57 protein-coding genes and 2 pseudogenes (1 of these 59 cut by a window edge) are annotated in these 57,671 nt (G+C 42.5%); 22 read left to right on the forward strand and 37 right to left on the reverse strand.

The annotated features are described in order from the left end of the window. The 4 genes from BMZ78_RS03530 to BMZ78_RS03545 form a co-directional block, all read right to left on the reverse strand. Positions 1-369: the 5' portion of a TetR/AcrR family transcriptional regulator gene (locus BMZ78_RS03530; protein ID WP_093228042.1), read on the reverse strand. It extends 231 nt beyond the left edge of the window; the window shows 369 of its 600 coding nt (coding positions 1-369); it begins with the start codon at positions 367-369; its stop codon lies beyond the left edge, outside the window. Positions 370-598: 229 nt separating this feature from the next. Then, entirely contained in the window at positions 599-1,234 is a 636-nt protein-coding gene (locus tag BMZ78_RS03535; protein WP_093228043.1) for an FMN-dependent NADH-azoreductase, read from the reverse strand. A gap of 313 nt (positions 1,235-1,547) precedes the next feature. Further along, complete coding sequence (locus tag BMZ78_RS03540) at positions 1,548-2,417, reverse strand: DUF4097 family beta strand repeat-containing protein (RefSeq protein WP_175482264.1); 870 nt, start codon at positions 2,415-2,417, stop codon at positions 1,548-1,550. 7 nt (positions 2,418-2,424) lie between these two features. Then, positions 2,425-3,378, reverse strand: a complete 954-nt coding sequence (locus BMZ78_RS03545) for a DMT family transporter (protein WP_093228046.1) — start codon at positions 3,376-3,378, stop codon at positions 2,425-2,427. 81 nt (positions 3,379-3,459) lie between these two features. On the opposite strand from BMZ78_RS03545, the gene BMZ78_RS03550 reads away from it, so the two are divergent. From BMZ78_RS03550 to BMZ78_RS03560, 3 genes are all read left to right on the forward strand, one after another. After that, the gene (locus tag BMZ78_RS03550; RefSeq protein ID WP_093228048.1) at positions 3,460-4,236 is read left to right on the forward strand and encodes a MerR family transcriptional regulator; all 777 of its coding nucleotides are present in this window, start codon (positions 3,460-3,462) and stop codon (positions 4,234-4,236) included. Then, positions 4,229-4,858, forward strand: coding sequence for a hypothetical protein (locus BMZ78_RS03555; protein ID WP_093228049.1), 630 nt, complete (start codon positions 4,229-4,231; stop codon positions 4,856-4,858). Before BMZ78_RS03550 ends, BMZ78_RS03555 begins: the two co-directional genes overlap by 8 nt. A gap of 289 nt (positions 4,859-5,147) precedes the next feature. Then, positions 5,148-6,023 carry a hypothetical protein gene (locus BMZ78_RS03560; protein ID WP_093228051.1) on the forward strand — a complete coding sequence of 292 codons (876 nt, stop codon included), beginning with the start codon at positions 5,148-5,150 and terminating at the stop codon, positions 6,021-6,023. A gap of 283 nt (positions 6,024-6,306) precedes the next feature. Here the strand turns inward: BMZ78_RS03560 and BMZ78_RS03565 are convergent, their stop codons facing one another. Further along, positions 6,307-7,266 (reverse strand): MBL fold metallo-hydrolase, encoded by a 960-nt coding sequence (locus BMZ78_RS03565; RefSeq protein ID WP_093228052.1) that lies wholly within the window; start codon positions 7,264-7,266, stop codon positions 6,307-6,309. A gap of 164 nt (positions 7,267-7,430) precedes the next feature. Here BMZ78_RS03565 and rnz point away from each other — a divergent pair, with 164 nt between their 5' ends. Continuing rightward, positions 7,431-8,348 (forward strand): ribonuclease Z, encoded by a 918-nt coding sequence (gene rnz / locus BMZ78_RS03570; RefSeq protein WP_093228054.1) that lies wholly within the window; start codon positions 7,431-7,433, stop codon positions 8,346-8,348. A 69-nt stretch (positions 8,349-8,417) separates the two neighbouring features. On the opposite strand, the gene BMZ78_RS03575 is transcribed toward rnz, so the two are convergent. Then, a complete protein-coding gene (locus BMZ78_RS03575) occupies positions 8,418-9,596 on the reverse strand; it encodes an MFS transporter (RefSeq protein ID WP_175482265.1) in 1,179 nt (392 codons plus the stop codon). A 269-nt stretch (positions 9,597-9,865) separates the two neighbouring features. Between BMZ78_RS03575 and BMZ78_RS03580 the strand changes: the two genes are divergently transcribed. Continuing rightward, positions 9,866-10,084, forward strand: coding sequence for a YhzD family protein (locus BMZ78_RS03580; RefSeq protein WP_093228057.1), 219 nt, complete (start codon positions 9,866-9,868; stop codon positions 10,082-10,084). A gap of 60 nt (positions 10,085-10,144) precedes the next feature. On the opposite strand, the gene BMZ78_RS03585 is transcribed toward BMZ78_RS03580, so the two are convergent. Beyond that, complete coding sequence (locus BMZ78_RS03585; RefSeq protein ID WP_093228058.1) at positions 10,145-12,073, reverse strand: heavy metal translocating P-type ATPase; 1,929 nt, start codon at positions 12,071-12,073, stop codon at positions 10,145-10,147. Between the two features lie 280 nt (positions 12,074-12,353). On the opposite strand from BMZ78_RS03585, the pseudogene BMZ78_RS19535 reads away from it, so the two are divergent. Beyond that, positions 12,354-12,410, forward strand: a pseudogene (locus tag BMZ78_RS19535) (CRISPR-associated DxTHG motif protein); the annotation flags it as partial. A gap of 89 nt (positions 12,411-12,499) precedes the next feature. Here the strand turns inward: BMZ78_RS19535 and BMZ78_RS19325 are convergent. The 6 genes from BMZ78_RS19325 to BMZ78_RS03610 all read right to left on the reverse strand — a co-directional run bounded on the left by BMZ78_RS19325 (position 12,500) and on the right by BMZ78_RS03610 (position 20,018). Next, positions 12,500-12,631, reverse strand: a complete 132-nt coding sequence (locus BMZ78_RS19325) for a hypothetical protein (protein WP_281244531.1) — start codon at positions 12,629-12,631, stop codon at positions 12,500-12,502. Then, positions 12,631-13,923 (reverse strand): tetratricopeptide repeat protein, encoded by a 1,293-nt coding sequence (locus BMZ78_RS03590; protein WP_175482266.1) that lies wholly within the window; start codon positions 13,921-13,923, stop codon positions 12,631-12,633. Before BMZ78_RS03590 ends, BMZ78_RS19325 begins: the two co-directional genes overlap by 1 nt. A 414-nt stretch (positions 13,924-14,337) precedes the next feature. Further along, entirely contained in the window at positions 14,338-16,410 is a 2,073-nt protein-coding gene (locus BMZ78_RS03595) for a thioredoxin domain-containing protein (RefSeq protein WP_093228061.1), read from the reverse strand. A 324-nt stretch (positions 16,411-16,734) separates the two neighbouring features. After that, on the reverse strand, positions 16,735-17,619 hold the full coding sequence (locus BMZ78_RS03600) for a nucleotidyl transferase AbiEii/AbiGii toxin family protein (protein ID WP_093228063.1): 885 nt from the start codon (positions 17,617-17,619) through the stop codon (positions 16,735-16,737). A gap of 27 nt (positions 17,620-17,646) precedes the next feature. Beyond that, positions 17,647-18,231, reverse strand: coding sequence for a hypothetical protein (locus tag BMZ78_RS03605; RefSeq protein ID WP_093228064.1), 585 nt, complete (start codon positions 18,229-18,231; stop codon positions 17,647-17,649). A 317-nt stretch (positions 18,232-18,548) separates the two neighbouring features. Further along, positions 18,549-20,018: a protein adenylyltransferase SelO gene (locus BMZ78_RS03610; protein WP_093228302.1), complete on the reverse strand. Its 1,470-nt coding sequence runs from the start codon at positions 20,016-20,018 to the stop codon at positions 18,549-18,551. 248 nt (positions 20,019-20,266) lie between these two features. On the opposite strand from BMZ78_RS03610, the gene BMZ78_RS19540 reads away from it, so the two are divergent. The 3 genes from BMZ78_RS19540 to ribD all read left to right on the forward strand — a co-directional run bounded on the left by BMZ78_RS19540 (position 20,267) and on the right by ribD (position 21,341). After that, the gene (locus BMZ78_RS19540) at positions 20,267-20,413 is read left to right on the forward strand and encodes a GntR family transcriptional regulator (RefSeq protein WP_093228066.1); all 147 of its coding nucleotides are present in this window, start codon (positions 20,267-20,269) and stop codon (positions 20,411-20,413) included. Positions 20,414-20,455: 42 nt separating this feature from the next. After that, positions 20,456-20,854, forward strand: coding sequence for a UTRA domain-containing protein (locus tag BMZ78_RS19545; RefSeq protein WP_093228067.1), 399 nt, complete (start codon positions 20,456-20,458; stop codon positions 20,852-20,854). Positions 20,855-20,933: 79 nt separating this feature from the next. After that, entirely contained in the window at positions 20,934-21,341 is a 408-nt protein-coding gene (gene ribD / locus BMZ78_RS03625; protein WP_093228069.1) for a bifunctional diaminohydroxyphosphoribosylaminopyrimidine deaminase/5-amino-6-(5-phosphoribosylamino)uracil reductase RibD, read from the forward strand. 122 nt (positions 21,342-21,463) lie between these two features. Here the strand turns inward: ribD and BMZ78_RS03630 are convergent. Continuing rightward, positions 21,464-21,626 (reverse strand): annotated as a pseudogene (locus tag BMZ78_RS03630) (DUF255 domain-containing protein); the annotation flags it as partial. Between the two features lie 292 nt (positions 21,627-21,918). On the opposite strand from BMZ78_RS03630, the gene BMZ78_RS03635 reads away from it, so the two are divergent. The 4 genes from BMZ78_RS03635 to BMZ78_RS03650 all read left to right on the forward strand — a co-directional run bounded on the left by BMZ78_RS03635 (position 21,919) and on the right by BMZ78_RS03650 (position 26,037). After that, positions 21,919-22,866, forward strand: coding sequence for an ATP-grasp domain-containing protein (locus BMZ78_RS03635; protein WP_093228070.1), 948 nt, complete (start codon positions 21,919-21,921; stop codon positions 22,864-22,866). 547 nt (positions 22,867-23,413) lie between these two features. Continuing rightward, positions 23,414-25,306: a Piwi domain-containing protein gene (locus BMZ78_RS03645; RefSeq protein WP_093228074.1), complete on the forward strand. Its 1,893-nt coding sequence runs from the start codon at positions 23,414-23,416 to the stop codon at positions 25,304-25,306. A 125-nt stretch (positions 25,307-25,431) separates the two neighbouring features. Then, positions 25,432-25,596, forward strand: a complete 165-nt coding sequence (locus tag BMZ78_RS19550; protein WP_425263911.1) for a hypothetical protein — start codon at positions 25,432-25,434, stop codon at positions 25,594-25,596. Positions 25,597-25,851: 255 nt separating this feature from the next. After that, entirely contained in the window at positions 25,852-26,037 is a 186-nt protein-coding gene (locus BMZ78_RS03650; protein WP_093228075.1) for a hypothetical protein, read from the forward strand. A 280-nt stretch (positions 26,038-26,317) separates the two neighbouring features. Here BMZ78_RS03650 and BMZ78_RS03655 read toward each other — a convergent pair whose 3' ends face one another. From BMZ78_RS03655 to BMZ78_RS03665, 3 genes are all read right to left on the reverse strand, one after another. Further along, complete coding sequence (locus BMZ78_RS03655) at positions 26,318-26,821, reverse strand: GNAT family N-acetyltransferase (RefSeq protein WP_175482268.1); 504 nt, start codon at positions 26,819-26,821, stop codon at positions 26,318-26,320. A 122-nt stretch (positions 26,822-26,943) separates the two neighbouring features. Further along, complete coding sequence (locus BMZ78_RS03660) at positions 26,944-27,894, reverse strand: AlbA family DNA-binding domain-containing protein (protein WP_175482269.1); 951 nt, start codon at positions 27,892-27,894, stop codon at positions 26,944-26,946. Positions 27,895-28,065: 171 nt separating this feature from the next. Continuing rightward, positions 28,066-28,956: a DMT family transporter gene (locus BMZ78_RS03665; RefSeq protein ID WP_093228080.1), complete on the reverse strand. Its 891-nt coding sequence runs from the start codon at positions 28,954-28,956 to the stop codon at positions 28,066-28,068. 293 nt (positions 28,957-29,249) lie between these two features. On the opposite strand from BMZ78_RS03665, the gene BMZ78_RS03670 reads away from it, so the two are divergent. Continuing rightward, positions 29,250-30,263, forward strand: coding sequence for an NAD(P)H-quinone oxidoreductase (locus BMZ78_RS03670; RefSeq protein WP_093228304.1), 1,014 nt, complete (start codon positions 29,250-29,252; stop codon positions 30,261-30,263). Positions 30,264-30,459: 196 nt separating this feature from the next. Here the strand turns inward: BMZ78_RS03670 and BMZ78_RS03675 are convergent, their stop codons facing one another. The 5 genes from BMZ78_RS03675 to BMZ78_RS03695 form a co-directional block, all read right to left on the reverse strand. After that, complete coding sequence (locus tag BMZ78_RS03675) at positions 30,460-31,590, reverse strand: J domain-containing protein (RefSeq protein WP_175482270.1); 1,131 nt, start codon at positions 31,588-31,590, stop codon at positions 30,460-30,462. A 355-nt stretch (positions 31,591-31,945) separates the two neighbouring features. Beyond that, a complete protein-coding gene (locus BMZ78_RS03680; protein WP_175482271.1) occupies positions 31,946-32,947 on the reverse strand; it encodes a DUF4179 domain-containing protein in 1,002 nt (333 codons plus the stop codon). A gap of 31 nt (positions 32,948-32,978) precedes the next feature. Beyond that, entirely contained in the window at positions 32,979-33,506 is a 528-nt protein-coding gene (locus BMZ78_RS03685) for an RNA polymerase sigma factor (RefSeq protein WP_093228084.1), read from the reverse strand. Positions 33,507-33,672: 166 nt separating this feature from the next. Then, the gene (locus BMZ78_RS03690) at positions 33,673-34,128 is read right to left on the reverse strand and encodes a DUF6376 family protein (protein WP_245739721.1); all 456 of its coding nucleotides are present in this window, start codon (positions 34,126-34,128) and stop codon (positions 33,673-33,675) included. Between the two features lie 230 nt (positions 34,129-34,358). Then, positions 34,359-34,802, reverse strand: a complete 444-nt coding sequence (locus BMZ78_RS03695; RefSeq protein ID WP_093228086.1) for a DUF6376 family protein — start codon at positions 34,800-34,802, stop codon at positions 34,359-34,361. Positions 34,803-35,175: 373 nt separating this feature from the next. On the opposite strand from BMZ78_RS03695, the gene asnB reads away from it, so the two are divergent. The 3 genes from asnB (at position 35,176) to BMZ78_RS03710 (ending at position 38,553) form a co-directional block, all read left to right on the forward strand. Further along, on the forward strand, positions 35,176-37,068 hold the full coding sequence (gene asnB / locus BMZ78_RS03700) for an asparagine synthase (glutamine-hydrolyzing) (protein WP_093228087.1): 1,893 nt from the start codon (positions 35,176-35,178) through the stop codon (positions 37,066-37,068). A gap of 147 nt (positions 37,069-37,215) precedes the next feature. Beyond that, the gene (locus tag BMZ78_RS03705) at positions 37,216-37,698 is read left to right on the forward strand and encodes a divergent PAP2 family protein (protein ID WP_175482272.1); all 483 of its coding nucleotides are present in this window, start codon (positions 37,216-37,218) and stop codon (positions 37,696-37,698) included. A 30-nt stretch (positions 37,699-37,728) separates the two neighbouring features. After that, complete coding sequence (locus tag BMZ78_RS03710) at positions 37,729-38,553, forward strand: cobalamin-binding protein (RefSeq protein WP_093228088.1); 825 nt, start codon at positions 37,729-37,731, stop codon at positions 38,551-38,553. A 29-nt stretch (positions 38,554-38,582) separates the two neighbouring features. Here the strand turns inward: BMZ78_RS03710 and BMZ78_RS03715 are convergent, their stop codons facing one another. Both BMZ78_RS03715 and BMZ78_RS03720 read right to left on the reverse strand, forming a co-directional pair. Next, positions 38,583-38,873: a YuiB family protein gene (locus BMZ78_RS03715; protein ID WP_245739722.1), complete on the reverse strand. Its 291-nt coding sequence runs from the start codon at positions 38,871-38,873 to the stop codon at positions 38,583-38,585. Between the two features lie 329 nt (positions 38,874-39,202). Continuing rightward, positions 39,203-40,390 (reverse strand): NAD(P)/FAD-dependent oxidoreductase, encoded by a 1,188-nt coding sequence (locus tag BMZ78_RS03720; RefSeq protein ID WP_093228089.1) that lies wholly within the window; start codon positions 40,388-40,390, stop codon positions 39,203-39,205. Between the two features lie 312 nt (positions 40,391-40,702). On the opposite strand from BMZ78_RS03720, the gene BMZ78_RS03725 reads away from it, so the two are divergent. Together BMZ78_RS03725 and BMZ78_RS03730 are read left to right on the forward strand one after the other, a co-directional pair. Beyond that, positions 40,703-41,683, forward strand: a complete 981-nt coding sequence (locus tag BMZ78_RS03725; protein WP_093228090.1) for an NAD(P)/FAD-dependent oxidoreductase — start codon at positions 40,703-40,705, stop codon at positions 41,681-41,683. 138 nt (positions 41,684-41,821) lie between these two features. Next, positions 41,822-42,082 (forward strand): hypothetical protein, encoded by a 261-nt coding sequence (locus tag BMZ78_RS03730; RefSeq protein ID WP_093228092.1) that lies wholly within the window; start codon positions 41,822-41,824, stop codon positions 42,080-42,082. Between the two features lie 102 nt (positions 42,083-42,184). Here BMZ78_RS03730 and BMZ78_RS03735 read toward each other — a convergent pair whose 3' ends face one another. Next, positions 42,185-42,541, reverse strand: a complete 357-nt coding sequence (locus BMZ78_RS03735; RefSeq protein WP_093228093.1) for a HesB/IscA family protein — start codon at positions 42,539-42,541, stop codon at positions 42,185-42,187. An 83-nt stretch (positions 42,542-42,624) separates the two neighbouring features. Next, positions 42,625-42,846, reverse strand: a complete 222-nt coding sequence (locus tag BMZ78_RS03740) for an aspartyl-phosphate phosphatase Spo0E family protein (protein WP_139203255.1) — start codon at positions 42,844-42,846, stop codon at positions 42,625-42,627. Between the two features lie 329 nt (positions 42,847-43,175). Here BMZ78_RS03740 and mqnE (BMZ78_RS03745) point away from each other — a divergent pair, with 329 nt between their 5' ends. Both mqnE (BMZ78_RS03745) and mqnE (BMZ78_RS03750) read left to right on the forward strand, forming a co-directional pair. Continuing rightward, positions 43,176-44,282: an aminofutalosine synthase MqnE gene (mqnE, locus tag BMZ78_RS03745; RefSeq protein WP_093228096.1), complete on the forward strand. Its 1,107-nt coding sequence runs from the start codon at positions 43,176-43,178 to the stop codon at positions 44,280-44,282. 13 nt (positions 44,283-44,295) lie between these two features. Beyond that, positions 44,296-45,390 carry an aminofutalosine synthase MqnE gene (mqnE, locus tag BMZ78_RS03750; RefSeq protein ID WP_093228097.1) on the forward strand — a complete coding sequence of 365 codons (1,095 nt, stop codon included), beginning with the start codon at positions 44,296-44,298 and terminating at the stop codon, positions 45,388-45,390. Between the two features lie 36 nt (positions 45,391-45,426). Here the strand turns inward: mqnE (BMZ78_RS03750) and BMZ78_RS03755 are convergent, their stop codons facing one another. The 5 genes from BMZ78_RS03755 to cysK form a co-directional block, all read right to left on the reverse strand. Then, positions 45,427-46,908, reverse strand: a complete 1,482-nt coding sequence (locus BMZ78_RS03755; RefSeq protein ID WP_093228099.1) for a lipopolysaccharide biosynthesis protein — start codon at positions 46,906-46,908, stop codon at positions 45,427-45,429. Positions 46,909-47,033: 125 nt separating this feature from the next. Next, entirely contained in the window at positions 47,034-47,273 is a 240-nt protein-coding gene (locus BMZ78_RS03760; protein ID WP_093228100.1) for a YuzB family protein, read from the reverse strand. Positions 47,274-47,380: 107 nt separating this feature from the next. Continuing rightward, positions 47,381-47,707, reverse strand: coding sequence for a YuzD family protein (locus tag BMZ78_RS03765; RefSeq protein ID WP_093228102.1), 327 nt, complete (start codon positions 47,705-47,707; stop codon positions 47,381-47,383). Between the two features lie 28 nt (positions 47,708-47,735). Further along, positions 47,736-48,869, reverse strand: a complete 1,134-nt coding sequence (locus BMZ78_RS03770; RefSeq protein ID WP_093228103.1) for a bifunctional cystathionine gamma-lyase/homocysteine desulfhydrase — start codon at positions 48,867-48,869, stop codon at positions 47,736-47,738. A 3-nt stretch (positions 48,870-48,872) separates the two neighbouring features. Then, positions 48,873-49,799 (reverse strand): cysteine synthase A, encoded by a 927-nt coding sequence (gene cysK / locus BMZ78_RS03775; protein ID WP_093228105.1) that lies wholly within the window; start codon positions 49,797-49,799, stop codon positions 48,873-48,875. 206 nt (positions 49,800-50,005) lie between these two features. Here cysK and BMZ78_RS03780 point away from each other — a divergent pair, with 206 nt between their 5' ends. Further along, on the forward strand, positions 50,006-50,233 hold the full coding sequence (locus BMZ78_RS03780) for a NifU family protein (RefSeq protein ID WP_093228106.1): 228 nt from the start codon (positions 50,006-50,008) through the stop codon (positions 50,231-50,233). Positions 50,234-50,514: 281 nt separating this feature from the next. Here the strand turns inward: BMZ78_RS03780 and opp4C are convergent, their stop codons facing one another. From opp4C to BMZ78_RS03810, 6 genes are all read right to left on the reverse strand, one after another. Then, complete coding sequence (gene opp4C, locus BMZ78_RS03785; RefSeq protein ID WP_093228108.1) at positions 50,515-51,429, reverse strand: oligopeptide ABC transporter permease; 915 nt, start codon at positions 51,427-51,429, stop codon at positions 50,515-50,517. Positions 51,430-51,446: 17 nt separating this feature from the next. Then, positions 51,447-52,409 (reverse strand): ABC transporter permease, encoded by a 963-nt coding sequence (locus BMZ78_RS03790; protein WP_093228109.1) that lies wholly within the window; start codon positions 52,407-52,409, stop codon positions 51,447-51,449. A 78-nt stretch (positions 52,410-52,487) separates the two neighbouring features. Beyond that, positions 52,488-54,137 carry a peptide-binding protein gene (locus BMZ78_RS03795; RefSeq protein WP_093228111.1) on the reverse strand — a complete coding sequence of 550 codons (1,650 nt, stop codon included), beginning with the start codon at positions 54,135-54,137 and terminating at the stop codon, positions 52,488-52,490. A 78-nt stretch (positions 54,138-54,215) separates the two neighbouring features. After that, positions 54,216-55,214 (reverse strand): ABC transporter ATP-binding protein, encoded by a 999-nt coding sequence (locus BMZ78_RS03800; RefSeq protein WP_093228112.1) that lies wholly within the window; start codon positions 55,212-55,214, stop codon positions 54,216-54,218. Continuing rightward, entirely contained in the window at positions 55,211-56,200 is a 990-nt protein-coding gene (locus BMZ78_RS03805; RefSeq protein WP_093228114.1) for an ABC transporter ATP-binding protein, read from the reverse strand. Before BMZ78_RS03805 ends, BMZ78_RS03800 begins: the two co-directional genes overlap by 4 nt. 473 nt (positions 56,201-56,673) lie before the next feature. Further along, positions 56,674-57,618, reverse strand: a complete 945-nt coding sequence (locus BMZ78_RS03810; protein ID WP_093228310.1) for an ABC transporter ATP-binding protein — start codon at positions 57,616-57,618, stop codon at positions 56,674-56,676. Positions 57,619-57,671 lie beyond the last annotated feature (53 nt).

Here is a 57,671-nt window from a genome sequence, read left to right on the forward strand (position 1 = left end):
ATCTCTTTTTTGCTGAATCTGCTGCAAACGTTCACCTGTAAGGGCTTTCCATTCATGAAAGAAAACCGTAGCTGCCTCAATATTCTCAGCCACAACCCGAATATGGGCACGTAAAGCTTGTCTTAACTTTTCCGAAGCAGGGCCCTTGCTTTGAACCACTTGCCGTAAGGAATCCAGGAACGATCGAGCTCCACGAACCGTGATTTCATAAAGAAGATCTTCTTTTGAATTGATATGTGCATATAGGCTGCCCGCTAAAATACCACAGGCATCCGAAATATCGCGAATCGTCGTACCATGGTATCCCTTTTGGCTAAACAGTTTACAAGCTATATTTAAAATCTCTTCTTTTCGTTTCACTCTTGCCATTTTTTACACCTTTCCCACAAAAACAAGCGCTTGTTTGTTTTTATAATAAATAAAAGTATGAATATTTGTCAATAAAAAATGTGATCTGTTTCATGGAAATGAATAAGGGTTCCTTTTAGCTGCCCAATTGGAAAAGGAACCCTTCGTTTGTCCACATCTTCAAATAACAAGGAGCACAATCCCAAGTCATTCATCAGACTGATAAATTATTTATACTGCTACCACTACTCTAAAACCTTTTGGCTACTTCACGTGCATGTTCGATGGCTTTTGCTTTAATACTCTCCGCCTCCTGGGGCATTTGATTCATTCCTTCGACAATGACCGACTCCACATTCGTTACGCCTAGAAAATTTAATACAGCCCGTATGTAACGATCACCAAATTCAGAATCTCTGGCAGGCCCTTCTGAATAAACTCCACCACGTGCCTGGATGTGAACTGCCTTTTTAGTAGGCAACAGTCCCACTGGGCCTTGTTCTGTATATTTGAATGTTTTCCCAGCAATACAAATGGTATCAATATAAGCTTTCATTTTGGGAGGAATGCTAAAGTTCCACATAGGAGTGACAAACACATACTTGTCTGCAGCAACAAATTGTTCTGTTAATTCATTAATACGGCTTACTTTTGCTTTCTCATCTGCACTCAGTTCTTCAAAAGCAGACCCTTGCTGAAGTTTTCCCCATCCACTGAATACGTCCAGATCAATATAGGGAATATCAATTTTGTACAAGTCCAGTTCGATGACTTCATCCTGTGGATGTACTTGCCGATAAGCATTCAAAAATTCTTCTGCCACTGACAAACTGTAAGATTGATGGACTGGTTTAGGGTTGGCCGTGATATATAGCACTGTTGCCATTTCAGTATCGTTCCTTTCCATTAAGAAAATACCTTTTCATAAACCAAGGATATTTTTTGTCTTCGCACCCGTTTATATTCAACAGATCCTGCCTCCTGGCCACGTCTCCCACAACCAATCCAAACTTTTCTCTATGTTGATTCTATCGTGAACATTTCGATATGTTTTCCCGCACTTCGAGATGGGTTCCTTCATCCGTGATGATTTCTATACCATCACAGTCACTATTGACAAACCACGGTTTTTCCTTTCCATTTGAACGACTTTTGCCCACTCTAAAACAACGGGACTTCCGCTCAATCCTGCAGACCATTTATTTTTTCACCAAAGAGATCATGCCAGTAGATGTTTGGACAGACAAGCTCGCTGATGCGTTCGGATTCTTGCCAATCCAACCTTTCGCTCCTGCATTTGCATGGATATCAAAATCGGTGTCAATTTTCCCCAAATCTGTGGATAGCTCTACTCTTGCTTCGGTATTGGCAGGCAAACCAACTTCAACTTTTCCTGTTTCTACTTGAATGCGGTTTTCCTGTTTCAATCCATCCAGTACATCCACATCGACCATCCCTGTACGCGCTTTGACATCAAAAGTTCCATCGATTTGTTCCAACTCTACCTTTCCTGTCTCTGTCCGACATTGAATTTTGTTTCCTTTCCAGTGTTCAACTTCAATGGCTCCTGTTTTCGATTCGAGTTCCATTTGGTTCACCTGCACTTTTTCGATCTGAATCAGACCTGCATCCGTGTCTGCTCGAACGTGTTCGAGGGTCTCATCTGGAATGTAGACACGCAAAATGGGTCCCCCATTCTCTTTCACGGCTCCCAAGATCCTGTTTGATTCTCCATCAATTTGCAGCTGCAATTTTCCTTGTTGTAAATGTGTTCGCAGTTGAAGACTTTTCTCTTGATCATCGAGCAGTTCCGCCTGTACTTTATTTCCTTGTGCTTTTCGTATCTGGATCTGAGTTGTTTTCGTTTGGATCACCATTTCTTTCACCTCTTCTGCAACAAACTCTTTTTGATCCACTTTCTCCCGATTGGCATCCGAGGTGGTAGTGCAACCCGTAAAAATCGCCATGAACATACAAATGCACATACTGAAACACAACCGTTTCATTCGATCCTCATCCCCTTTTTTTACCATAACAATATACCCATATTTTCCCTTTTTCCTGTTCATGACGACCTCATTTGATCGTAACTTCGCTTTTATGTGAAACATAACTGTGTGAAATCATACCGAACATCACAATAAACATGCCAAACCAAGATAAAATGGAAGGAAATGGAGAAGCTAGCAAAATCAATTCTCCAGCTACTGTGAAAAGCACCTCCATTGATTGTGTTGCTTCGACGGCAGCCAGCTTTTGCATGTTTCCTCTTACCAAATCAGTTGCACGGAAGAAGAGGACCGTCGCAATGACCCCAGAACCAATAGCGACCAAAACAGATTGTATCGTTTGTTCTTTACTCGGTACGCCTACAGTAAATAAACCATACAACGAAAGCAACAACCAAAATGGCAAACTGGCTAATGTCATACCCAGCACACGTTGATAAGCATCTAAACGACCGACGCATATGTCCATCATTTTACGATTTCCAAGCGGATAAGCGAATGACGCAATAATGACAGGTATGATCCCTAACCATAGATCTTTTAAAGAAAGATGATTTGCCTGCTCCACTTGCATGAGGACGATTCCAAGAAGAATAATGAGTGAGATAGCCAGCCCCTTAACCGGTAATTTCCTCCTCACTTTTAAAGGACCATTTGCTGTCTCAATCGTCTGTGAAAAAAACGGAACAAGTAAAGAACCGGAAATAATAGTAATCTGCCATGTTCCGGCAATCAGCCATCCTGGTGCATATGCAGCCGCAAAACATAGGGGTGCGTAAAACAGTCCAAATCCTACAAAGCTCCATAAAAACCATGTTCCTGGTTGCTCTCTCATCATCTGCAATAGAGGGCGTAAATTCTTTCTGGCCATAACAATGAACAAAAGGAATGGAACCATGAAGATATACCTGAGCGAAGCACTCCATATCCAACTTCCACCAGACAATTCCATTGCACGATTGAGAATAAACGTAAAAGCAAAAAAGAAAGCAGCACAAATGCCTAAAAAAATAGGGCGCAATCAACTCACCTCAATCTGTTTGTTTAACCTCTCGTTTTTTTCTCATTTACTCTTGAATCTTACGTAACGTGAGGTTCTACAATGATGAAAGAAACAAAAACTTTTGAGGTGATACGAATGTACACCATTGGACAATTCGCTCATAAAGCCAATGTAACCATTCGCACACTACACTACTACGAGGAAATCGGCTTACTCATCCCATCTGCCACGACCGAAGGAAAGCATCGACTCTATTCAAATGAAGATTTCATTCGTTTACAACAAATTGTGACACTAAAAGAGCTGGGATTTTCACTGAAACAAATCAAACAAATATTGGAAGGGGCAGATTGGGAACAGTTACTGAAGACCCAATTGAAACTGATCAGACAAGAAATGGAGCGCCTGCAAAAAATAGAACAGGGCTTGGAAAGCATTCTTCATGTTTATCAAGCGGAAGGGCGCGTGAATTGGCATGTTTTATTGAAATTATTCCAATACTCCAAACAGGATCCGCAGGCACGCCATCAATTTATCCAGGAAAATTTAAACCCCATCGAACAGAAAGCTTTTCGCAAATTACCCAAATTGGAGGGAGAAGATATGGAAACATTGGAGTGGATGGCATTGCTCAAAGAAGTCATTGCACATCAGGATTTGGATCCTGCTTCACCTGAAGCCCAGAAAGTAATCAAAAAACTGTGGGATAAAATGGCTGAATGGTTTGATGGAGATCTGGAAATGATGGAGGCTCACTGGCGACTACAAAAAAATCATGCCGATGAACTCCGACTATACCCGTTTGAACCCCAAACCATCGAATTTATTGAAAAAGGCACAGACATCTTACTGCGGGAGCTGAACCGAGATGCTTGAATTTCTATCATCCTATCGTTACATTTTTTTAGTTGGTGCAGAAGTAGTATTTTGGGGAGCGCTTACTTCCTTTCTCATCTTGCGCTATGTATTTCGTTTGGAGAAAGTCAGTTTTATTGCCATTCCCATTATTCTAATCAATGAATGTTTTATCGCTTTTCTGGGTTATATAGACTATCAGGTAACAGGGAAATTTTCTGCTTTCCAAGTCATTACATTGATTATTATCCTGTATAGCTTGACGTACGGAAAAAAAGACCTCAAACGGCTGGATCACTTCGTTAAACGACAAGTTGCCAAATGGCGTGGCGAAGCGGTTCCATCCAAATTGCCTGTGGAAAAATTATATGGCTGGACACATACCAAACAGGAGTTAAAAGATTGGTTTATTCATTTGTTCATCTATCTCACTGTTCACTCTGTTTTTATATTTACCATTGGTTTTCATGACGATATCGCTCAATTTCTGGATCATCCATCCTTTTCCATCCAGAGTGGGCAAATTCATTTATTCAAAAACGAAACCATTACACGGATCAGTTTTGTCTGGACGATTGTCTTTTTGACTGATACACTGATCACTCTTTCCTACATTATTTTTCCGAAACGCAAAAAAGATTGATTTTATTTATAAATCTATCAATCTACTGGAAATCAGTGCTGAAAAATTACATCTTGTTGACAAAATTTCCGTTATGCCGGTTTTGACAACAGTTTAAAATTTACTCTTTCATCCAAAGACTCTCCATTTTTACCATCACAAAGGGGAGTTTTTTTGTTTTGGAAAAAAACCCGGTTCATTGATAGATTCTTCGCAAATAAAAGCTGACCTATGTTAAAATAAAATAAATACACTATTTTTTCAATATTACCTATTTCTATTATACAGCTTTATCGAGGAGTAGATTCAAATGACTCGATCCTCTTTTTCAGCAAATAATCATCTGACATGGATCCAACTCTTGCAAAGCCATCCACTTCCAAATTCCTTACTTCGAAAAAAATTTTTGGCAAAACCAAAAGTCACTAATTATTACACCTTTATAAAAACGGATTGTTACTACAGTAAACACGAACTCCTTCGTCAGATCCGGACCTTAAACAAGGCAAGACAAACCATACGTAAAGGTATTTCCACACTACCATTGGGATACAATATTCACCTTGAGCACCATGCCGTGAAACGCTGGAACGAAAGAGTTTGCACACCTGTTTTACCTGAGCAGTTACAAGTTCTTTTGCAACAAATCTACTACATGGGCCGGATTAAAATATCAAGAGACGGTTGGGGATTTATTGATCAGGATATTTTATTTGGTTATCGATGGAAAAAAAACACACTCATCATTCAAACATTTCTTGGTCGAACCTCTCTCGTCCCTCACCTGGCTAACTATCCATCCTTGATTCGCTTCAACCAACAACAAAAAGATCGCATCAACCTCCGCATTCCTACACATATCCTTCATAAACAAAAACCCCCGCTTATTCCCAGAGAAATTCTTTGTTTTCAAGGGAATTTCCACAATTATACCATGGAAGAATATGTTTATCGTGGTAAAAGGCAGCTAGAAAGTTTCTTATACTATGTTTCCATCGAGCCCAAAGAAAAATCCGGCAAATCCCAAACATACAGAATTATCGATATCAATGATCCGTTTATCCCGATGCTCACACGTAAAATCCTGTATATCCTTTATCAAAAAGGGCACCATGACTTCATTTCCAAACACGTTATTTTCAATAAACCTGAGAAAGTGGCTCGGCTTTTAAACGACTCGCCCTAAAAAAGGCCAGTATCCCAGTTGTGGGTACTGGCCACAGCTTGTTGACAAAAGTATCCTTTCTATGCCGGTTTACCTTTTCCGTTTCACTCCCGCTCTATAAAAACGAGCAAGAAGTCGTTCAATCGGAAAAGGAAAACCGGGTTTATAGAGCGACCTCAAAGCCAGTATCCCAATTGTGGATACTGGCCAGCTTGTTGGCAAAGTTTTCGTCATTTGCTGGTTTGTCACCATTCCCGCCAGTATCAAAAAGATAGAAACGGATTCCAAACAGAATGAAAATTTTTTAGGTGTATATGGGTTGTTTTTTCTCCTGTTTCTGGTACACAAACGCTTGCCCATGCCTGGTCAATGCAATGCGATCCGCCTGATCCCCTGCTGCCTTATATAACCGTTCAAGCGGCTCATGAACAGGTTCATAAGATAAAACGAACGTATCCCAATGAATCGGTATAAACCATTTGGCCTCCATTTCCTGAAACATCTTCCAGGCCTGCTCTGGCGTACAGTGTGCCCATTGAAAGGAATCCGGTGTATATGCACCGATCGGCATAATCGCAATATCAATTTCCCCTTCTTCTTTTAGCTTGCGAAAACGAGGGGTATAAGCGGTATCTCCAGGGAAAAAGATCCGGACACCATTTCGTTCGATCAAATAGCCTGTGTATCCATACTTTACGTTCCACGGATAGCGATTTCCCCAATGTCGTACAGGAACCCCTTTAATTTTGACCTGATGATCGACTTCCATGCTCTCTTCATCTGCCATCTCCATCACCTGTCCATATGGCATTTTCCTGAGCAAACGTGCTGTTCCTTTTGGTGTAATCACTTTCGTTTCCGGTCTGGCCAACTTTCGAAGAGTTGGAATATCAAAATGATCCATATGTGCATGCGAAAGCAAAATCAAGTCAACCTTCCCGATTTCCTCAATGGAAATGGCGGGAGCCGTATGTCTTTTGGTTCCCAGAATCCATCGTTCTCCCCGGCCCAGTCGAATGCCTACTCGCTTTCCAAACACAGGATCTGTTAAAATAATGTAACCGTACAAATTGATTAAAACAGTCGAATGCCCGACCCACCCAATCGTTACTTCGTCATCTCGCCATTCTTTGGGAGACAAACGGGTTTCTGGTTCCTTAAAGGGAGGGCTTGGTTTTTTTATGATCCAAAAAAGATAGTAAGCCAGACTCAACAGCAACAGAATTAGTAACACGATCAAAGTAATAGTAACAGCTGTATGCATTTCAATCCCCTATCTAAATATAGAATCCATTCCTTTTTTTCGAACAAATGGATTTCTACAAATACTTGATCATTTATATTATACCAATCTTATTTATCTACATACTTCATGATCAAGATTTTACAGTATCTTTCATCTTCCCAGGAAAGGTGTGTCACAAACCCATGAATTTTTACTTTTTGGGGACAGGGGCTGGCATTCCATCCAAAACGCGTAACGTTTCAGCTGCTGCTCTTCTCTTGCCTGAATATCATGGAGACATTTGGCTATTTGACTGCGGGGAAGCCACTCAGCATCAAATTCTTTCCACCCCCATCAAATTAAGCAAAATCAGCCGTATTTTCATCACTCATCTCCATGGTGACCATCTGTACGGATTGCCCGGTGTACTCGGTAGCCGTTCATTTCAAGGGGCAGAAAGTCCACTCACAGTATATGGCCCCAAAGGGATCCGAAGATTTATTGATGTCACACTGGAAACAAGCCATACCTATTTAAAGTATCCACTGCATGTTGTAGAAATTGATGATGGAATGACATGGGAAGAACCGCACTTTTCCATCTTTGTCCGCTTGCTGGAACACGGAATTCCTTCTTATGGTTACCGACTCATGGAAAAAGACCAGCCAGGTTCGCTGCAAGTGGAACGGTTAAAATCCCTGGGTATTCCACCCGGCCCACACTATAAAGAACTGAAACAGGGAAAAGTCATTACTTTTCCCAATGGACAAACCCTGGATGGCAAAGAATTTGTCTCTCCCCCCAAAAAAGGAAAGAAGATGGCGGTTCTCGGAGATACGAAGTTTACTCCAGTTGCAATCGAACTGGCCAAAGATGTGGATCTGTTGGTTCATGAATCCACTTACCGGAAAGGTCTGGAAGACCGAGCGGAGACCTATTTCCACTCGACCAATGTCCAGGCAGCGGAAATCGCTCGTACTGCACAGGCAAAAAATCTGATTCTCACCCATATCAGCACACGATTTGATGAAGAAGCATGTAAAGCTTTGCTAGCTGAAGCACAGGAAATTTTCCCCAACACCTGGCTTGCTTATGATGGTTTTCAATTTACATTGACATGAGCCGTTCCTTTTCACTCCACCTGAAAAGGAACCCCCATGCCAAAACTCCAGACTGGCTCTACATTCTCATCAGATCGCCGTACTGATCTGTTTTTCTTCTTTTCTGGGCGGTTGATAGGCCAAAGCAAGGCAGACGAATCCACCTAAAACGACAGCAATAAAATGAAACAAGGAGCCTCCCCCCAGATATTGAATGAAAAATCCGCCCATATAAGGCCCGATCATACTTCCTACACTAAAATGAACCGATGCGATGGCATTGGCTTTTGGCAAATAATGAGGAGGCAGCAAATCAGTCAAATAAGAAAGGCCCAGTGTAAACAGAGAGCCTACAAAGCCACCTGTAACCGCCAGAATCATGAACAGAAGATACACATGATTTCCTACCAGGGGGACCATCAACATCCCCATACTTCCGATCGTACAGGCGACAACCAGTATTTTCTTTCTGCCCAGGCGATCACTTAACGTTCCAAGCGGAACCTGTAAAATCAGTGAACCATAGACAAAGGCAGTGATGAGGATCGAAACCCATTCCTTTGAAATCCCTTCCCGCAAACCGTAAATCGGAAAATTGACAGCCATCACCGTTTCCAGCAGCCCATATATCAAGGCAGGACATAATGCGACCAATCCCAAACGATAAATACGCACAATCGGCACCGATAAGAGTTTCTCCTGGTGTTTCTCTGTTTGGGCCTGAAGATCCAGTTTATATACCAATAAAATCGCAATAACCATGACTCCAACCAATGCAAGAAAGGGTGTCATTTCTCCAAACCTAAGCAGATGAATCCCCTGTGGCCCTATTCCATAGCCAACTCCATACATCAGTCCATACAGGGAAATCCGCTTTCCCCGCTCAGTCTCTGGTGCAGCTATTGTGATCCATAGCTGCGTTCCATAATGAAGGAGACTGTCTCCGATTCCCACAAAAAAACGGAGTACACTCCAGGACCAAAGTCCGGGCATGAGGGGGATGAGGAAAATAGCGCATGTCGTAACAACCAATCCCCAAAAAATGCTTCGCTGATATCCCAAACGTTGCAGTATGGGAGCACAGAAAGGAGCAATAACTATGATACCGATATATAAAGCCGCGGCACTCAAACCATTGATGATGGAAGGAACCCCCTGTTCCTCCAGCATGGTGCTTAGAAGCGGATTTAATAGTCCCTGGGTCATTCCAGCTACTGCGATGACAAGCAATAAGATCCGATACTTATAAATGGACCATGATTGTTGCATAATTTCAGCTCCTTTCACTCCTGCGACCCTATTCATTATAAAAGATGCACTGGAGGAAATGCTAAAGATATTTATTCTTTTACATAAGTGAAACACGAATTAAAAAAATATATAATGAAATTAAAAATGAATGTATATGAAGATTATTGGCAAACCGGACACATAACGGTTACTTTGTCAACAAGCTGTGAGTATATTTCCATCTCATTTCCATTCAATTACAAAAAATCATATCTATAAATAAACCAAATACGTGTGGGGGATGAAAAATGTATCATATGACAGTTTATGATGAGGATGGAAAAGTATTGTTTAATGACGCTCTCTCTGCCACTTCCGATGAAGAAGCCAAAAAAGCGGGCTATGCCTGGCTAGCTGAGCATGGCCACGAAAACAAACCACATCGGATCTTCCATACGACTGGACGTCTTGTTTCCTTTAAACCTCATCAATTCGATTTGAAAACGGGAAAAGCAACCAAATCCTGAACAAAAAAAGCCTTTCCTTCGCACGAAGAGAAAGGCTTTCCATTTTTATTTCATCATGGATCACCGCAACAGCCTTAACCCATTTAAAATGACCAATAACGTGCTCCCCTCATGTCCAATTACACCGAAGGGCAATGTCATCACTTGCAAGAAGTTTGCCAAAATCAGCAGACAAATGACTGTTAAAGCCAATGCCATATTCTGTTTCACAATACGCTGAACCCGTTTACCCAGACGAAGTACCTGTGGAATCCGATCCAAATCATCATTCATTAATACCAGGTCTGCTGTTTCCAAAGCCACATCACTACCTGCTCCCCCCATGGCAACTCCGATACTGGCGGTAGCCAGCGCTGGAGCATCATTCACTCCATCCCCAACCATGACCACTTTCCCAAATCGTTCACGCAAGTCTTTGACAATGGATACCTTATCTTCCGGTAAACAATCGCTATAGACCAAATCAATGCCGACTTCTTTCGCAATCGCTTCCGCTGTGACTTGTTGATCACCTGTTAACATCGCTACCTTCAGACCCATTTGTTTCAATTGTTGCACGATGGCTTTCGCCTCTGGACGCACCGTGTCCTGTAGCGCAATCAATCCAACCACCTTCCCGGTTTTCTCTACAAGCACAACGGTTTTTCCTTCTTGCTCCATCTTTTCTACGACTTGACTAATTTCCCCATCCATATTTCCAAACATTTTTGGTTTTCCGATTCGCCATATTTCGCCCTGATACTTCGCTTTTACACCCCAACCCGTGATTGCTTGCAACTCAGACGGACGGCTCCATTTCTCTTTCGTTTTTTGGGCAAATCGAACGATCGCCTGTGCAATCGGATGTTCAGATAATGACTCAATCGAACCAACCGCTGCCAACAATTCATCCCGGGCCATTTCCTGAAAGACAAGGAAATCTGTCACTTTCGGTTTTCCTTGGGTCAGGGTTCCCGTTTTGTCAAAAGCCACCACTCTGGCATCCGATAACATCTCTAACTGATAGCCACTTTTAAATAAAATCCCTTTTCGTGCACCGTTTGAAATCGCAGATAAGACGGCAGGCATAATGGAAGCCACCAATGCACATGGAGAAGCTACTACCAGGAATACCATCGCCCGATATACGGTCTCAGACCAATTCCAGCCCAACAGATAATGAGGAAGCACAAGCAACAGGGCCGTTATACCGAGAACCGCTTTGGCATACACTTTCTCCAATCTTTCGATGCGTGTTTGTGTAACCGGTACTTCGTTTCGTGCCTGTTCAATATGGCGAATGATCTTGGCAAAAACACTCTCTTCTCCTGCCCGTGTCACTTTGACAACCAATGAACCAGATCCATTGATGGTTCCGGCAAACACTTCGTCATTCGGCTCTTTTTCAGCCGGTAACGGTTCACCTGTAATCATGGATTGATCCACAGATGAAAATCCTTCCTGTACAATACCATCTGCGGCGATCCGCTCTCCCGGGCGAACAATCATCAGATCGTCCTTCTTCAACTCTTCAATGCGCACTTCACGTTCCTGTCCATGTTCATCCAGAATGCGAGCTGTTTCTGGTTTCATTTTGATCAGGTTGGACAGGTCACGCTCACTTTTGGCCACCGTATAACTCTCCAGTGCCCCACTCACCGCAAAAATAAAGATCAACATGGACCCTTCCAACCAGTAACCAATCATCGCCGCTCCGATGGCGGCAAAAATCATCAGTAAGTTCACATCCAACTCTTTTTCATGAACAAGCGTTTGAATTCCCTCTTTGGCTTTGGCAAATCCCCCGATCACATAAGCCAGTAAAAAGAGCACAGTGGATAAATAGGAGGACGGGTTTCCCCAGAGATACGCGAGCAGCACGAGGATCCCCGAACTCATGGCTGCGATCATTTCTCCATGCTGTGTACATTTCTCTATAAAAACAGATCGTCTTGCTTTCCTGGTCTCTAAAGGTTGGATTTTCTTTTCCAGTGGATATAAAGCATTCATGGTACTCCACCTTTCCTTAGTGAAAATCATTCTTAATTCATGAAAAACGACGCATGCGGCTCTGAACCGAGCCGCACTCCGATGAGAATGATTATTATTATTCTTTATTTATTATAAGTATTATTTTATAATTATTATAATGTAATAACTTGTCCATTGTAAAGGGCTTTGCCCTGGAAAAAACAAAATCAGGCGCCCAAATATGCCTGATTCTTTGGATGCTTTATTCTTGTTTTACTCAAAAAAAAGCACCGACTCCAGCCGATGCCCAACTTGTTGACATAGTTTCCGTTATATGCCGGTTTTCCTTTTCCTGACCATGCAGAATATCCATTGAGTTTAATCCATAAAAAAGCCAAGCCTTAAGAGATATTCCTTAAGGCTTGGCCTTATATCCGTAACCCAATCACTAGCATGTTCCCGACATTATGGTCCAACTGGCTCTGTATTTTGAATAGGAGGACTTGTTTCCAGGCTTGTTGCAGCTGAAACGGTAGTAAAGATCCCAAACGCAAAGACTACCAAACAGCTTAGGTAAACAGCACACTTCTTTAACATCAGTTTAATTCCTCCTCCGTATCAAATAATCTGTCTAAATAATAGTAATATTTTTCTTGACTCTTGTCCTTGCAATACTTGGACAAACGCAGTAAAATACGTTGTTGCTGCCTGATGGAGCCATATTGTTGCAATAACTGTAGAGCTTTCTCCAGACAATGGATCGCTTCATCATGTTGTCCTGTATGATACTTGAGAGTTCCTTTCATTTCTAATACTTTGGCTACTTTGAATCCATTATATCTATTCCCGATTTTCAGTGCTTCATTCAGGTTTTCTTCAGCTAACTGCCATTCTTTTTGATAAGAATAAAGTTCTCCTAAATCAGCATAAGTATCGATCAATAAATCTTTGGACGTCACTTTGTCTCGCAATTCCAAAGCGGTTAAATAGCAAAACTCAGCCTCATCAAGTTCTCCCATTTCAAAATAGATTTTACCCAGTGATGTCCAAAGGTCAAAAGCCCGGCTATGTTCTTTGTTCCGACGAGCCATTTCGATGCCTTCTTTGGCGTATCGGATGGCCTGATGATACAGTTTCGCTTTCTTTAGAATCAGTGCAAACAGCTCGTACATATTCAACTTGATCTGGATCGTTTCGATTTTATGCTTGTGTTCCCACAACTCCTGTAACAAGCCAAATGCTTCACTATTCCGATCCAATTTTTCCAGATAGATAATTTTATTTAATAGAAGCATATATTTTTCTTCTTTATACGTTTCATCGTTCAATTCCTCAATAATATTGAGTCCCAGATCGGTATAGTCGATCGCCTGATACAGGTTACTCTGGTTGTATTCAATCATTCCCAGATAACAATAGGCCATGGCTCCAATCGATTGGTTATGGTTTTCGACAATCGAAATGGCTTCATAAAAGTATTTTTTGGCTTTCTCATAATTTTGCTTGATAAAGTAAGCCTTTCCTTTTAAATACTTCACTTCTGGTAAATACTTTGGATGGTTGGAAATATCCAGACTTCTCAGTTTTGCCAAAGCGATCGAAGGACCCGCATGATCCAACAGGCTTTTGATCATAAACAACTTTGTCTTTATTTCCTCTTCTTTGGTTTCTTGGTCCACTTGTACATCTACCAGCTCTTGCAGATCGGATATCCCCAATTTGCTTAGATAACAGTCAAACATCTCTTGTGAAACACTTGGGATTCCACGTTCAATTTTACTGATCGTTGCTGCCGAGATGGATTCATCTGCGAGGTCCTCCAAACGCAAACCCAGACTTTTCCGCCTCCTTCTGAGCAACTGACCGATTTCGCTATGCTCCAATTTCAAATTGCGCATCCCCTTCCATAACAGTAACCCAAAGATTCTTATTATACAAATGAATAAAATTATTTATTTGTATGGATTCAAGAATAATTATATCAAAATAGCACTTAATATTTATTTATTTTAGTTAAATAATATTTTTCTATTTAATTGAAAGTAAAACTTTATGAATTCGACATTTTATTCAGAAACTACCATATGTAAAAGCCCTTGGAAATGACCAAGGGCTCAGCTTGTTGACAAAGTTCTCGTTATATGCCGGTTTTCCTCTTCCGTTTCACTCCCGCTCTATCAAAACGGGCAAAAGTTGCTCAACTGAATGAGAAAAACGGATCTGTCCAGACACTACCCATTTTCGTTTTACTCTAGTCTAACATGCATGATCCAGACTCATGACTTTGTCTTCCGATCTGCCACTCACTCTATTTTCCCCAATCTCTTCCGCAACTCATCCAGATCTGAAATCGGCGCTTGGCAACTGTAATTCTCACAAATGTATACCGTTGCATCATCCAAAGCCGCTTCTTTTCCATCCACCAATGGAAGCCACAGTTTCATGGTGTTTGCTCCCAAACGACGTGGATATAAAGCAACCACAGCTTCCGGGAGATAGGTTTGCTGTACTTCTTTGATCATCTCTTTGGTTTTGACATGTGTCGGGTCACCTGCGATGACAATTTCCTTTGTCGGTCCGATCGCAAACTGCATGGCGATTAAAAAGAAAGAATAAGCCGTTGGAGCATTCGCTACCGTTTTGGCAAAAGCTTTCAGCTGTTTATCAGCCTCTTTCAGCAGACGTTCATCCGATGTAAGCTTCGCCAATCGAATCAGGTTATAGGCTGCCACTGAATTGCCAGAGGGCAACGCTCCATCATACAATTCTTTCGAGCGAAGGATGAGCTCCTCTCCATCTTTTCCTGAGAAGAAGAAACCACCTTGATCAGGATCGCCAAACAAGTCCATCATCTGATTGGTGAGCTCGATGGCCTGTTCCAGGAACTCCGTCTGGAAAGTGGCTTCATACAGCTCCATCAATCCCCAAACGAGGAACGCATAATCATCCAGGTAAGCCAGGTACTTGGCTTCCCCATCCCGATAACGCGCCAGCAGTCGCCCATCTTCCCGACGCAAATGCTTCATGATAAAGCGATAGGCACGTTCTGCCGCTTCAGCATACTCCATATCGTTCAGAACCCGTGCTCCCCGAGCCAGTGCCGCGATCATGAGCCCATTCCAGGAGGTAAGCACTTTATCATCTTTGTGTGGATGAACCCGTTTTTCCCGGTGATGAAACAGTTTTTCCCTTGCCTGTTCCAGTTTCTTTTCCAGGTCTTCCAGGGAGAGCTGGTAATGCTCCGCGATCTCCTCCAACTCCACTTCGATCTGGTTCAGGATACTTGTCCCATGCTCAAAATTCCCCTGTTCAGTGACATCATAGCAGTGGCAGAACAGCTCCCCTTCTTCTTCACCCAGGACTTCCTTAATCTCTTGAGGTGTCCACACATAAAACTTTCCTTCTACCCCTTCAGAATCCGCATCTTCAGCGGAATAAAATCCGCCTTCTGGTGAGGTCATATCCCGCAAGACATAGGTAAAAATCTCCCGGGCTACCTGGGCATACTGCTCTTCCTGCGTCACCTGGAAAGCTTCCAAATAGGCAAGCGCCAGCAAGGCGTTATCATAAAGCATCTTTTCAAAATGGGGGACAAGCCATTTGCGATCCACCGAATAACGGGCGAATCCATACCCCAAATGGTCAAAAATGCCACCCCGCCGCATCGCTTCCAGTGTTTCTGTTACCATGTGGAGTGCTTCTTCTTCCTGATGCTGTTTGTAGTAACGCAATAGAAACAGCAAATCGTGCGGGCGCGGAAACTTCGGAGCACCTCCAAAGCCGCCATAACGATCATCAAATTGCTCTGAAAACTCCTCAAACGCCTGATCAAAAAGATGGGGATCCAAATCACCATGCTCCACATTTTCCACATAGCCCTGGATCGTTTCCAGCACCTTTTCACTGACCTGATCCGCCTGAGAACGATTGTGGGTCCAGGCATCCGCGATTTTCGTCAGAATATCGATCAGACCAGGTTGTCCATACCGGGCATGCTTCGGAAAATAAGTTCCCGCAAAAAACGGTTTTTTATCAGGGGTCATAATCACCGTCAGCGGCCAGCCACCATGTCCCGTCATCACCTGGCAAACCAGCATATACAGATGATCGACATCCGGCCGTTCTTCTCTATCTACTTTTACAGGAACAAAGTATTTATTTAACAAAGAAGCTACTTCTTCATCTTCGAAACTTTCTTTCTCCATTACATGACACCAATGGCAAGTAGAATACCCAATAGAAAGAAAAATGGGTTTATCTTCTTTTTTTGCTTTATCAAATGCCTCTTCGCTCCATGGATACCAATCAACAGGATTATAGGCATGTTGCAGAAGATAAGGCGACTTTTCATGAATCAAACGATTCGGCTTTTTCATCGATACCACCTACTTTTCCGATTCGGTTGGTTTATCTTACCATATTAAAAAGCGAGGCTCAACTCGCCTCGCCTTTCATCACGATTTCTCTTTCCTTTGCGCACAGGAACTCACAGCACTTCGGATGTCATCTCCATAGCCAACACGCCATTAAAAGAGGGGAAGGCCTGATTGGTAAATCGTAGCTGGGTGACGAATGAGACACAATCGAACAACCATCGCGGATGGCCATGCACTATTTATTGCTTTTAAAATATGTTACCGCATGCTGGAAAAATAAATTAATCTCCTCCATATGGCGAGGATGCTAATCATTGATCCCGGCTACAATTTTTTGTATGTGGGGCTTGGCAAATGATCATAGGCACTCTCATTCATACCCACACGGTCCATGATTTTACGCAAATCAGTCACAAACTTCATAAAATACTCTTCATGATTGTTGCTATCAGCATATTTTACTAGGAAATAATCATTGGATAATGAATGATACAAGCCAGTTAAATCATCCACCAAGATCTTTTTTATATCTTCTTTTGTAATCGATGGATCCATGCTGCATTCATTGACGAGAGTTTGCAATGTTTCTTTAAGTGCCTGGTGATCATAGGATGAATGAGATAATAAATATTTTAAATCATAAAGATCTTTAAACCTTGGTCTCACAATGGTTTGATGCAGTTTCCAAGCAACCTGGATGGAGAGGGGCACGGAGTACGGAACAATGAAACTGTCACCAAAAACGGGGCGGTACTCCAATGGAACGGGTTCGATTTCCATTTCCAAGTTAAACGAAACATCCAGATAAAGCTCCCGATATTTCCCTGGTTCATCAGTGAAATAATATTCAAGATCCGTATTTATCGTTGGAAAATCGTCTGCCATCGCATAGTCTATATATCTCCAAAACGCATTCTCTCGAAAACTTCTAAACTTGATTCCATCGTCCAGATCCATTTCTGTCACTTGAATCATCCAGTTGGTAAATGTTTCACGCGCATGTTCAACATCTTTGATTTTCCCCAAGTACAAAAAGTCGATATCATCGACATACCGAATATCGGGGTTATCCAAATATTGTCTCGTCAATAGGCTGCCTTTTAAAACAAATGGCATATTCACAAGAGATATTCTCCTCAAAAGCGCCTCTAAAACCACGAGTTCTCTTACTTCATAATTCATATTCTTTATATCTTCTCGCTTAATCATGATGATTGTCTCCCATTTCTAAATATTTTATGAAATCCATCCGCTATCCAATTCTTCTCTGCTGTCATAGATGCATAATTCATATTGTTCTTTCAAAACCACGATCTTATTTGCTTGCAAAACGGAATGGATCTTTTGTACTCTCTCATAGAACTTTTCCTTGCTTTTATATTCTCTTACTGTAATAAATCTTACTTTCCCATTGGGATTCAACGAGTTCCTTGAAAGATGTCCGCCTAGCCCCTCGCATAAATTCTTTACCATGGCCATATCATCAACTTCTACTTTGCCATGCCATTCAAAATAAGGTTTAAAATGCTTCGTTATTGGCTGATGGAAATACTTTTCATGCTTCGGAGGAGTCTCTACTTTTTTTCTCATGATTGTAAATCCGTTTTCTTTAAACTTGGCTACAATCTTTTCGATTTCTTTATTTGCTTCATGAAAATCCGCACTTTTAATAACTCCTGTAAACATGGGTTGATGGATGTGATTTCCTTTATCCAAGACGATCATAAGCGGTTTCACCTGTTCCGATTTGCAAAGCTCTACAAAAGCTTCCTTGTCAGCAAGCGTTAAATCGTTGACTGTAATGTGATATTCAAATTCCATGATCTCACCCCTATTTCTTTCATTTCGATGGAACTTGTTGCATAAAACTTACTAAATGTTCGTGGATTCTTTCATTTTAACATTTTTTGTGATATCGAAACCATTTTTCAGGTGTTATTCCATTATCATTCTTCACTGTGGAGTGAGGTGAACATGGACTTTGAGGTTCAAGCGGATCAAATCATCATCAAAAACGGAAAGGTGAAGATCCGGAGGCTGTATGACTCCCACTTAACGAATCATGCTATCCTTCATCGTCAAGCAAAAAAAGACCGCCCCCCAAAAACCCCGGGGAAGGCGGTTTTCCTTTTTTTCCATCACGTTCCGCAAAAGGTGCGGTATGGGCGGGTTGATTCCGAAGGTTTGGCGTATTCAGCCTGATCGGGGGTATGCGCATAGGGTCTGGAGAGGACATCAAGAAAACGCTCCATGACGCTGGTATCCCCATTTATTGCGGCTTCCAGCACTTCTTCCACCCGGTGGTTCCGGGGAATGATCGCCGGGTTGCTGTTTCGCATCAGCTGGTGCGAGTCTTCTTTGGATTCCACCTGCCGGCCCAGTCTCGCCTGCCAACGCTTATGCCATTCGGCAAATTTCGGGCTCCCGAACAAGCAGGTATCCTCTGTCCGATCAAAAGTCAATGCGAGGAACGTATTGGTATAGTCCGCGCGATGCTTATGCATGATTTGGAGAAGGTCTTCAATCAGGGATTGATCCTCTATTTCTTCATTGAATAACCCCAGTTTTGCTCGCATTCCCGCGAGCCATTCTCGGCGATACAATTGGATGAAACCGGAAACCTCCTCTTGGGCCAGTTCGACTGCTCGCTCTGGATTTTCATCAAACAACGGCAACAAGGCTTCGGCAAATCGAGCGAGATTCCACCCAGCAATCGGCGGCTGGTTGCCATAAGCGTAGCGCCCTTGGGTGTCGATGGAACTGAATACCGTAGCCGGGTCATACGTATCCATGAAGGCGCAAGGGCCGTAGTCAATGGTTTCCCCGCTGATGGTCATGTTGTCGGTGTTCATCACACCGTGGACAAAGCCAACCAATTGCCATTTGGCGACCAGCACCGCCTGACGCTTGATCACCTCCTGAAGAAGGAACAGATAGCGGTGTTCCACTTCGTCAAAGCCGGGGAAATGCCGCTCTAAGGCATAATCGGCCAAGGTACGGAGATCGTTCACGGTTCCCCAGTTCGCTGCGTATTGGAACGTGCCGACACGCAGATGGCTGGCAGCCACTCGGGTCAGAATGGCGCCAGGCAAGAGCGTTTCGCGGATGATCGGCTCACCGGTCGTCACCACGGCCAAGCTGCGGGTAGTGGGAATGCCAAGCGCATGCATGGCTTCGCTGATAATGTATTCGCGCAACATCGGTCCAAGCGCCGCCCGGCCATCACCCCCGCGGGAGTAAGGAGTCCTGCCTGAACCCTTGAGTTGAATATCCATCCGCTCTCCTTGGGGCGTGATCTGCTCGCCCAGCAGCAGGGCCCGACCGTCCCCCAATTTGGTGAAATGGCCAAATTGATGCCCCGCATAAGCTTGGGCGAGCGGCAAAGCGCCATCGAGTATCCGGTTGCCCGCCAGCGCCGCAATACCTTTATCGCTTTGCAATGCCTCGACGTTCAATCCCAGAGATGTCGCCAACCGTTCATTGAGGATGACCAACTTCGGTTCGCGCACCGGGGTTGGGTCAACCTCGGAAAAAAATATTTCCGGCAAGCGGGCGTAGCTGTTGTCAAAGTTCCATCCAGCCTCTATGATTTCTATTCTCTTTGTCATCGTATCCCCTTTTCTTCGCTGTTCTTTTGTTATGATCAATCGTTTATTTCCCCATCAACAGAAGGAGTCCATTTTTATTGTCTTCTTTTGCCAATGGTTTATCCCTTAAGGAATACCTCCCCAGGCTAGGGCTTGGGAAGGCTTTTTTCAGAATCTATTGTATAATGACTCGTGATTACATAAATATAGATTATTTTAGATTATCTAATTGTCCCCTGATCATTATGTAAGCAAAGGAGCCGAACAACGTGTCTAAAAGTGTTTGGGAAGAGATTTACGAAGAGTTGAGGGACCAAATCATCTCGGGCAAGATTCCTCCCGATTCAGCCTTTCCAACAAACCTAGAACTAATGAAGAAGTACAATGTCACTCAGCTACCATTCAATCTGCAGTAAATGCACTGATCCGTGACGGGTTGATTCTGTCTCAAGGAAAAAGTGCTCCCCGCATACGGAAGCAAGGCGCTAAAAAATATCCTGGAACTGAAGATTGTAAAGCAAAAGAAGGAACTTCCAGATACTCTTCAAAATGAACTGAATCCACCTGTGCTGTTTTATCACACGGAGCAATTTCTGAATGATATGTTGGTCGGAATTTCCCGCTCATATGTCCCCCATTATCCCGTGATAGACGAACTGTACAAACTGATAAATCAAGCCAATGCGTCTTTATACAGATCACTTGAGTATCTGGGGTTTCCTCCCACTACCTGCGAGGAAAGACTGATCGCTGATTTTGTAACCACACAAGAACGTAAGGAGCTGCAGTGCCAAAAAACTCGAACATCCCCGTTGTTCGAGTCATTCGCAAGGTGTTTGACCCGAACAACCATTTGATCGAATATTGCTTTCTGACCTATCGCGCCGACTATTATGAGTTCTTTTACCGATTCAACTTCCAGGAGGGAAAATCACCATGAAAACCGATCTTGAATACATGCATGAAGCCGTTTTGGAAGGAAGAAAGGCGCGAGGCAAAACGGGAACCAACCCACCGGTGGGAGCCATCATCTTGAAGGACGGGGAGATCGTCGGCAGAGGTCATACCTCCCATCTTGGAGGCCCGCACGCCGAGGTGAACGCATTGCGGATGGCCGGGGAAAAAGCAAAAGGTGCCACCGTCTATTGTACGTTGGAACCTTGCGCTCATTACGGCCGCATCCCTCCTTGCACCGAAGCCCTGGTTAAAGCGCAAGTCGCCCGAGTAGTGGTCGGGATCATGGATCCGTATCCTAAAGTCAATGGAAAAGGCGTGGATTACCTGAGACAAAATGGGATTGAAGTTCGGTGGGCTATTTGGAAGAGATTATCAAAGAGAATTTGAAAGAGTTTCTGGAGAGGGTAAAAAGCGGATAACAAGAGTAAATGGCTGCAGGTTCATCCTGTGGCTTTTTTCTTTTTCCATCTAAAAATTACTCCGGTTTGTGTTTCTCCTCCCTCGTGTCACCAATGACAAGTAGGAATACCCAATAGAAAGAAAAATGGGTTTATCTTCTTTATTAGCTATTTCAAACGCCTCTTCGCTCCATGGATACCAATCAACAGGATTGTAGGCATGTTGCAGAAGATAAGGCGACTTTTCATGAATCAAACGATTCGGCTTTTTCATCGATACCACCTACTTTTCCGATTCGGTTGGTTTATCTTACCATATTAAGAAGCGAGGCTCAACTTGCCTCGCCTTTCATCACGATTTCCTTCAATTTCCCAACCTAATTTTTTGAGTATAAATTGATTTGAAAAGAAAGAGTAACTCCTGTAGTATACAAAGGGTGATACGTATCGTCTTATTTTCACCAACCAGGTTAAATGGATTCTAAACGAAACGAAAAAGTGGAAAACGACGATTCAATCGTTACGACATTTCCCTCTTCCGCGTGATATTCAAGGAGGAAAACAAGATGAGTAAAATCTATATAATCCATGAAAACAGTGAATGGACCGTTCACTTGACACGACGGTTAGATGAACTTGGCTTGCCCTATGAAGAATGGTTTCTAAATGAAGGGACAGTCGATTTACAGGCAACGCCGCCAGAAGGAGTTTTTTATAATCGAATGAGTGCCTCTTCTCATACGCGGGATCATCGCTTTGCCCCGGAACTGACTGAGGCAGTACTCGCATGGCTGGAGCGGCATGGACGTCGCGTGTTCAACGGAAGCCGTGCCCTGCGCCTGGAAGTAAGCAAAGTGAACCAGTATATGGCACTCAATGCACATGGCATTCGCACACCGAAAACGATCGCTGCTGTTGGTAAAACACAAATCATAGAAGCTGCAAAACAGCTCGGCACTCCGTCGTTCATTACGAAACATAATCGCGCTGGAAAAGGGCTTGGCGTGCAATTGTTCCATTCCATTGAAGCGCTGCAGCAGTATGTTGAAAGCGCTGCATTTGAAGATTCAGTCGATGGTATTACGCTTATACAAGAATACATTCAAGCACCCGAACCATTTATCGTTCGTTGTGAATTTATTGGCGGCAAGTTTCTATATGCAGTGCGGGTAGACACGTCGGAAGGATTTGAACTTTGCCCAGCGGATGCCTGCCAAATTGGCGATTTATTCTGTCCAGTTGGAGAAACGCCGACGCGTCCAAAATTTGAAATTATCGATGGCTTTTATGATCCAATCCTGGAAAAATATGAGCAATTTTTGCGTGCAAACGATATTCATATTGCTGGTATTGAATTCATTTATGATCAAAACGGGACAATTTTTACGTACGATGTAAATACCAATACAAACTATAACTCAGAAGCGGAAGCACGTGCCGGAAAGTTCGGGATGTTGGAGCTGGCGAAATTTTTAGGAGCTGAATTACAGCGACTTCAGCATACTACGAAATAAATTAATGGGTCTGTTTTCCCAATGTTTCCTGTCTATCATTGCGGCAATATAAGCTAATTTAAATAGAAGTTTAAAATGTTCAAGTCTGTAATGACTAACATGGTCTTATATCTTATCCGTATATATTTAAAAAACGACTTGGTTATCCTCAAGTCGTTTTTTTCTTATAAATTTATACTTTTTAGCTATCCGTTTTTGCTGAATCCTAACAACATATGATTGATCAAATCGTAACACAGATGTTTACCCAGATGTATAAAGTCATTATACAAATTTATGAAAATCGCTTTGCCCCTACATATATCGGATATTACTGACGTCTCATCATCTAACTCAGGATCATAATCCCTTGCTTTATATGGTTGTAGACTTATTTTTTCTAATGGTTTACTGGATATTAATTTCATATTAAACACTTTTTCAACCTCTTACATAAAAATATTTTTATGATTTAGAAGGTATCCCGGTTGCCACCACGAATCAAATATTACTTAAAGAGCACTATTAAAAATCCACAAATGAATTTATCAATAGGAGGAAAAAGGCATTGGAAAAAGCCCACTTTATCTCTGAGTGGACGTTGGAAACCAAGGCTTCTGATCTTCCAATTTACCTCTATACCATACCACAAACAAGTCAAGAAATCAGTCAAATTGAAAAATACACAGCCAAAATAAAATATGAAGTGATGAGACAAAATCCCGGGATTCTATTAGAAAGCGCGGGTCACCTTCTTGGATCATTTCAAAAGGTCAAAGCATGGGGAAACTTCACCCCGATTCGAGAAGAATTTCGTTGCATTCAAGTAGAGTCGTCAGTCGAAAGGAGATTGTTGGAGCGTCTGTTGGCCAGGAGCTTTGAAAATGCGCAAGATCCTAATATTTTTTATACTAAAAAAAATACTATTACCATCAAAAAAGCTAAACGGCTAAACAATGATATCGAGATGAGACGCTACCTTCAATTCGAGATGAATGTTTATCCATCTGGCTTGATCTCAATCGGCTTTGATCTCCATCACCAGTTTTCTTATCGAAAAAGCCTGTATGATATGATTCTGAAGGGAGTTAAACTGGAAGAAAACTGCCAAGTCGTGGATATTATCAATCGCAAAACCTATCATTTCCACAGCATTTCGGATCAAACTGTGTCAGATCCTCTGTTGAGTACCGGAGAAAGCCCGATCGACTATTATCGAAACAATGGCAATGAGAAATATGTCAAGAACATTCCTCCATATACTCCGGCTATCATCTGTTTTTCCCCAACCAGTTCCAAACCATTGTACTTTATCCCGCAACTGTTAAGGTTGGTTTGCACATGGGATCAGGTTCCTATTGACGGAAAGAAAGAGACCAAAATTCCTGTCGATGATCGTGTTCAGAGACTGATCAAAGGAATGGGCAAGGTCATGAACGACTGGAAAAACAATTGCCCGGATCTTCCCATTCGATTCCATGAAAGAAGCCTGTTCGCTGATCAAGCCGGGTTTCGAATCAAAGTCATGAAAAAGCCAACGTTGTTATTTGGCCAAGGAGTTGAAGATACCTGGGGTCAACGTGGATTGAAAAAGGGTGGCGTTATTTCTCCTCCGAAGAAACCCATTGAATGTCAGATTCTGATTGATGACAATGTGGTCAAAAATTTTACGAAGCGTTATAAGCATGGGCTAGACTTCCCGTTTACGATCGCGCTGCAAAAATTATCGAATAAATTGGGAGTTACATTAGAAAGGTCAGCGCTGGACAGCGGAAAGATCAGACGCATCCATTTTGACGATGCCCTTTCGCTTCGTGAGGAATTGCAGGAAGCAGCCAAAATCATGAACCGCGAACATCCGCTCATCATCGTGGCCAAAAAGGAACATCTGGAGAAAAAAGTGGGTTCGAGAGACTTTTATTCATTGATTAAACACCTGCTCGGCAGAGATCACTGTCTTCGTACACAGGTTGTAACTTATGAAACCAGTGAACTCAAAAGTAAGGGAAGCGAAAACATCTTGTTGAATATTCTCCTGGGGCTGTACGTGAAAAACGGAGTCCATCCTTGGAAGTTGAAGCACCCTCTTCACTCCGACTGTTTTGTCGGGCTCGATGTATCTCATGAGGGAGGGATCCACACCACCGGGATCATCCAGGTAGTTGGAAAAGACGGGACTCCTCTTTGGACCAAACCGCTCTCCAATTCTGAACGGGGTGAGGTAATCCGTAGGGAAACCATCGAGCAATCCATTAATCATACCCTGGATCGATACAAACAAAAAGAAGGCCGCTATCCCAGTCATATCACTTTTCACCGTGACGGAAAAGGCCATCTTACCGAAGTGAACACGATTCGCGATATCCTGAATCAGTACCATATTTCCTTTGATTATGTTGCCATCGAAAAAAACATATTGAGAAGAATGGCTTACAAAGATAATCCGAGCCCAAATGGGTAAATCCCCTAGGACATGCGTATATTCGTGATTCGGATAACATTGCTTATCTTTGCACTACAGATCCAAGCGATCATGTAGGGATGGCACAGCCCATCCGAGTCCGTCGACTGACCCAACATCTTTCCATGGATCAGATCATTGAAGACATCTACAGGTTAACCTACATGAATGTCCACTCTATCAACAAATCGAGACTTCCCAGCACCATCAACTACGCCGACAAGAGCTCCACTTTCTTTTCCCGCGGGTTGCTTCCGCTCGGAATAGAGATGCCGATCCAGTCGGTGTAATAGCATTATCATCCCTCAATAAACTACAGACCAGGAACCGCTGCAGTCCTGGTCTCTTCTCTGTTATAAAGCATAGATAACTGCGATGGTATTGAGATTTTTGGCAATCACTTATGTATAAGGGTTTCGAAGAAGAAGTTTTCTCGGAGCCAAGCATTTTCCTTCCGAGAGTATATGTTCTGCGAAAAATATGCGAGGCAAAGCGAAAGAGCATATAGTAGAAGCATGAAAATGTGACAAAGGACGTGATGGGCGATGCCAGCCAAAAAAGATGTCACTACAGAAGCTGTGGATTGGGCGTTGGATCATGCTATTGAGAAAATGACCCTGGAGAGAAAAGAGGCGATTGCCGATATTCCTCTAGCCCAAGCGATTCAAGATAACCAATTGGATGTGGATCGCATTATGAAGCTGATTAATGAGGTAGAAGAGGAAGATTGATGGATGTGTGTGTTGATCATCCAGATAATCACAAAAAAACAACCGATTCTAAGTTGAATATCATTAAAGATAGCCATAACATAGTTGGTAACTATGCTCAGGAGAGCGGATGACTTACTCGCTACACCCAGGAGGGAAGAATAAAACACTCCTTCTGACAAGAAGGAGTGTGTATTCATTGTTTGGCAATCTAAAACTGGTTTAACCCCAAAATAGTAAAACTACCTTACCCTCACCTGACCAGTCAACGGATTGAGATCCCCCAAGTCCAAAACACTTCCTACCTAGTCAACTCCCACTTCTGCAAATTGCCTTCTACAACAGTGCGCTGCATGTTGAGTTTTTCCAGAACACGAATGGAAGGTGCGTTATCAATTAGACACTCAGCAATCACTTTCTTGACTGCAGAATTGGAAAAAGCCCAATCGATAAGTAGTCTGGCAGCTTCCGTTGCGTATCCATGATTGCGATAGGACTGAACAATGCCGTAGCCAATCTCTACGGTTCCGGATTCGTCTGGCTTTCCTTTAAATCCCATATCCCCTACTACCGTATTCTCTTTCTGATGAATAGCGATCCACATTCCCCAGCCCAGCATCTCCGGATCAGCTTCCAGGTCTCTCAAAAACAACGGTGCAATGTCTCTGGTATCCTGTGTCGGCCATTCTGATGGTAACTTTGCTCCCAATCGTTGGCTCAATTTGTCTCTGTCTTCATCGATGATCAGTCTGACAATCTCGCCCGAACACGGGATCAATTGGATACATTTCCCTTTCAACACCATTTTGCTTTCCTCCATTTTTTTGAAACGATCAATTAGATCATCCTTTTACCAAGCAACTTTCCTAACAAACCCACCCCAATAAAAAACCCGCACGACAGCGGGCACAGCCTGGATATGAACATCTACTGGCTCTTCTTTCTTTTTTTCAACACCTTTTCTTGATCTGCATAGATCGGATAGAGATGCGTAGGAAGCTTTTTCACTTTTTCCGGATCATGTTTTTGTTGCGGATGCTCAATGTGAAAGTGAGACAATACAGCATTTACCTTTTCGCTCATTTCCGAAACTTCCACTTTCATCTTTTCCAACTTCCGACTGACGGCCTGGATTTCTTCAAAAGCTTCCATGGAAAAACTGAGGGCATCATCGGATAACTTTTCAGCTTGATCGGCACTGTTAAAAATATCATTTAATTTATACTGGATCTGTTCGGAAGTATCTTCCACAGTAGACTCCAAGATCAGCAAAATGTCATCCAGCTCTTTACTGATTTTTTCCTTTATTTGATAGAGTCCCTGATTGAGTACCTTCAGCTCCAGGCGGCTCTGCTCCAGTTGCTTTTCCAAAACGGTTGTTGCCTGCCTGAACCGGTGGAAAAATTGCCTGCCTTGCACTTCGAGATAAAGATCAAGCAATCGATCAGGTGTGAGAGGGATATTTCGCCCATCTCCCCGTATCATATATAATCCTTTATCCGTACAGTAAGGTTTGTACTGTCCACTCGGAATTTCAATCCGATAAAAAGATACGCCTTCATCAGTTGTTTCCACATAGATTTCTATGTCAATCGGGGGCCTGCATGAGGTCGCCTTGCTAATGATGGCCAGTTTTTCACCATCACTGATTTTACATCCGACCACTTTTCCTCGCTGCCGTCCGTTCGCATCTTCTACTTCATCCACCCCAATCAGAATCACGCCACCTTCCGGCGAGTTGGCAAAGGCCACCATATCTTCTGCTTTCAAACCACTGCGGTTTCTTTTAAAGTCAACATCATTCCCTTCTTCTTTGCTTAACAGCTCTCTGGCTCGCTGGCTCAGTGTTGCCGTTGGTCTAGTTGCATCCGCAACCAAAAAAATGCACCCCCATCATCTCTTTCACTACGCAATTTCCCTTTTGCTCTGGTCATACTCATCCTATTTTTTACTTCCCCTATTTTTCTTTGTCTTCAACATAGAAATGCATTTTCCTTTTTCCTTATTTTTCATTGCCAAAAAAGCCCATCCATTGTGATGGGCTTTCTATCACTCTTTTTCAGGTTGTATGGTCACGACCAACACGCCAACCAGGATAAAACATCCACCGATGAAAAAGTTGACATTCAGCTGCTCACCGAGCAACAACCAGCCCAATAGTGATCCGACAACAGGCTGAAAGAAGAAAAAAAGTGACCCAATTCCCGCATCCATCAGCTCCATTCCTTTATTCCACAGGAAAAAGGCGCCTGCTGTAGAAACAATTCCCAGATAGAGAACGCCTGAAATCACGAGCCAGTCGTTTAAAGTGACAGGATTTACTTGCACTTCCCAAATCATGATGGGAGTGGTAAAAATCATGGCAAAGAATATGGCATAAGTGGTAATTGTTAAAGTAGAAAAGCGGTCAGAAGCGACTTTTACATAAACAGAGAGAAGAGCCCAGGAAATGGCAGCTCCAACTAGAGAGATACTTCCCCAAAAATAGCTTCCAACACGGGTATCCCAACCAATGACCAAAATAACCCCAATGGTTGCCAAAAAGAGAGATAACAGTTTGCGAGCGGTTAACTTTTCCTGTAACACAAAACGGGCAAACAGCACAATGAACGCGGGGGTTGCCGAAGTAATCAAAGCGCCTGTATGTGCGTCTGACCATTTGGTACCGATAAACTGAAGAGAAATCGATACAAAATAGCCGATAAACCCGATCCAGATCAAAAGGAACCAGTCTTTTTTACGAATGCGCTCCTGTTGTTTGGTCTTCCATTGCATTCCTTTCAGCACAGCATACAACACACCGAATGCCACGATATACCGAAGCCAAACCAGCGTGATCGGCGGGACAAAATCCAGAACATATTTGCTGACGACATACATTCCGCCCCAGATACTTGCAGCCAACGATAAACACAAAGCACCAAGGCCATTCTTTTTCATTTTTCATACCTCCGTCTTTGATGGATGAAAGAGTCATCCCTAAAGACGGGGCGCATTTCCACTGTTCATCCCCGTCTTCAGGTTAGGGATGAACAACTGGTTGGTCATTTTCAAACAGGTCGAAATACATTCTCATCCTTACTGCCCCTCTCTTTTTTCATTATTTTTTTATTATAACAAAACATTGGATGGAGGTGTCGCTTCATCTTTTTATAAAAGAAAGGCCTGTTCCAAGTTAAAATAGAGAGGAGAGATATTTGAACGTCGTTTGCTAGATGAAAGGAGTGCTACAATTGAAAGCCATTCTTGCGAAACAGCCCGGTGGGGTCGAACAACTGGAATTTGTAGAATTGCCCAAACCAAAACCTGCAGCCGATGAGATATTGGTCAAGGTTTACAGTACCGCACTCAATCGGGCGGATCTTGTCCAAAGAAAGGGCTATTACCCACCTCCACCGGGAGCCAGTCCTGTATTGGGACTGGAATTTGCCGGAGTCGTGGAAGAAGTAGGTGAAAACTGTCAGGATCGCTGGAAACCGGGGGACCGTGTCTTCGGATTGCTGCCAGGAGGGGGCTATGCCGAATATGTGGTAACTCCGGGTGATTTGGCGATTCCGATCCCCAGTTCTTTCACTTTTGAGCAAGCAGCAGCTATTGCCGAAGTATTTATCACTGCATACCAAACCCTGTTCTGGATCGGACGGGTGCAACCCGGTGAAACGGTGCTGATTCATGCTGGAGCCAGTGGAGTGGGCAGTGCAGCCATCCAGTTGGCCAAATCGATTGGTGCATATTCGATCGTCACGGTTGGCTCTGAAAAGAAAAAAGAGTTTTGCTTAAACCTGGGTGCTAATCATGCCATTAATTACAAACAAGGGCCGTTCTTGCCTGAGGTCATGAAATATACCGATGGAAAAGGGGTTCATCTCATTTTGGATTTTGTAGGGGCTCCTTACTGGGAACAGAATCTGGAATCACTGCAAACGGATGGGCGACTTGTATTGATCGGGACATTGGGAGGAACCAAACTGAAAGAAACCTCGATCCAAAAAATCCTGATGAAACGCCTGCAGATTACCGGAACAACCCTTCGCTCCCGCTCTGTTGATTACAAAGCCCATCTTACAAAAGATTTTGCAGCTTATGCTTTGCCCTTGTTTGAAAGTGGTGAATTAAAACCGGTCATTGATCGCATCTATTCTTGGCATGACGTAAAAGAAGCCCATCTCTATATGGAAACGAATCAAAATATGGGTAAAATTATTCTCAATATTATCGAAGACCCTGCCACAACTCCCCAGGTATAATCCAGAGAGTGAGGATATTGACAAACAAAGGGGCTCCTTTTCCAGTTGCGAAACGGAAAAGGAGCCCCAGCGCCAATGTTGCCAAGCAACACCATCAGATGGGTTCCTTACGGAGTGACTGTGATGGTACAGAAGTTGTCACGGAGAAAGGAAGCCATTCCGAAGCGAGGGAGAAACGATCCATATTTTCAGAATATCAAGGTCGAGGCAATTCAAAACGCTCCTGATAGTGGCTGATCATCTCTTCACCCTTGATCACGGTCTGCCCGCTCAGATTTTTCGAAATGTCTTCTTTCATCACAAATCTGGAAATCATATCGATCACCATAACGTGCGAACTGTCTGGTAAATTGGCAATCGACCATTCGAACACTTCTTCCATATCCCCTGATGCTTTCGCTGTTGTATAGCTTGCCTGTGTCGTATCCATTTTGACCATTTGATTTCCAGATGAATCTTCCAGATGCAATTCGATTTTAAAAATCGGTTTCTGAACAAAATCGACGAGATCAGCCCGTTTTTCCACTTGACCGCTGTCTAACATTTTCTGTAGAAACTCTTTGTTTTTGGCGGTATTTTGATAAACCTCTCTCTCCTGATCGGTTGGCTTGATGGAAAGTTTGAAAGAGGTTCTATTTCCTTGTTTCCTGATGTCTTTTAACGTCAAAATATATTTGTTATCAATGACAACCGGTTGGTTGAGCGAAAGAGGTGTCGCTTTGCCTGAAGAAATGCCAAATCCTCCCTGAAGGGCAAACAAAGTCACGACGGAAGCAATGACAATCGCAACCAGGACCAGTCCAACCATCCAACCTTTCTTCAACCGTGGTGATGGTTTGGTTTGCTCTTCTTTGATGGGTTGTTGAACTACAGGTTGAGAGCTGGGAGGTTCTGTATCTTTCTTCTGAACCTCTGTCTGTCTCTCCTTGCTCTCTTCCTCTTCGCTCTTTTCGGCGGTCTGGTCGTCAGAAGAAACGGTCTGATCCTGAAAAACGGGTTCTGACGACGTTTGTTCCTTACTTTCTATCTCTTTTTGATCTGCTTCTTCCTCCTCTTTCGTCTCTCTTTGCTGTTTTTTATCGTCAACGACTGACAGCTTTCTGCTTTTTTCCAATTCCTGATCATACTGTTTGCGTTTTTCATCATCCAACAAAATTTCCTTGATTTGCTCTAATTCTTCTACCATCCGTTCTGCTTCTTGCCGTTTGGTTAAGGTAGGCGCATTGATCCGATGCGTCCACACGCGCATTTGTTGCAAAATAGCCTGCTCGATTTCTTCCTTGGATGCCTGCTGGGAAACGCCAAGTAGTTGGTAATAATCTTTCATCTTCATCTCGACCTTTTATCTGGTTTCATTTCATTTTTATAATAATTCTTATTTTTGCATACCCATTTTACTATGGATATCCACTTTCTTCAAGAATGGATACCATCCATCTTCATCATCCATATCCAATAAAAACATGAAAATAAGACAAGCTCAGTCCCTTTTCAGAAACAAGCTTGTCTATTTTGAAAATATCGAATACATTTCTCCCGAACTTCGAGATGGGTTCCTTCCTCCATGACGACTTCTATGCCATCAGAGTCACTCTGAAAGGAACCCTCCCTCCGTTTTGTGGAAAACAGACACTTTTTCATCCTATGGATGGTGTTGCTCTTTCTCTGCGATCATGGAAATTTTATTTTAGTGGAATTTTCACTTGGCCTATTTCTTTTTTGTTTTTATATATTTTTAGTGTTAAGGATTTTGGACTTTCCATTGGGGAAACAAATGTTAACTTGGTCATTTTTAGATCGCCAGCTTCATACAATGATTCGATCTCTTTTCCATTCTCATCATGTAAGGAATAAGAGTAAGGATTCGTGTAATCGAGAGGTGCAAATCTTTTGATATCTAGTTGGATATAGGAACTGCTCACTTTTACCTGTTTAATCTCAACATTGATATCTCCGATAGATTGTGTGATATTTGGTTTGAAAATTTTGTTGTTCTTTTCCTTTTGTGCAGTAACAGTAAAGTCGAACTGTAAAGGTTTATTCTCTTGTGGATTGTCCCGCATAGGATCGGAGTAAAAAGCTTTCAGTTGTAACTTTACTTTATCGGGAAGTGGTTGTTCTAATTGATGGCTTTCATAACCCATAATAGTATGTTCATTTTTTTCTTTAATACTGCCAGATACTGCTCCCTTTAGTTGTTTACCATTGTGTTTGAAAATAAAACTGACATGAGGAGTTGGGAATGGGACCGTTCTTTTTCCCTTTTTCGTTTGAACAGTCATCTTTTGACCAGTCAACTTTCTTCCCTGCTTTATCTCATAACTAATGATTAAACTTGTATCATCATAAATAATATCTTTAATCGTTAATTTAACTCCATCTTTCTCCTGTGTTTGGTTTATTTGGTTAGTAGTGACTCCTTTCTTGACGGCATTTTTTACTCCTTTGTCTCCTATCTTTTCAAAAATGGAGCCAATGACAGGAACTTTGTTTAGAGTAGCGGCAAAGCTGGGCGAGATAAGACCGGCTGTGATCGTGCCAGCTATCATAAAGGATGCTGCCGTTGCTGCAAGCCATATTTTTTTCATTTGATTCCCTCGTTTCTTCTTTTCTGGCAGTGAAGTCAGGGTTTCTTCGATCCGGCTGAGCACCATTTCGGGAATCTCATTCCATTCTTCCTGCAACCGTTTTTTGATTTCTTGATCCTCCGTAAATCTATTCACAGCGCATCACCCTTTCTTTACTTACAGATAACCATTCAGACAAGATAGAACGCGCTTTATATAGACGTGATTTAATGGTTCCTTCTGGTAGATTGAGCAGATTGGCAATCTGTTCCAATGACAAGTCTTCAAAATAATAAAGAGTGATTACTAGACGATGGTTTGGATCAAGATGATTGACCAATTCTTTCAATTCAACCTCTTTATACTCTTTTGGAGCATAGGAGGGTTCTTGCAATTTTTCAAATGGGATCATCTTTTTGTTTTGGTGAAGCATTTTGTTACATTGATTGATCAAGATGCGAATGAGCCAGGTTTTAAAATAATTTGGCTGTTTCAACTGATGAATGGACTGATATGCATTTAAGATCGTTTCTTGAATTGCATCTGCGCAATCGGAATCATTTTTTAGTATTGCATAAGCGATACGGTATAAATGAACCTGATAGTGACGGATCAGCTTGGCAAAGGACTGTTTTTCTCCTTTTTGGGCACGTTTTACTTCTAGTTCAATTTCCAAGTGTCGTCCCTCCTCTTGGGTGTTTCTATTTATTAGATAGCAGTGGAGGAGGCAAGGTTTATCTGATCGATATGAATTCGAATTTTCGACATAAATCAAGTTTATTTACTCTTTTGGAAATACAAAAAGACAGCTCAACCCCAACAGTTAAGCTGTCTTATGCCTCTTAGTTTTTATTCAGATTTTGCACTTGATTGAGCAAGCCGGAAATATCTTTGAAGGTTTGGTACAGCTCTGATCCTTGAAATGCCTGCGGATCAATCTGGCCATTTTTCACGTTATTCAAGTAAGCGTCAATGCCTGCCTCCAGCTTCTTGTTGTGATCGAGAATGGTCTGATGTACATCTTTGGCAAAATCAGGAGGTGTTAATTGATTAAACGCCTGGATTTCCTTTTTCAGATCATTTAACTGATTTTCCAGATCTTTTCTTGCATTGGCATCTGTTACAGCTTTCTCAATCAAACCAGGAGCCTGGTTATAAAAATCACTGACTTTATTTATGTAATCCGTTGCTTTTGCTACATAATCAACTGAATTGGCCACATCACTTACTGCTGAACAGGCACTTAACACGACAACAGCCAGCAGAGTCAAAATGGCGAAACTGATTCTTTTTCGCAAGGAAGATCTCCTCCATATTACTATAGTTTCATTTAACAACATAATATTGATTTTATCACAAAACAAGCAGAAATAGTATTAATAGATTGAAAATAACTTCTCACCAAATGGACAGAAACTTGTTCCATTTGGTTCATGCATGAAAAAGTAAGATTTGGTAATATAAAGATAGCGGAAATAAAAGAGAATATCCCAGAAATAAATGAAAACCATTCTAATCTTTGTGTCGATCAATATTTATCCAATCGCTGTATTTCATCACGCAACTTGGTCATCTCCTGAATGGTTTGCTTCAGCGCTGGAGTTTGAAACAGTTTGGGATCCACTTTACCATTTTTGATGTTGTTTAAATAAGCATCAATATCTTTTTCAATCGTCTGATTGTATTTGAGCATTTTTTGGTGGATATTTTCCGCACGATCCGGCGGGATGATCTCATTGTATTTCTGAAGTTCACTTTTTACTTCTTTCAATTCTTTTTCCAAAGCGGCTTTGCTCTTTACATCACTTGCCGCTTTTGCAGCAAGATCGCTAACATTGTTTGCTAAATGATTCACAATATTTATATATCTAACCGATGTTTTGACATAATCGACTGTTCCGGCAGGACGAGAGTAAGAACATCCGGTTAGCATGACAAAGGCTGTAAACAAAACTAGGAAGATCTTTTTCAATCCGATTCCCTCCATCTACTCTTGAAAATAACGATTGCAGTCCTATTCATTGTCAGGGGCGTAAATGCACATGTTGTCACACCCGTATGATATCACAACCCCTATTATAGTCCATTTATCCAGACTGCCAAAACCCTCATTTCGACGTAAGGTGCTGGCAAACATGCCATTTGGCTTAAATTGGACTTACTTTTTTATGAAAATAGACAAATTCTATCTGGTCTATTTCTTGTAGAATCAGCTATACTAGGACAAGAGTGAGCGTGGGGATTTCTATTATATGTCAAAAACAAAAATGATCATACAAAAGAATTTTATTTCTGCGTTGTTTTCAGATAAAAAACTCTACATAAAAGACAGGTGAACGGAAAAAATGTGTGGTTTTGTATCAGTTTATCAAAAGTATGGCCAACCAGTTCAAAAACAGGAAATAGAAAGAATGACTGAACAAATTCACCACCGTGGTCCAGATGATACCCACTTTTTTATTGATGAACATATTGGATTGGGTTTCAAACGGTTGAGTATCATCGACCTGGCGCATGGACGGCAACCGCTTTGCAACGAAGATGGTACGGTGTGGATTGTTTTCAACGGTGAGATTTATAACTATAAAGAATTGCAGCAATGGCTGAAAGATAAGGGACATCAGTTCAGAACCAACTCCGATACAGAAACGATCGTTCATTTATACGAAGAAGTTGGCTTTGATACGCCCAAATATTTACGTGGTATGTTCGCATTCACGATTTGGGATATGAAAAACCAGTATTATTTTGGTGCGAGAGACCATTTCGGGATCAAACCGCTTTATTATACGGAAACACCCAGAGGCTTTTTCTTCGCTTCAGAAATCAAATGCTTGCTTGAGCTGGAAGATGTATCACCTGAAGTGAATGTGCCGTCCCTTTATCAGTATCTCACTTTCCAATATAATCCATATACAGAAACCTTTTTCAAAGGAATCCATAAAATTCTGCCCGGTCACTGTTTCCTGATCCAAAATAACCACTTGGATATCCGGCCATACTGGCATGTGCATTTTGAACCGGATGAGAGTAAACCACTTTCCTATTACATTGAACAAACCAGAGCGATCCTGGAAAACTCTGTCCAATATCATCGCCAGGCAGATGTGCCACTCGGTGCTTTCCTGTCCAGTGGTGTAGACTCTTCCACAACAGCCGGTCTCTTGCGCAAACATGGACCACTCAAAACGTTCAGTATTGGTTTTGCAGTTGGACAAAACGAGTTACCATATGCCCGTCGCACAGCGGAACACTTTGCAACCGAGCATTACGAGCTGGAAGTCACACCACAGATGTTTATCGACCATCTTCCACAAATTATCTGGTACATGGATGAACCATTGGCGGATCCGGCTGCCATTCCGTTGTACTTTGTTTCCAAGCTGGCTCGTGAACATGTGACGGTGGTTCTTTCTGGAGAAGGTGCCGATGAATTCTTCGGTGGCTATAAAATCTATCGGGAGCCGAATGCTTTGCGTCCATTCGCCTATATGCCACAAGGCCTGCGTAAAATGCTAGGAAATATCGCTTCCAACTTGCCGGATGGTATCAAGGGACGAAATTACATCATCCGTGGTTCGAAATCACTGCAGGAGCGTTTCTTTGGAAATGCATTCATCTTTAGCGAAGACTTGAAACGGGAAATCCTGACCAATTGGGTCAACCAACAAACCCAACACCTGCATCCCATTGATATCACAGCACCTATTTATGCAAGAGCAAGCGAATACGATGATGTAACCAAGATGCAATACCTCGATATCCATACCTGGTTACCGGGAGATATCCTGCTGAAAGCAGATAAAATGTCCATGGCGAACTCGCTGGAGCTACGTGTTCCATTCCTGGATAAAGAAGTATTCGAGGTTGCGAGAAAGATCCCAACCAAATATAAAATTGCTGGCGGAACAACAAAATATGTACTACGTGAAGCAATGAAAGACCTGTTGCCAAAAGAAATTCACATGAGACCGAAATTAGGTTTCCCAGTACCGACACGTCACTGGTTGCGCAATGAATTTTATCTGTGGGCCATTGAGATTCTCAGTACAAGCCAAATTGATCAATATATCAATAAACGCCTGGCAATCCAAATGCTGTCCGATCACAAAGAAGGAAAAGCAGATCATAGCCGCAAGTTGTGGACCATTCTTTGCTTTGCGCTCTGGCACCAAATTTACATCGAAAAACAGGCACTCCATGATTTAAATAACGTGACGATCTCCAAAATTTCTTGACGAAACATAAAAAGGTTGCCACTTTCAGGCAACCTTTTTCCGTTTACCTATTCAGGTAACAATATAGATATGTACATAAACGGCAATCGGAAAATTTGTTTGTTTTGGATGGTACCCTGCCTTGTGAAAGTGAAAGGATGAACTGAAATGCTGGATGAACTATTTTCCAATTTTCCACTATGGGCATCGATCACTGCCATCGTGTCAGCCCAACTGCTAAAAGTTCCCTGGAACTATTTCATTTCACAAAAGTGGGATTTGGGATGGCTTTTTCACTCGGGTGGAATGCCCAGCTCTCATACTTCTGCTGTCATCTCCCTCGCTACAGCGATTGGATTAACCGAAGGATGGCATTCAAATTCCTTCGCGATCGCCGTCATTTTTGCCATCATTGTCATGTATGATGCTACAGGTGTACGTCGCCATGCTGGTATTCAAGCCCAAGTGATCAATCAATTAGTTGAAGATTTCTCTACATTATTGCATGAAATTCGCCAACTCAATGAAAAACCTTTGCGAAAATCGGGGATTAAACTAAAAGAGATATTGGGACATAAACCGATTGAGGTGTTTGTGGGTTTTTGGTTTGGCATCATGATTGCGCTTGTTATGTATTGGTTGTGGTTTTAGCCGGATTTTATTTCCTGGAGGAGAAATCCCATGAAACGAATTGTCTCCATTTGCCCGAGTAACACCGAGATTTTATACTTTTTGGGTCTGGATCAGCAAATCGTTGGATTGGACAATTATTCGGATTGGCCCAGTGAATGGAGTCATTTGCCTCGTTTGGGACCGGATTTGGATATTGATATCGAGAAAGTAAAAGCTCTCGAACCAGACCTGGTAGTCGCATCTCTAAGTGTGCCGGGTATGGAAAAAAATATTGAGCGTCTGGAACAAGCCAGTCTGCCTTATATCATTCTGAATCCCAAATCCTTACATGATATTCCACAAGACATCCTGAAGTTGGGGCGAGCACTTGGTTTGGATGAAACCGCTACACGCGTGGCCAACCGATTTCAAATCGAGCTGGAACAGATCCAGGCTCATATCCCCAAACGTTCCAATCCCGAAAAGTTATATTGGGAATGGTGGCCAAAACCCGTTTTCAGTCCTGGAAAACATAATTGGCTGACAGATGTAACACGTCTGGTGGGTGCTACCCATATTTTTGAAGAAATTGAACAGGAAAGTGTTCAAGCTGATTGGGAAACCGTCGCCCAAAAACAACCGGATCGTTGCCTGATCGTTTGGACAGGGATTCCGATCAGTCGTGTACGTAAAGAATTGATTACTTCCCGTCCACCCTTTCACGGAAAAAAATTTGCCACACCCGAGCGGATTCATATTTTGGAGGAAGGATGGTATTGCCGGCCTTCGCCTCGATTGCTTACTGGCATTAAATATCTGGCTCACTTGTTGTATCCTGAATCCTTCACTATACCTGATTCCAACAATCCTTTTCAAGACAATCGCATTCAATAAAAAAAGCTCTTCATGTTGATGAAGAGCTTTTAAAACATCTTATATCCTTTGGCCCGCAATGTTTGAATGGTCCAACCACCTGTAATCGTTCCAGCCAATCCGGCTACCATAATGGAGATGTCTGCAAAATGGTAGGAAGTCAGGCGGAAAAACAGAAAAGCAGCAATACCCAAATATATTACTAACGGTAACCAAGTGGTTTTTAAAATCATGTTTAAAATAAAGCCGATACCAAAAAACAATACAAAGAACATGACAATTGAAACAACCATTTGCAACATATTAATTCTCTCTACCAAAAACACCAGGGGCAGACTCATCGGCCTTCGCCTCCATCTACACGTTCAATATCTCTCATCATTGTACAAAAAAACGATCCGCCATTCAATGAAACATCGTCCCTTGAAACATGACCATCTGTTTACAACTTTTAACAAATGGTTTGTATTCTGTTATCATCTTTTGGCTACAATAAGGGTTGGAGTTGAATCAAAGGCGGATATCCCATGCGCCCCATGAGATGTCCCCATGTATACACCTGGATTTCTCACCCTGATATCTTGCGTGCCCTCAATACCCTTTAACCCCAAAAAATAAAGTCCCACCTAGTATGGGACTTTATTTTTTATTATAAAAATATCCATTCGTATTATAGTTTTCCTTTACGCAATACGAGTGAAACGCCACCCAATAAGAATAACCAACGAAGATCAATCATTTTCTTTACAAAGGCAGCCCAGCCGCCAAATATTTTCTTGTCACCCACAGTACCAATCGCTTCTTTACGTCCAAGAGATGCAACGGTTCCTTTTGGCATATATTTGAATGGTTTCATCTCTCCGCCACGGATGAGAGCGACCAGGTTTTTGCCCAACACTTGACCTTGCTGTGTAGCCATTTGAGCTGTTGGTGGATATGGACGTCCTTCATCATTAAAGATCAAAGAGCTGTCTCCCACAACAAATACATTTTCATGCCCAGGCGCACGCAAATATTCATCCACTTTTACACGACCACGCATGGTCTCCAAACCGGATTCCTCGACCAATTTATTTCCGCGCACACCACCTGTCCAGACAACGGTTGCTGCCTTGATTTCCTGGCCACCTTTCAGAACCACACCGTCTGTTGTACATTCTTCAATGGGAGTACCGGTGATAAACTCTACACCCTTGCCTTCCAAATATTTGACCGCATACTCCACCAGTTCTTTATCAAAACCAGGCAAGACGGTTGGTGCTGCTTCGACATTCACAATACGTACTTTTTCGAGAGGAATGTCATATTCGTGACACAGCTCCGGCATGCGGTCTACAAGCTCACCAATGTACTCAATCCCGGTAAAACCGGCTCCACCTACCACAATGGTAATCAATTCATCTTTTTGCTCATTTTGGTAACGCGAGAACATATACTCCATATGTTCGCGAATCATGCGCACGCTATCGATGTTGCGAATAAAAAAGGCATTTTCCATTAATCCTTTAATACCAAATGTTTCAGGTGAGCTTCCTAAGCCAATAACCAGATAATCGTAAGAAATTGGGTCATTATTTTCCAAGAAAACTTTCTTTTCATCTAATTTAATGGCTGTCACTTTGTCCTGAATAAAATTCACTTTCCGTTCATTGATAACCGAACGGATCGATAAACGTGCATGGTCATGGTGGCTGGTGCCTGCAGCAGGCTCATGTAACTTCGTTGTAATGTAATGGTAAGCATTTTGGTTCACCAAAGTTATCTCGGCCTCATTATAGTGCAGGTGTTTCTGCAAACCTTTGACAGTCATCAAACCGCCGTATCCTGCACCGAGAACCACTATTTTTGGTACACTCATTCCTGATCACATCCATCTACATTTTTCCATTATGTTTAACACATCACAAGTTTTTCGTCATATAAGAACGTCCACCAAAATTAAATTATACCAATCAATATGATATGACTTTCACGAACCTTTGGCAAGACATTTTGTTTTCATTGTCTCCAAATATTCAACCCATATCCTTGTTTGTCTGTGGTAAACATTTCATTGCCTGAATTGTACATAATTTAACAAACTATTAGATAGATGCAAATTCCCATGTTATAATGGGAAGAAAATGAAAGTTCCAAACAACCTATTATTTTTGCAATTGAGGTGGTAATCATGACCATTACAGATATTCTCATTATAGGCGGAGGCCCCACAGGACTGTTCACAGCTTTCTATGCGGGGATGCGCAAAGCAAGTGTCAAAGTCATTGAAAGTATGCCGCAGTTAGGTGGCCAACTTTCTGCGCTTTACCCGGAAAAGTACATATATGACGTCGCTGGCTTTCCCAAAGTACGTGCCCAGGAGCTTGTGGATAACCTGATTAAGCAAGCAAACCTGTTTCAACCTGAGTTTTGCCTGAACGAAAAAGTACTCCACGTGACCAAAAAAGAAGAACAATTATTTGAAGTTGTTACCAATAAAAGCGTACACCTTGCCAAATCGGTTATTATTACTGCTGGTTGTGGAGCCTTTGAGCCACGCAAACTGCCTTTGCCTGAAGCAGAGAAATACGAAGGTAAAAATTTACACTATTTCGTTACCAATCTCGAACAATTCCGCAACCAGGATGTACTGATTGCAGGGGGCGGGGATTCAGCTGTAGACTGGGCTCTCATGCTTGAACCCATTGCCAGACAGGTAACCCTGATCCACCGACGTGATACTTTCCGCGCCCATGAACATAGTGTGGAAAAAATGATGCGATCCAAAGTAAAAGTGATTACCCCACGAGAAATTGTTCATCTGGCTGGTGACGAACAAATCGAAACCGTAACCATTGCTGATAAAAAACAAGGCACGACCGAAACATTAAAAGTAGACGCCTTGATTGTCAGCTTTGGCTTTGTTTCTTCACTGGGTCCCATCAACGAATGGGGGCTGGAAATCGAAAATGGCGCCATTAAAGTGAATTCCCGTATGGAAACGAACATCCCTGGTATTTACGCCGCTGGTGATATTGCTACCTACCCGGGAAAAGTGAAGTTGATTGCCGTTGGTTTTGGAGAGGCACCAACCGCTGTAAACAATGCGAAACAATATCTGGATCCCACTGCACGCTTACAGCCTGGCCATAGCTCAAACATGAAGTTTTAAAAGAATATCCCCTTTGTCTGTTTTCATCCTATTTGTTCCAAAAGGGTCTTAATTTATCCATCCAGAAAAACGAGACAGAACGAATGCATCTTTCTGCCTGGCTTGGCTCATGCTAAGAAAAAAAGTCAGGTGGATCGTATGAATCAGTTTTCATATGCCTGTCCAGTCTGTAATGGTTTAAATTCGCTTATTTTGCCATGTCCAAAATGCGGTCATTCTCTGCAGGATGGTGGGCGTGTTTTTGACTATCTCGCCAATTACAGTCCCTATCGTCCGATCGATGATCTGAAGATGACAGATGGATGGCAGGACTATCAAAACCATCTCTGCCCTCATCAGACTTATTGTGAACAGTGTGGATATCAACATGTCACTTTCATTCAGGAAATGCGATTATAGGAGAGACATCATTGGTCATTCACAGAAAAAATACATAGATTTCTTTACATATCACATAAAAACCCTTCCTTTCAGACCATTTTTCTGAAAGGAAGGGTTCTTTTAGCAATCTTCCGGTTTTCCTGCTTCTGTTGCTGTACGGAATGAAGCACCACATCCACACGCAGCAATCGCATTGGGATTGTCAATGCTAAAACCGCCACCCATCAACGCTTCTTTATAATCGATGACAGTCCCCTTGAGGTGAGGCAGGCTTTCTTTATCGACCAGGATTTTGACTCCATGCTGTTGAAGCTCCAGATCGGTGTCTTTTTTATCCGGATCAAATCCCATGGAATAGGATAAACCGCTACAACCACCCAACTGGACACCAATACGCAAATATTGCTGTTCAGGATCATCTGTATCTTGAAGCATTTCTTTCACCTTCAAAGCTGCTTGTTCGGTCAACGTAATCATATTGGTTAACCTCCTTTATCTATTTTTAGTATACAGGTTAACCCATTGTCTGCTCAAGCGATCAACTCCTGTCTTGTGACTGTTCAGATCGCTACCTCACGAATCGTGGCAGAATGTGATCGAATCCGATAAATCTTTTCGACGGTCTTCGATTCATCTGCACATTCTTTCTGCCATTGATTGTGAAGTTCATCCAATTCCTGACTCAATTCATACACATTGGGATGACCTAAACCCAAATCCAACGCTGTTACTTCCATTTTTCTACGCAACACTTCCATTTTCTCCTCCAGTTTCCGTTTCAAACGGAACGCCCCCTCTTTTTTTTGTTTTCTCTCTATCATCTACAAATTACAACAGTCTCTATCGACTAATTTTAGTATACACTGCCAATTAATAGAAAGAAAGTCGCATTTTTTACAAAATCATCATTCTTCGTATTTTTGAATACTCATCAAATAACAGCAAGCGACAGGAAACAAGGATAAATCAAGCGGATTGACAAACAAGGGAGATTCTAACATCATTGTTTCATTTATTTCATTCTATTGATGTGATAGAATGAAAGAGAATATTTATTTTTAGGGATACGAAACGATAAACGTTAGTTTGACCCAGGAAGGGAGTCTTTTTCATGGGATTAATAGGTGTAGACACCCTAGATGATATTCAGGAAAAAGTGGAAAAAGGCGAACGCCTGTCCTTTGAAGATGGAGTCCGTTTGCTAAAATCAAACGACCTCTTGAAACTGGGCCAGATGGCCGATCTTGTCCGTCGTCGCAAAAATGGAGATAAAGTATACTTTATTGTCAATACGCATCTCAATTACACGAACGTTTGCTATCTAGATTGCAAACTGTGCGCATTTGGCTTGAAACCCAACAATCCTCGAGCCTATACACTCAGTCTCGAGCAAATTGAAGAAAAATGTAAAGAGATGGCCAAACATCCCTTCACCGAACTGCACATCGTAGGTGGAGTGAATGCAAAGCTGCCATTCTCTTATTATGAAGAAATGATTCGCATCGCCAAAAAACATAATCCACATATCCATGTGCAAGCGTTTACTGCTGTTGAGATTGATTATCTGGCTCGTGTTTCCAAAATGAGTGTCGAAGAAGTCATCTTACGCCTTCGTGAAGCTGGACTGGGTTCCATTTTGGGAGGAGGAGCCGAAATTTTTGACCCTGAAATTCGCAAAATCATTTCAGGTCATAAAACCAATGCAGATCGCTGGTTTGAAATCCATGAAATTACCCATCGCCTGGGAATGAAATCAAATGCTTCCATTCTCTATGGCCATATCGAAAAGCCTGAACACGTGATTGATCACTTCATTCGCTTACGCGAGCTGCAAGATAAAACAGGTGGATTCCAGGCATTCTTCCCATTTGCTTTCCATCCAGACAATACCAAACTCGCTGAAGAATATAATTTGCACGGAAAACAGACAACCGGTATCTACGATCTGAAAATTTTGGCTGTCGCTCGCTTAATGCTGGATAATTTCCCGCATATTCGGGCTTTCTGGATGATGATTGGCCTGAAACTGGCTCAAGTCTCCTTGCAATTTGGTGTGGATGATCTGGATGGAACCGTCATGGAGGAACAAATCGTCCACGCAGCAGGAGCAAAAACCCGACAAATGACACCGAAGCAGGATTTTATCCACATGATTAAAGAAGCAGGTCGTATCCCTGTTGAGCGTGACACACTTTATAACGAAATCAAAGTGTATTGAAAGAGGGATCCATATGTCCATGACCATTAAAAAAGACCTTTCCTATGTGGCAGATAAGGTCAGAAGTGGCGAACGGCTTACTTTGGAAGATGGGTTGATCTTATATGAGTCACCTGATTTGCTCACCATTGCACAATTAGCCAATGAAGTCAATTTAAAACGAAACGGTGAAAAAGTTTATTTTATCCAAAACATGTACATCAATCCCACCAACGTGTGTGAAGCAAAATGCGCTTTTTGCGGTTTTCGCCGGGATCCGGGTGCTGACGGCGCTTATACCATGTCTCCGGAAGAAGTATTGGCTTATGTAAAAGAACGTTATACGGATGGAATTCGTGAATTTCACATTGTGGGTGGACATAACCACACCGTTTCCTTTGATTACTATCTCGAAACGATTTCCATCCTTAAAAAACATTATCCACATGTCACGATCAAAGCATACACAGCTGCTGAAATCGAATTTTTTTCCCGTCTGACGGGTTGGTCCATGGAGAAGGTACTCCAGGAACTCATTGCTGCAGGTCTAGACACCATGCCGGGCGGTGGAGCGGAAATCCTGACCGAGCGCTATCGCCTGAAAATGAGCCCAGAAAAAGCAAGTACCGATCAATGGCTGGAAGCACATCGGATCGCTCATTCACTCGGTTTGAAAACCCATGTCACCATGCTGTACGGGTCCATTGAGACATTGGAAGAACGCTTGACCCACATGATTCGCGTGCGTGAATTGCAAGACGAAACAGGTGGCTTTATGGTCTTTATTCCGCTGGCGATCCAGCCACGCAGTAAAACAGCTTCGATCAAACGCCGGACATCAGCCATGGATGATATGCGGACGATTGCGATCAGCCGTTTGATGTTGGATAACTTCCCACACATCAAAGCGTACTTTATCAATATCGGGACTCAATTAGCCCAATTATCCATGCATTTCGGTGCATCCGATTTACATGGCACCCTGGTGGAAGAACGCATTAGCCATGCCGCTGGTGCTCTAACCCAAACGGCCCTGACCATTGATGAGCTCGTCTGGTTAATCAAGGGTGCGAACCGTATTCCTGTTGAGAGGGATACATTCTACAATGAAATCAAGGTTTATGAATAACTTTCCGTCTCCTGAACAAAAAAGAGCCGGCTCCGATCATTGGAGTCGGCTTTCCCTATTATGTTGCACCTGGACCCGTTTGCGTAACTGCAACAGCCGTTTGGGTGAAACCAGCCCACTTGCAAAAACCGCCACGACCAGAGCAAACAGGCCCAATAAATAATACAACCATAAATGATCCACTTTGGCGATTTGTAAACAGGTAATGCCGCTCATCAAGCCAATAAACATGGCGATATAAATGAACATGGACCGAAAGCGAAAATCAACCGGATAGATTTTCTGGTTTTCCCTGTATAGAAAGAGATTGATTAATAAATAAACCAATATATTCATCATGCACACCGCCCATAGTCCAAAGAGCGGGATCAAAGTCACACTTCCAAGCAAATAAATACCCGCTGCCTGCATAAATACGCGGGAAACAATGGGTGTTTTCTTGTGGAAAAACAATCCCACGCCAATAATCAGATGCAGTGCGTTTAATACGGTGCTAAACGATAAAGCCCACATGTAACGATAGGCCTCAAAATATTCCGGTTTCTGCTCACCAGCAAGCCATTTCATCATAGGTTCGGCGATAAAGCTGAAGCCCATGACCACCAATGAACCGACGATTAAAACCCCTTTTGCCAGCATGCGAAACAATTGGGGCGCATCTTCCCGATCCTTGATCGACATTGAGAAAGGACGCCAAGCGAGTTGGAAGGAAGCCGTTAACAATACAATATAAGAAGCGACACGTGATGCGGCATCAAAAATCGCCGCACTTTTCGGTGAAATCATATAGTATACAAATAAACGGGAAGTGGTATTAATGACCCAAAACGCCATCAAGGTAGGGAGCAGTGGTACACCATACTGCAACAGGTCCTTTAAATATGGCATACGTACGTGCACCGTAAAGTGGCGATACAATAAAAGGAGCAAACCAACCATGACCACTCCCTGTCCCAACAATTGCCCATAGAAAATTCCCTGCAATCCTTGATGCAGGACCATGACAAAGTAAATGCTAACCAACGAGGAACCAGCCATGTTGAGTATGCTAAAAATCACAAAGACCCATTTGCGGCGCTCTAAACGAAGGTAACCCAGCAATAACTGATTGATCACCGAAAACATCGTGGCCACTAAAGCGGTAAACAAAACCCATTGATTTTTTGTACCTGCCTGATAAATCACGGAGGATAGTGGCTCTCTCAATAAGAAAAAGGCAAGAATAAAAATGATCCCGGCCAGGCAACTTAACAGGATCGTGGCGGTCAGATATCCTTTTCTCTCCTCATTCGTCTTTACATCATGATAATAAAAAGCAAGGGCGGCATCGCTTCCCAATATTACGAAATAGGAGATGACCAGCATCATCGTATTCGTAATTCCCCAATCTGCATACTCATTGACAGACAGATACTTGATAAAAATGGGAAACAAAACAAAAGCAAGCAGTTTATTCCCGATATTGACAAAAGCAAAAGCAAATGAATCCGAAAACAGTCGTTTCAATAATGCTTTCATCGATGTCGACTCCTTACGGTTTTATAAACATATATGTGTCTATTATCGCTACATTCCTTCATGAATGACAAGCCAAAAATTGATGGACATCATAATAGCCTGCAGCACATGGCTACAGGCTGTGTTTAGAAGCTGATTTCCATTTCCTCAATGGCTTTATAAATTTTTTCAAGCAGCTCTTCAGCCGTATCTGCCTGAACCAGTTCACCATTCACCAGCGCATAGGGATGGGTAGCACAATTCCCGCAATATCCGAGACATCCGTATTCAATGACATCGACGGAATAATCTTCATCCAGCTTCTTTTTAATTTTCAGCATATCGTCCGTTAAATTATTTATACAAAACTCTATAAGAGGTCTCATTCTCATGCACTCCATTCTGGATTTGAAAAAAGGTTCCAAAAGGAATCAATACCTCTACATATTATATCTTTTCACCATGAAAAAAACCATCCACCAAGGGATGGTTCTCAGGAAACAAGCTGAAGCCCCAATTCTTCCAGCTTCTGGACGATCTTCTTTAATTTTGGATTGCCTTCATCGACAATTTCATCATTAATCACAACAACAGGGTACCATAAATCCTCTTCGATCACACGCCGAGCAAAAGCTTCTTCTTTTTCTCCCTGTGGAGCAAAAATATCGACATACACAATTTCAACCTGGTCACCAAATTTTCGACCCAAAGCTGCATGCAACCAGGCAGCTGTTTCCTGTGAAGAAGGAAGATTTACACAACTGGCACAGACTTGCTCTGCACCATAAACAAATACCTGTACACGGTTTGTCTCAACCATCGCTTATGCTCCTTTGCTTGGTTGATATTTAGGCAAGCGCTCTATCTAAATCATCCAACAAATCGCCTAAATCTTCAATACCTACAGAAATGCGAATCAACCCATCTGTAATACCCAGTTCTGCTCTTTTTTCTGGTGGAATGGAGGCATGGGTCATCCGTGCTGGTACAGAAATCAGACTCTCAACCGCTCCCAAGCTTTCAGCCAAGGTAAAATAGCGGACTCGTTCCATTACTTTTTCCGCCTGTTCGCCACTTCCGACGTCAAACGATATCATCCCGCCAAATCCTCTCGCTTGTCGGGCTGCCAATTCATGTCCAGGATGTGTTGGAAGTCCAGGATAGTAAACTTTTTTCACCCGTGGATGCTGATCAAGAAACTGGGCAATCTGACGGGCACTTTCTTCATGCTGTTTCATACGTAACCCCAATGTTTTCAACCCACGTAACAATAACCAGGCATCAAAAGGACCTATGACACCCCCGATCGAGTTTTGCAAGAAATGAAGCTGTTCCCCCAGCTCCTCATCCTTGGTTACGACAATCCCAGCAACCACATCACTATGTCCTCCCAAATATTTGGTAGCACTGTGAATGACAATATCTGCTCCTAACTCAATCGGATTTTGCCAATAAGGAGTCAGGAATGTATTATCGACAATCAAAAGGAGATCTCTCGCCCGGCAAAGTTCACCAATGGCTGCGATATCGGAAACTTTGAGTAATGGGTTACTCGGTGTTTCCATATAAATCGCTTTTGTATTTTCACGAATGAAATCATTGACCTGCGACAGATCGCTGGTATCAACAAAGGTAGCTTCCAGGCCCAACCGAGAGAAAACCTTGCTTAATACCCGATAGGTCCCCCCATATACATCATCTCCGACGACCAAATGATCTCCTTTGTTAAACATGGAGAAGACCGTTGAAATGGCGGCCATTCCTGATGCAAAAGCAAGCCCGCGAGCTCCGCCTTCGAGTACGGCGACCATTTCTTCCAAAGCCGCACGGGTAGGATTACCTGTTCTTGAGTACTCATATCCTTTATGTTGTCCAATTGCTTCCTGTTTGTAAGTCGAAACTTGATAGATCGGAACACTCACTGCACCTGTTTGTGGATCAGCCAAAGTACCTCCATGGATTAATTTGGTATCGATTTTCATTGGTTACACCCCATTCTGATAGATCTGTTGGCTTAAATACCGTTCGCTGCTATCTGGAAAAATGACGACAATATGTGCGCCTGCTGGTGCTTTCTCTGCTTCTTTCAGTGCAGCATAGCAAGCCGCTCCTGAAGAACTTCCCACGAGCAAACCCTCTTCCCGTGCCAAATCTTTCACCAATCGAAAAGCATCTCGATCCATGACCGTATATACTTTATCAATCAATGCCTGGTCAAAAAATGGAGGGAAAAACTCCATGCCAATCCCTTCTGTTTTATGTGGTCCCGGCTTTCCGCCGCCGATAATCGATCCTTCCGGCTCTACGATTACGGTTTTGATCTCGGGATTCTTTTCCTTTAAAAACTTGGCCACTCCCATAAATGTACCAGAAGATCCGGCACCGGCAACAAAAATATCGATTTTTCCATCCATCTGCTCCCATATTTCAGGACCCGTCGTCTCATAATGCACCTGTGGGTTGGCCGGGTTTTCAAACTGTTGTGGGCAGTAAGCACCTGGAATCTCCTGTTCGAGCTCTTTCGCCTTGCGTATGGCTCCTTTCATTCCCTCTTCTGTTGGTGTATTGACCACTTTTGCCCCCAGGGCTCTCATCAGTTCCTGTTTTTCTACCGAAAACTTCTCTGGCACCACAAAAATGACTTGATAACCTGTACCAACAGCCGCCAGGGCCAAACCAATCCCTGTATTTCCGGCGGTGGGTTCAATAATGGTTCCACCGGGCTTCAGCTTTCCTGACCGTTCCCCAGCCCGAATCAGAGCCATTCCCAAACGGTCTTTGACGCTTCCACCTGGATTAAATGATTCCAGTTTCGCATAAATCTTGACCTTTTCTGGTACACCTATACGCTTGATACGAACCAAAGGTGTATATCCAATAAGCTCTTGAACATTTTCAACCACATTTTTCATGATCAGGCCTCTTTCCCAAATTTGTTCCAGATAATTTTATATTAGCAGGTTGAACCCGGTTTTAAAACTTATTAAACCAATCGGATTTTATTATTTTATTCGAGATGCATTAAAAGTCATCTTGATTTTCCAGGCAAAAAAACCTAAAATGAATGTGATACCAAGGTTGGATGAATCTTTGTCCAACCTGAAAGGAGCAACATTGCATGAGTGTAGAAGAACGTGTACAAGAAGTATTAGATAAACTGCGTCCCTATATCCAAAGAGATGGCGGAGACGTGGAGCTCGTTGAAGTTGAAGATGGCATTGTTCGTGTTCGCTTACTCGGTGCATGTGGAAGCTGCCCAAGCTCTACCATCACCTTAAAAGCTGGAATTGAACGGGCATTGATGGAAGAAATTCCAGAAGTAAGAGAAGTGGAACAAGTTCTATAAATGACGTCCTTTTCGATCACCTCTTTCTAGATGAAAGAGGTGTGTTCATTTTTTACATTTCATTTCTCACATTATGATGGATGGACTAGAAAGCAGATCAATAAAGTTTATATTTATTGTAAACGCTTTCTTTCGCTTATATAATAAAGCCGCCTACAACCTGGAAAGAGCGGATCAAGCATATGTAAGCGAAATATTGCTTAAAAAAAGAACTTGTTTGCTGAAAACAAGTTCTTTTTATTTTGTTAAATAATAACAAAACCTATCATGGTGCTAGGCCTTCATCTCCGTGTAGACTTGATATCAAACGCATCTCGCAATCCGTCGCCGATAAAATTGATGGACAAAACCGTGAGTACTACCATCAGCCCGGGTGGAATCCAAAGCCATGGCTGATCCGTCAAAACCGTTACATTGCTGGCTGCGTGTAACATATTTCCCCATGTAGGCGTAATTTCGGGAGCAACCCCAAACCCCAGATAAGATAAGCCTGATTCGGCCAAAATCATCGTTGCCATCAAGAGAGTGGCATTCACAATGATGGTCGGTAATACATTCGGAAGTACATGCTTCATGATGATGCGCAAATCACTGCAGCCAATGGCTTTTGCGCTAAGCACATACTCCCGTTCACGAATGGACAAAACTTCCCCTCGAACAAGCCGGGCTGTCACGGGCCATGAAGTCAAACCAAATACCGCAATCAATGACCAGATCGTGGTTTTTTGCATAATCGTCACCACAAACAACATCAACAGCAAAGTTGGAAGCACGAGAAGAATATCCACCATCCGCATAATCAATGAATCAATCCATTTTCCATAATAACCTGCAATAGCTCCCAAAAAACCACCGATCAAGACAATCATGATCGACGAAACCAGGCCAACCAATAATGAAATCCGCCCTCCATACAACAATCGGGCAAATACGTCTCTGCCTACATCATCTGTTCCCAATAAATGCTGATCATCAGGCTCACCATCGATATTGTAGATATCCGGTTTATTAGGGTCATAGGTAGCAATGAATGGAGCAGCCACAGAAATCAACACGATCAGGAACAGAGTAATCAATCCGACCACTGCCAATTTGTTCTTCATAAAGCGGCGAACAGCCAATTGCCACACAGACTGGTGTTTTTTCCTGGCGTTTGGTAGTGGTGAAACGACTGTATCTGGAGAAATCGCTGGCATTCGGTCTTCACCTCCCATTAATCATATCGAACTCGTGGATCTGCTTTCGAATACAGGATATCAGCAATTAAATTCCCCAGTAGGATACTAATGGCAATAATCATATAACAGGCCATCATAACAGGATAATCACGGTTAACCGTTGACTCAAAAATGAGGCGCCCAAGCCCTGGCCATGTAAAGACGGTCTCTGTCAATACAGCACCGGCAAACAAGCTTCCCAGGTCTAATCCAAAAAACGTAATCAAAGGCATTAAGGCATTGCGCAGTACATGTTTTCTCATGACTACCTTTCGAGGCAATCCTTTGGCATAAGCCGTTCGAACATAATCCTGTCTTTTGGCCTCAAGAACGCTGGAACGAATATAGCGTGTATAACTCGCTACGCTCAAAACAGCCAACGTGGTGGCCGGCAGGATCACATGATGCAATTTATCTAAAAGCAAGCGAAATCCTGTATAACCAGCACCTGCAGTCATCGTTCCACTTGACGGAAACCATTCAAGATTAAAAGAGAATATGTAAATGGCTAATAGTGCACCAAAAAAGGTTGGCAGAGAAAGCCCGATAAAAGAAAAGGTCGTAATGGTATTATCCATCAGCGTATAGGGCCGATTGGCTGAATAAATACCAATGGGAATGGCCAGCAAATAAGTAATGATTAAAGTAATGACTGCCAAAAATACCGTATTTCCGACCCGATCCGAAATCAATTCAGAAACGGGAAGTTTATTTTTAAACGAAATGCCAAATTCCCCTTGCATAAAATTTTTTAGCCAGATGAAATATTGTTCGATGGGACTTTTATCAAGCCCAAACTTTTCTCTCATCTCTTCTATATACTTGTGATCCACATGGGGATTGAGCTGTTGGGTAAAAGCATCGCCCGGCACAGCCTGAACCAGTGAAAACAGCAGGACCGAGATAATAAATAGAACGGGAATCATCCCCAATAATCGCCTCAAAATATATTTCCCCATCCGCTGACCTCCTTTCACGAGAAAGAAAAGGGCAGTGAAGCCGTGCAAAACAGCTTACACGCCCTCTTCCATATTTTGTTATTTATCTGAAACCCACCAGTCTTCTGGCAATCCTCCACGATAGTCCCATACCACTCCTTTGACCCGTGGATTCCAGGCGGCCATTTCTGTACGACCATACAGGAAAACCTGTGGTGCCTCTTCGCTTATCAGCTCTGTCCATTTTTTCAATAGTTCTTTCCGTTTGTTACGATCGCGCTCAACCTGTTGCTGTTCAATCAATTTATCATTTTCCGGATTTTTGAAATTCAGTTTATTAAACTCATCGTTTGAACGCCAAATCCCTGCCGGATCTGGATCCACATCAAGTCCCCATGCCATCAGGAACGTTTCCAGTTTTCCCTGATCTTGCAGTTCCAGGAATGTTTTCCACTCTTTGGGTTGGGCAATTTCAGCATTGATGCCTGCTTTTTTCAGATTGTCTACCAGAATCGGAGCCATTCTGGCACTGGTTGTTGAATCACTTGGATAGTTGATAATCACTTTATAAGGTTTTCCTTGTGGATCTTCGACCAATCCATCCCCATTTGCATCTTTGTATCCTGCTTGCGCCATCAGTTGTTTGGCTTTATTCGGGTCATACGGATAGGCATTTTCCAGGTCAGGATTGTATGCCCAACTCAGTTTTGGAATATGTTGGTTAATCAAATAACCATGTCCTTTCATCAAGCCATCGACAATCCCTTTTCGATTAATCGCATACGTAATCGCCTGTCTTACTCTTTTATCCTTATATTTCGGATTGGCATTGTCCAATCCAAGGTAACTATAGGTAAAAGCAGGTGCTTCTTTGGTAACCAATTTCTTATCCTTTTTCAAATTATCGAAGTCTTTTGCTGATAATCCCGGATAAAAATCAATTTCTCCCTTTTTCAAGGCACCTACTGCCACATCCTGTGATAAAACCTTAAAGACCAGTTGATCAACATGTGGTTTTCCTTTCCGGTAATAATCTTTGTTCTTCTCCAGGATGACATACTCGTTTGGTTTCGCTTCTTTCAGTTTAAATGGCCCACTTCCAACCACTTTGGTTCTTGTGGCTTCATGGTTCGCCAAATCTTTTACTTTTACTTTTTCAAAAACATGTTTCGGCATAGGCCAAGACCACAATTTAAATTCAAAGTTCGCATAAGGCCGAGCCAATTCAACCTTGATGGTATAATCATCCACTTTGGCAATTCCAGAAATCTTGTTGGCCTTTTTCTCTTTCTTCTCTTTTGCTCCCTTGATCACTTCGACATAATCAAATCTTACCCCGGTATATTCAGGATCTGCGATCGCTTCCCACGTAAAAATCATGTCATCAGCTGTGATCGGTTTTCCATCATGCCACTTCACATCTTTTCGCATATGGATCGTAAAGAATTTACCGTCAGGGGAATACTCCCATTTTTCTGCCAGGCGCGGTTCCAGTTCTGTCTTTTCATTTTCTTTCCACAAAGGTTCAAACACTCTATTCACAATATGTGAATCAGTTTCATCTTCCCACATGATGGGATTAAACTTGCCAACAAAAGCAGCCGTTTCCGCGATGGTTATTTTGCCTCCATCGACTGGCTTACCATCTGATGCTCCGTTATTTCCATCTTTCTTTTCATTACAGGCAGCAAGAAAAACAGAAAGAACCATCATGAGTGCCAAGCCAATGACAAACCATTTTCTTTTCATCAGGATCAAACCCTCCCTTTGATTTAATTATCTGAAATATTCTGCCCCAAAAAACAAATGCTCTTTCCCGGGTCTGTATCACCCCTTTCCACGATGCCCAATCGATTCGTTATCATAAAGATGACATGCAACATAATGTTCTCCTCCCAGATGAGTCAGTTGTGGACGTTCCTGTTTACAGCGTTCAAATGCTTTTGGGCAACGTGGATGAAAGGCACATCCTGTTGGCGGATTGGCGGGATTTGGCACATCTCCTTTCAAGACAATCCGTTCTCTTCTCAGCTTGGGATTAGGAATGGGTACTGCTGATAATAATGCCTGCGTATAAGGATGAGCACCTTCATCATAAATCTCATGCTTTGTACCCATTTCTACCATTCGGCCCAGATACATCACGCCAACCCGGTCAGAAATATGTTTGACTACGCTTAAATCATGGGCTATAAATATGTACGTCAATCCAAATTCCTCTTGCAAATCTTCCATCAGATTAATTACTTGGGATTGGATCGAAACATCCAAAGCGGATACAGGCTCATCAGCTATAATCAGCTTGGGCTGCAAGGAAAGAGCTCGAGCAATTCCAATCCGTTGCCGCTGGCCACCACTAAATTCATGGGGATACCGGTCAATCTGCGAACGATTCAAACCTACGGTTTCAGCAATTTCCAGCACCTTTTCTTTCCGTTCTTTTGCAGAAGCATACATTTGGTGAACTTTGAGCGGTTCCTCTATCAGTTCTGCCACACTCATTTGCGGATTCAAGGAAGCATATGGATCCTGGAAAACCATCTGCATATGACGACGTGCTTTTCTCAACTGACTTTTGGGCAACTCGGCAATATTATTCCCATCAAACCACACTTCCCCGGATGTGGGTTCAATCAGACGTAAAATCGCCCGTCCTGTCGTTGATTTTCCACATCCTGATTCTCCCACCAATCCAAAGGTTTCTCCCTTTTTCACATAAAATGTGACATCATCAACCGCTTTGACTGTCCGAACCGTTCGCTTTAAAAAGCCACTTTTTATCGGAAAATATTTACACAGATTTTTCACTTCCAACAGATGACTCATGCTTTCGCTTCCCTTTCTTTCGTCTTGTGCAAAAAACAACGTACCACATGTCCAGCATCAATCTCATAGAGATCAGGTTGCGCATGCAGACACTCTTCCATGGCTTGATCGCAACGCGGGGCAAATCGGCAACCTTTCGGAAATTCATCTGGGGACGGAACAATACCACGAATGGAATACAGGCGTTTTTGTTCCTTTTCCAGCGTTGGAACGGATTTCATCAATCCTTCGGTATAGGGATGGGCTGGCTTTTCAAAAAGGGTATGTACATCGGCTTCTTCAACGACTTGCCCTGCATACATCACCACAACCCGATCCGCCATTTCCGCTACGACTCCCAGATCGTGCGTAATCAAAAGGATCGATGTGTCAAACTTCTCTTTTAATTCTTTCATCAATTCAAGGATTTGAGCCTGAATGGTTACATCCAGAGCAGTGGTTGGCTCATCGGCGATCAGCAGTTTCGGATTGCTTGACATGGCCATGGCAATCATAATCCTCTGTCTCATTCCACCAGATAACTGATGCGGATATTCATCCATGATTTCTTCTGCCCGTGGAATACCGACCAGCTTTAACATTTCAATCGCTCTGGATCTGGCTTGTTGCTTCGTTAATTTCTGATGCAGAATGATCCCTTCCGTCAGTTGTTCTCCAATCGATAACACGGGATTCAGAGAAGTCATCGGTTCCTGAAAGATCATCGCGATATCATTGCCTCGAATATGATACATCTCTTCTTCCGATTTTTTCGTCAGATCTTCCCCTTCAAAAACAATTTTCCCTTCCACAATTTTTCCATTTTCAGGAATAAGTCTCATGATCGATAATGAGGTTATACTTTTTCCACAACCAGACTCCCCAACCAGTGCCAATGTTTCTCCGCGATGAATGTTAAAATCGACCCCATCAACTGCTGGAATTCTGCTTTTGTCACTGATAAACTGTGTCTTTAGGCCCTTTACTTCGAGCAACGTATCAGCCATGCAACTACCACCACTTTCAGAAATAGTGCGATCATCGGGAATATATAGTGAAAACAAAAGAGGTTTATGTTCAAATTTTATAACAGAATAGAAAGAAAAATAATATTATCATTTATTATAAGATTTTTCATTTGAATATATTCTAATATAAATAAAATCATTTTTCCATATAAATTTAAAAAATAAACTATTAAGAAACCACTTATTAGTAATATAATATATAAATTGACTATTTACAATTATTTCTGGACTTATTTCAGACAGGAAAGTTCATGTTTTGATTTAGAAATTTAATGCACTAATTGAATAGAATAAAACCAGAGAGGATGAACCTTTTATTCTCCTCGGTTCTTTACCTTATCGCTACGTCAAACTTTAAAATATAAAAAGACGATGAGATACTACATCCTTGTAGCAAATCATCGTCTCTTCCCAATCGCAAATCATAAAAAGGGAAAAAATGATTCCATCTGTCATGAATACAAATGACAAGCTACCCAGTGGTTTTCTTTGATTTCCTTCCACTCTGGTATCACTTGAGAGCAAATATCTTTCACTTTTGGACAACGGGTACGGAAACGGCATCCACTTGGCGGATTGATCGGGCTTGGTACATCCCCTTGAAGAATGATTCGTTCTCTGGTTTTGGCAACCTTTGGATCTGGAATCGGTACAGCAGAAAGAAGCGCTTCGGTATACGGATGAAGTGGCTCTTCATAAAGCTTGTCGCTATCTGCTAATTCAACCAGATTTCCCAAATACATTACACCCACACGATCACTGATATATTTCACCATCGACAAATCATGGGCGATAAAGAGATAGGTCAATCCTCTTTCTTTCTGTAATCTCTTCATCAAGTTGACCACTTGGGCCTGAATCGAAACGTCCAGAGCCGAAATCGGTTCATCCGCAATAATAAAGTCAGGCTCCACCGCCAGTGCACGGGCAATTCCGATCCGCTGCCGCTGGCCACCACTGAATTCATGGGGATAACGTTCCAGGTGCGATTTGTTCAAGCCAACCGTCTCTAACAGTTCAACAACCCGTTTCTCCCTCTCTTCACCCGTTGCCAAGCCATGAATATCCATACCTTCCGCAATAATATCCAGTACTTTCATCCGTGGATTGAGCGAGGCATAAGGATCTTGGAAAATCATCTGCATTTTGCGGTTGAACTCTTTCAATTTCTGGCCTTTTAATTGATGCACATCTTCGCCGTTGAAAATGACTTTTCCATCGGTTGCCGAATAAAGGCGGATCAAAGTACGTCCGACTGTGGACTTACCACAGCCTGATTCACCTACCAAACCAAGCGTTTCACCACGACGCACCTGGAAGGTTACACCATCGACCGCTTGAACGATTTGGCGACCAATTTTAAAGTGTTTTTTCAGATTTTGCACATCCAGAATAATATCCTGTTCAGCTTTGTCTTCTTTTTTCTTCGCTTCCAATTCTTCTTGCTTCA

The sequence above is a fragment of the Thermoflavimicrobium dichotomicum genome, assembly GCF_900114055.1.
GTDB lineage: Bacteria > Bacillota > Bacilli > Thermoactinomycetales > Thermoactinomycetaceae > Thermoflavimicrobium > Thermoflavimicrobium dichotomicum.

What these genes read in the sequence shown, in the direction of transcription:
- BMZ78_RS03540 (WP_175482264.1), bottom strand. Translation starts at nt 2,417, where the DNA reads ATGAACAGGAAAAAGGGAAAATATGGGTATATTGTTATGGTAAAAAAA.
- BMZ78_RS03755 (WP_093228099.1), bottom strand. Translation starts at nt 46,908, where the DNA reads ATGAAAGCATTATTGAAACGACTGTTTTCGGATTCATTTGCTTTTGCT.
- BMZ78_RS03715 (WP_245739722.1), bottom strand. Translation starts at nt 38,873, where the DNA reads ATGAGTCTGCCCCTGGTGTTTTTGGTAGAGAGAATTAATATGTTGCAA.
- BMZ78_RS03800 (WP_093228112.1), bottom strand. Translation starts at nt 55,214, where the DNA reads ATGAGTCATCTGTTGGAAGTGAAAAATCTGTGTAAATATTTTCCGATA.
- BMZ78_RS19325 (WP_281244531.1), bottom strand. Translation starts at nt 12,631, where the DNA reads ATGTTAAAGAAGTGTGCTGTTTACCTAAGCTGTTTGGTAGTCTTTGCG.
- mqnE (WP_093228096.1), top strand. Translation starts at nt 43,176, where the DNA reads ATGGGATTAATAGGTGTAGACACCCTAGATGATATTCAGGAAAAAGTG.
- mqnE (WP_093228097.1), top strand. Translation starts at nt 44,296, where the DNA reads ATGTCCATGACCATTAAAAAAGACCTTTCCTATGTGGCAGATAAGGTC.
- BMZ78_RS19550 (WP_425263911.1), top strand. Translation starts at nt 25,432, where the DNA reads ATGGATCAGATCATTGAAGACATCTACAGGTTAACCTACATGAATGTC.
- ribD (WP_093228069.1), top strand. Translation starts at nt 20,934, where the DNA reads ATGAAAACCGATCTTGAATACATGCATGAAGCCGTTTTGGAAGGAAGA.
- BMZ78_RS03600 (WP_093228063.1), bottom strand. Translation starts at nt 17,619, where the DNA reads ATGATTAAGCGAGAAGATATAAAGAATATGAATTATGAAGTAAGAGAA.
- BMZ78_RS03780 (WP_093228106.1), top strand. Translation starts at nt 50,006, where the DNA reads ATGAGTGTAGAAGAACGTGTACAAGAAGTATTAGATAAACTGCGTCCC.
- BMZ78_RS03655 (WP_175482268.1), bottom strand. Translation starts at nt 26,821, where the DNA reads ATGGTGTTGAAAGGGAAATGTATCCAATTGATCCCGTGTTCGGGCGAG.
- rnz (WP_093228054.1), top strand. Translation starts at nt 7,431, where the DNA reads ATGAATTTTTACTTTTTGGGGACAGGGGCTGGCATTCCATCCAAAACG.
- BMZ78_RS03650 (WP_093228075.1), top strand. Translation starts at nt 25,852, where the DNA reads ATGCCAGCCAAAAAAGATGTCACTACAGAAGCTGTGGATTGGGCGTTG.
- BMZ78_RS03635 (WP_093228070.1), top strand. Translation starts at nt 21,919, where the DNA reads ATGAGTAAAATCTATATAATCCATGAAAACAGTGAATGGACCGTTCAC.
- BMZ78_RS03665 (WP_093228080.1), bottom strand. Translation starts at nt 28,956, where the DNA reads ATGAAAAAGAATGGCCTTGGTGCTTTGTGTTTATCGTTGGCTGCAAGT.
- opp4C (WP_093228108.1), bottom strand. Translation starts at nt 51,429, where the DNA reads ATGCCAGCGATTTCTCCAGATACAGTCGTTTCACCACTACCAAACGCC.
- BMZ78_RS03725 (WP_093228090.1), top strand. Translation starts at nt 40,703, where the DNA reads ATGACCATTACAGATATTCTCATTATAGGCGGAGGCCCCACAGGACTG.
- BMZ78_RS03705 (WP_175482272.1), top strand. Translation starts at nt 37,216, where the DNA reads ATGCTGGATGAACTATTTTCCAATTTTCCACTATGGGCATCGATCACT.
- BMZ78_RS03770 (WP_093228103.1), bottom strand. Translation starts at nt 48,869, where the DNA reads ATGAAAATCGATACCAAATTAATCCATGGAGGTACTTTGGCTGATCCA.
- BMZ78_RS03560 (WP_093228051.1), top strand. Translation starts at nt 5,148, where the DNA reads ATGACTCGATCCTCTTTTTCAGCAAATAATCATCTGACATGGATCCAA.
- BMZ78_RS03535 (WP_093228043.1), bottom strand. Translation starts at nt 1,234, where the DNA reads ATGGCAACAGTGCTATATATCACGGCCAACCCTAAACCAGTCCATCAA.
- BMZ78_RS03675 (WP_175482270.1), bottom strand. Translation starts at nt 31,590, where the DNA reads ATGAAAGATTATTACCAACTACTTGGCGTTTCCCAGCAGGCATCCAAG.
- BMZ78_RS03795 (WP_093228111.1), bottom strand. Translation starts at nt 54,137, where the DNA reads ATGAAAAGAAAATGGTTTGTCATTGGCTTGGCACTCATGATGGTTCTT.
- BMZ78_RS03575 (WP_175482265.1), bottom strand. Translation starts at nt 9,596, where the DNA reads ATGCAACAATCATGGTCCATTTATAAGTATCGGATCTTATTGCTTGTC.
- BMZ78_RS03710 (WP_093228088.1), top strand. Translation starts at nt 37,729, where the DNA reads ATGAAACGAATTGTCTCCATTTGCCCGAGTAACACCGAGATTTTATAC.
- BMZ78_RS03605 (WP_093228064.1), bottom strand. Translation starts at nt 18,231, where the DNA reads ATGGAATTTGAATATCACATTACAGTCAACGATTTAACGCTTGCTGAC.
- BMZ78_RS03610 (WP_093228302.1), bottom strand. Translation starts at nt 20,018, where the DNA reads ATGACAAAGAGAATAGAAATCATAGAGGCTGGATGGAACTTTGACAAC.
- BMZ78_RS03555 (WP_093228049.1), top strand. Translation starts at nt 4,229, where the DNA reads ATGCTTGAATTTCTATCATCCTATCGTTACATTTTTTTAGTTGGTGCA.
- BMZ78_RS03550 (WP_093228048.1), top strand. Translation starts at nt 3,460, where the DNA reads ATGATGAAAGAAACAAAAACTTTTGAGGTGATACGAATGTACACCATT.
- BMZ78_RS03760 (WP_093228100.1), bottom strand. Translation starts at nt 47,273, where the DNA reads ATGAGACCTCTTATAGAGTTTTGTATAAATAATTTAACGGACGATATG.
- BMZ78_RS03585 (WP_093228058.1), bottom strand. Translation starts at nt 12,073, where the DNA reads ATGAATGCTTTATATCCACTGGAAAAGAAAATCCAACCTTTAGAGACC.
- BMZ78_RS03735 (WP_093228093.1), bottom strand. Translation starts at nt 42,541, where the DNA reads ATGATTACGTTGACCGAACAAGCAGCTTTGAAGGTGAAAGAAATGCTT.
- BMZ78_RS03805 (WP_093228114.1), bottom strand. Translation starts at nt 56,200, where the DNA reads ATGGCTGATACGTTGCTCGAAGTAAAGGGCCTAAAGACACAGTTTATC.
- BMZ78_RS03790 (WP_093228109.1), bottom strand. Translation starts at nt 52,409, where the DNA reads ATGGGGAAATATATTTTGAGGCGATTATTGGGGATGATTCCCGTTCTA.
- BMZ78_RS03730 (WP_093228092.1), top strand. Translation starts at nt 41,822, where the DNA reads ATGAATCAGTTTTCATATGCCTGTCCAGTCTGTAATGGTTTAAATTCG.
- BMZ78_RS03565 (WP_093228052.1), bottom strand. Translation starts at nt 7,266, where the DNA reads ATGCATACAGCTGTTACTATTACTTTGATCGTGTTACTAATTCTGTTG.
- BMZ78_RS03720 (WP_093228089.1), bottom strand. Translation starts at nt 40,390, where the DNA reads ATGAGTGTACCAAAAATAGTGGTTCTCGGTGCAGGATACGGCGGTTTG.
- BMZ78_RS03595 (WP_093228061.1), bottom strand. Translation starts at nt 16,410, where the DNA reads ATGAAAAAGCCGAATCGTTTGATTCATGAAAAGTCGCCTTATCTTCTG.
- asnB (WP_093228087.1), top strand. Translation starts at nt 35,176, where the DNA reads ATGTGTGGTTTTGTATCAGTTTATCAAAAGTATGGCCAACCAGTTCAA.
- BMZ78_RS03580 (WP_093228057.1), top strand. Translation starts at nt 9,866, where the DNA reads ATGTATCATATGACAGTTTATGATGAGGATGGAAAAGTATTGTTTAAT.
- BMZ78_RS03765 (WP_093228102.1), bottom strand. Translation starts at nt 47,707, where the DNA reads ATGGTTGAGACAAACCGTGTACAGGTATTTGTTTATGGTGCAGAGCAA.
- cysK (WP_093228105.1), bottom strand. Translation starts at nt 49,799, where the DNA reads ATGAAAAATGTGGTTGAAAATGTTCAAGAGCTTATTGGATATACACCT.